Source organism: Gallintestinimicrobium propionicum (assembly GCF_025567525.1).
Classification (GTDB): domain Bacteria; phylum Bacillota; class Clostridia; order Lachnospirales; family Lachnospiraceae; genus Gallintestinimicrobium; species Gallintestinimicrobium propionicum.
Window position 1 is genome coordinate 11,520 of record NZ_JAOQJY010000006.1, and the last position, 57,671, is coordinate 69,190.

51 protein-coding genes and 1 tRNA gene (1 of these 52 only partly in view) are annotated in these 57,671 nt (G+C 49.0%); 5 read left to right on the forward strand and 47 right to left on the reverse strand.

What is annotated here, in order from left to right; genetic code table 11:
- Window positions 1–117: 117 nt before the first annotated feature.
- From rnhA to OCV62_RS05990, 5 genes are all read right to left on the reverse strand, one after another.
- On the reverse strand, window positions 118–597 hold the full coding sequence (rnhA, locus tag OCV62_RS05970) for a ribonuclease HI (RefSeq protein ID WP_262585592.1): 480 nt from the start codon (window positions 595–597) through the stop codon (window positions 118–120).
- A gap of 69 nt (window positions 598–666) precedes the next feature.
- Complete coding sequence (locus tag OCV62_RS05975; RefSeq protein ID WP_262585593.1) at window positions 667–2,349, reverse strand: MutS-related protein; 1,683 nt, start codon at window positions 2,347–2,349, stop codon at window positions 667–669.
- Window positions 2,350–2,471: 122 nt separating this feature from the next.
- Window positions 2,472–2,999 carry a cytidine deaminase gene (gene cdd, locus OCV62_RS05980; RefSeq protein ID WP_262585594.1) on the reverse strand — a complete coding sequence of 176 codons (528 nt, stop codon included), beginning with the start codon at window positions 2,997–2,999 and terminating at the stop codon, window positions 2,472–2,474.
- Window positions 3,000–3,053: 54 nt separating this feature from the next.
- Window positions 3,054–3,884: a purine-nucleoside phosphorylase gene (locus OCV62_RS05985; RefSeq protein ID WP_262585703.1), complete on the reverse strand. Its 831-nt coding sequence runs from the start codon at window positions 3,882–3,884 to the stop codon at window positions 3,054–3,056.
- 98 nt (window positions 3,885–3,982) lie between these two features.
- A complete protein-coding gene (locus tag OCV62_RS05990) occupies window positions 3,983–6,325 on the reverse strand; it encodes a type I phosphomannose isomerase catalytic subunit (protein ID WP_262585595.1) in 2,343 nt (780 codons plus the stop codon).
- 97 nt (window positions 6,326–6,422) lie between these two features.
- On the opposite strand from OCV62_RS05990, the gene OCV62_RS05995 reads away from it, so the two are divergent.
- Window positions 6,423–7,952 (forward strand): helix-turn-helix transcriptional regulator, encoded by a 1,530-nt coding sequence (locus OCV62_RS05995; RefSeq protein WP_262585596.1) that lies wholly within the window; start codon window positions 6,423–6,425, stop codon window positions 7,950–7,952.
- Window positions 7,953–8,021: 69 nt separating this feature from the next.
- Here the strand turns inward: OCV62_RS05995 and bglX are convergent, their stop codons facing one another.
- From bglX to OCV62_RS06075, 16 genes are all read right to left on the reverse strand, one after another.
- On the reverse strand, window positions 8,022–10,259 hold the full coding sequence (gene bglX / locus OCV62_RS06000; RefSeq protein ID WP_262585704.1) for a beta-glucosidase BglX: 2,238 nt from the start codon (window positions 10,257–10,259) through the stop codon (window positions 8,022–8,024).
- 331 nt (window positions 10,260–10,590) lie between these two features.
- Window positions 10,591–12,186 carry a response regulator transcription factor gene (locus tag OCV62_RS06005; protein WP_262585597.1) on the reverse strand — a complete coding sequence of 532 codons (1,596 nt, stop codon included), beginning with the start codon at window positions 12,184–12,186 and terminating at the stop codon, window positions 10,591–10,593.
- Window positions 12,164–13,906, reverse strand: a complete 1,743-nt coding sequence (locus tag OCV62_RS06010) for a cache domain-containing sensor histidine kinase (RefSeq protein ID WP_262585598.1) — start codon at window positions 13,904–13,906, stop codon at window positions 12,164–12,166. The genes OCV62_RS06005 and OCV62_RS06010 overlap by 23 nt, the downstream gene beginning before the upstream one ends.
- Window positions 13,907–14,100: 194 nt before the next feature.
- Window positions 14,101–15,003 (reverse strand): carbohydrate ABC transporter permease, encoded by a 903-nt coding sequence (locus tag OCV62_RS06015; protein ID WP_021915752.1) that lies wholly within the window; start codon window positions 15,001–15,003, stop codon window positions 14,101–14,103.
- Window positions 15,004–15,015: 12 nt separating this feature from the next.
- A complete protein-coding gene (locus OCV62_RS06020) occupies window positions 15,016–15,954 on the reverse strand; it encodes an ABC transporter permease (protein ID WP_021915753.1) in 939 nt (312 codons plus the stop codon).
- A 150-nt stretch (window positions 15,955–16,104) separates the two neighbouring features.
- Entirely contained in the window at window positions 16,105–17,628 is a 1,524-nt protein-coding gene (locus tag OCV62_RS06025; protein ID WP_021915754.1) for an ABC transporter substrate-binding protein, read from the reverse strand.
- A 206-nt stretch (window positions 17,629–17,834) separates the two neighbouring features.
- Complete coding sequence (locus OCV62_RS06030) at window positions 17,835–19,046, reverse strand: ABC transporter permease subunit (protein ID WP_262585599.1); 1,212 nt, start codon at window positions 19,044–19,046, stop codon at window positions 17,835–17,837.
- Between the two features lies 1 nt (window position 19,047).
- On the reverse strand, window positions 19,048–19,923 hold the full coding sequence (locus OCV62_RS06035; protein ID WP_262585600.1) for an ABC transporter ATP-binding protein: 876 nt from the start codon (window positions 19,921–19,923) through the stop codon (window positions 19,048–19,050).
- Window positions 19,907–20,668, reverse strand: coding sequence for a hypothetical protein (locus OCV62_RS06040; protein ID WP_262585601.1), 762 nt, complete (start codon window positions 20,666–20,668; stop codon window positions 19,907–19,909). Before OCV62_RS06040 ends, OCV62_RS06035 begins: the two co-directional genes overlap by 17 nt.
- Complete coding sequence (locus OCV62_RS06045) at window positions 20,658–21,176, reverse strand: RNA polymerase sigma factor (RefSeq protein ID WP_117959570.1); 519 nt, start codon at window positions 21,174–21,176, stop codon at window positions 20,658–20,660. Before OCV62_RS06045 ends, OCV62_RS06040 begins: the two co-directional genes overlap by 11 nt.
- A 271-nt stretch (window positions 21,177–21,447) precedes the next feature.
- Window positions 21,448–22,176 carry a transposase gene (locus OCV62_RS06050; RefSeq protein WP_262585602.1) on the reverse strand — a complete coding sequence of 243 codons (729 nt, stop codon included), beginning with the start codon at window positions 22,174–22,176 and terminating at the stop codon, window positions 21,448–21,450.
- Window positions 22,177–22,283: 107 nt separating this feature from the next.
- Entirely contained in the window at window positions 22,284–23,618 is a 1,335-nt protein-coding gene (gdhA, locus tag OCV62_RS06055; RefSeq protein WP_262585603.1) for an NADP-specific glutamate dehydrogenase, read from the reverse strand.
- A gap of 123 nt (window positions 23,619–23,741) precedes the next feature.
- A complete protein-coding gene (locus tag OCV62_RS06060; protein ID WP_021915727.1) occupies window positions 23,742–24,173 on the reverse strand; it encodes a hypothetical protein in 432 nt (143 codons plus the stop codon).
- A 139-nt stretch (window positions 24,174–24,312) separates the two neighbouring features.
- Window positions 24,313–25,581 carry an SH3 domain-containing protein gene (locus OCV62_RS06065; RefSeq protein WP_262585604.1) on the reverse strand — a complete coding sequence of 423 codons (1,269 nt, stop codon included), beginning with the start codon at window positions 25,579–25,581 and terminating at the stop codon, window positions 24,313–24,315.
- A gap of 184 nt (window positions 25,582–25,765) precedes the next feature.
- Window positions 25,766–25,837 (reverse strand) — tRNA-Arg (locus tag OCV62_RS06070).
- A 289-nt stretch (window positions 25,838–26,126) separates the two neighbouring features.
- Window positions 26,127–27,044: a sensor domain-containing diguanylate cyclase gene (locus OCV62_RS06075; RefSeq protein WP_262585605.1), complete on the reverse strand. Its 918-nt coding sequence runs from the start codon at window positions 27,042–27,044 to the stop codon at window positions 26,127–26,129.
- Between the two features lie 235 nt (window positions 27,045–27,279).
- Here OCV62_RS06075 and OCV62_RS06080 point away from each other — a divergent pair, with 235 nt between their 5' ends.
- The 3 genes from OCV62_RS06080 to OCV62_RS06090 are packed head-to-tail and all read left to right on the forward strand — an operon-like array spanning window position 27,280 to window position 30,579.
- The gene (locus tag OCV62_RS06080) at window positions 27,280–28,917 is read left to right on the forward strand and encodes an ABC-F family ATP-binding cassette domain-containing protein (RefSeq protein WP_262585606.1); all 1,638 of its coding nucleotides are present in this window, start codon (window positions 27,280–27,282) and stop codon (window positions 28,915–28,917) included.
- Entirely contained in the window at window positions 28,914–29,771 is an 858-nt protein-coding gene (locus OCV62_RS06085; RefSeq protein ID WP_262585607.1) for a PHP domain-containing protein, read from the forward strand. The genes OCV62_RS06080 and OCV62_RS06085 overlap by 4 nt, the downstream gene beginning before the upstream one ends.
- Window positions 29,764–30,579 carry a Cof-type HAD-IIB family hydrolase gene (locus OCV62_RS06090; protein ID WP_021915722.1) on the forward strand — a complete coding sequence of 272 codons (816 nt, stop codon included), beginning with the start codon at window positions 29,764–29,766 and terminating at the stop codon, window positions 30,577–30,579. Before OCV62_RS06085 ends, OCV62_RS06090 begins: the two co-directional genes overlap by 8 nt.
- 71 nt (window positions 30,580–30,650) lie before the next feature.
- Here OCV62_RS06090 and OCV62_RS06095 read toward each other — a convergent pair whose 3' ends face one another.
- The 8 genes from OCV62_RS06095 to pheA all read right to left on the reverse strand — a co-directional run bounded on the left by OCV62_RS06095 (window position 30,651) and on the right by pheA (window position 39,128).
- Window positions 30,651–30,944, reverse strand: a complete 294-nt coding sequence (locus tag OCV62_RS06095) for a glyoxalase (protein WP_330667273.1) — start codon at window positions 30,942–30,944, stop codon at window positions 30,651–30,653.
- The gene (locus OCV62_RS06100) at window positions 30,941–31,222 is read right to left on the reverse strand and encodes a helix-turn-helix domain-containing protein (protein ID WP_262585608.1); all 282 of its coding nucleotides are present in this window, start codon (window positions 31,220–31,222) and stop codon (window positions 30,941–30,943) included. Before OCV62_RS06100 ends, OCV62_RS06095 begins: the two co-directional genes overlap by 4 nt.
- Before the next feature lie 209 nt (window positions 31,223–31,431).
- Window positions 31,432–32,124 carry an HAD family hydrolase gene (locus OCV62_RS06105; protein WP_262585609.1) on the reverse strand — a complete coding sequence of 231 codons (693 nt, stop codon included), beginning with the start codon at window positions 32,122–32,124 and terminating at the stop codon, window positions 31,432–31,434.
- 46 nt (window positions 32,125–32,170) lie between these two features.
- The gene (locus OCV62_RS06110; RefSeq protein ID WP_262585610.1) at window positions 32,171–32,833 is read right to left on the reverse strand and encodes a Maf family protein; all 663 of its coding nucleotides are present in this window, start codon (window positions 32,831–32,833) and stop codon (window positions 32,171–32,173) included.
- A 4-nt stretch (window positions 32,834–32,837) separates the two neighbouring features.
- Complete coding sequence (locus OCV62_RS06115; protein ID WP_262585611.1) at window positions 32,838–35,003, reverse strand: RNA degradosome polyphosphate kinase; 2,166 nt, start codon at window positions 35,001–35,003, stop codon at window positions 32,838–32,840.
- A gap of 86 nt (window positions 35,004–35,089) precedes the next feature.
- Window positions 35,090–36,616, reverse strand: coding sequence for a Ppx/GppA phosphatase family protein (locus tag OCV62_RS06120; RefSeq protein ID WP_262585612.1), 1,527 nt, complete (start codon window positions 36,614–36,616; stop codon window positions 35,090–35,092).
- Window positions 36,617–36,671: 55 nt separating this feature from the next.
- Entirely contained in the window at window positions 36,672–37,958 is a 1,287-nt protein-coding gene (locus OCV62_RS06125) for an ATP-binding protein (protein WP_117959555.1), read from the reverse strand.
- A gap of 45 nt (window positions 37,959–38,003) precedes the next feature.
- Entirely contained in the window at window positions 38,004–39,128 is a 1,125-nt protein-coding gene (pheA, locus tag OCV62_RS06130; RefSeq protein ID WP_118496218.1) for a prephenate dehydratase, read from the reverse strand.
- 82 nt (window positions 39,129–39,210) lie between these two features.
- Here pheA and OCV62_RS06135 point away from each other — a divergent pair, with 82 nt between their 5' ends.
- Window positions 39,211–39,615 carry a putative ABC transporter permease gene (locus tag OCV62_RS06135; protein ID WP_262585613.1) on the forward strand — a complete coding sequence of 135 codons (405 nt, stop codon included), beginning with the start codon at window positions 39,211–39,213 and terminating at the stop codon, window positions 39,613–39,615.
- A 266-nt stretch (window positions 39,616–39,881) separates the two neighbouring features.
- On the opposite strand, the gene OCV62_RS06140 is transcribed toward OCV62_RS06135, so the two are convergent.
- From OCV62_RS06140 to OCV62_RS06230, 18 genes are all read right to left on the reverse strand, one after another.
- Entirely contained in the window at window positions 39,882–40,376 is a 495-nt protein-coding gene (locus OCV62_RS06140; protein ID WP_021916044.1) for a dihydrofolate reductase, read from the reverse strand.
- 19 nt (window positions 40,377–40,395) lie between these two features.
- Window positions 40,396–41,244 (reverse strand): thymidylate synthase, encoded by an 849-nt coding sequence (gene thyA, locus OCV62_RS06145; RefSeq protein WP_021916045.1) that lies wholly within the window; start codon window positions 41,242–41,244, stop codon window positions 40,396–40,398.
- 26 nt (window positions 41,245–41,270) lie between these two features.
- Window positions 41,271–42,878 (reverse strand): MBL fold metallo-hydrolase RNA specificity domain-containing protein, encoded by a 1,608-nt coding sequence (locus OCV62_RS06150; RefSeq protein WP_262585614.1) that lies wholly within the window; start codon window positions 42,876–42,878, stop codon window positions 41,271–41,273.
- Between the two features lie 21 nt (window positions 42,879–42,899).
- Window positions 42,900–44,660: an ABC transporter ATP-binding protein gene (locus tag OCV62_RS06155; RefSeq protein ID WP_021916047.1), complete on the reverse strand. Its 1,761-nt coding sequence runs from the start codon at window positions 44,658–44,660 to the stop codon at window positions 42,900–42,902.
- 58 nt (window positions 44,661–44,718) lie between these two features.
- Window positions 44,719–45,021 (reverse strand): hypothetical protein, encoded by a 303-nt coding sequence (locus OCV62_RS06160; RefSeq protein WP_262585615.1) that lies wholly within the window; start codon window positions 45,019–45,021, stop codon window positions 44,719–44,721.
- A 165-nt stretch (window positions 45,022–45,186) separates the two neighbouring features.
- Complete coding sequence (locus OCV62_RS06165; protein ID WP_021916049.1) at window positions 45,187–45,822, reverse strand: precorrin-8X methylmutase; 636 nt, start codon at window positions 45,820–45,822, stop codon at window positions 45,187–45,189.
- On the reverse strand, window positions 45,819–47,360 hold the full coding sequence (locus tag OCV62_RS06170; RefSeq protein WP_262585616.1) for a cobyric acid synthase: 1,542 nt from the start codon (window positions 47,358–47,360) through the stop codon (window positions 45,819–45,821). The genes OCV62_RS06165 and OCV62_RS06170 overlap by 4 nt, the downstream gene beginning before the upstream one ends.
- Before the next feature lie 57 nt (window positions 47,361–47,417).
- On the reverse strand, window positions 47,418–48,488 hold the full coding sequence (locus OCV62_RS06175; protein WP_262585617.1) for a pyridoxal phosphate-dependent aminotransferase: 1,071 nt from the start codon (window positions 48,486–48,488) through the stop codon (window positions 47,418–47,420).
- 85 nt (window positions 48,489–48,573) lie between these two features.
- Entirely contained in the window at window positions 48,574–49,539 is a 966-nt protein-coding gene (gene cbiB / locus OCV62_RS06180; protein ID WP_262585618.1) for an adenosylcobinamide-phosphate synthase CbiB, read from the reverse strand.
- A complete protein-coding gene (locus tag OCV62_RS06185; RefSeq protein ID WP_262585619.1) occupies window positions 49,536–50,150 on the reverse strand; it encodes a histidine phosphatase family protein in 615 nt (204 codons plus the stop codon). Before OCV62_RS06185 ends, cbiB begins: the two co-directional genes overlap by 4 nt.
- A 55-nt stretch (window positions 50,151–50,205) precedes the next feature.
- Window positions 50,206–50,559, reverse strand: coding sequence for a bifunctional adenosylcobinamide kinase/adenosylcobinamide-phosphate guanylyltransferase (locus OCV62_RS06190; protein ID WP_262585620.1), 354 nt, complete (start codon window positions 50,557–50,559; stop codon window positions 50,206–50,208).
- Between the two features lie 83 nt (window positions 50,560–50,642).
- On the reverse strand, window positions 50,643–51,401 hold the full coding sequence (locus OCV62_RS06195) for an adenosylcobinamide-GDP ribazoletransferase (protein WP_262585621.1): 759 nt from the start codon (window positions 51,399–51,401) through the stop codon (window positions 50,643–50,645).
- Window positions 51,398–51,928 (reverse strand): bifunctional adenosylcobinamide kinase/adenosylcobinamide-phosphate guanylyltransferase, encoded by a 531-nt coding sequence (locus OCV62_RS06200; protein ID WP_262585622.1) that lies wholly within the window; start codon window positions 51,926–51,928, stop codon window positions 51,398–51,400. Before OCV62_RS06200 ends, OCV62_RS06195 begins: the two co-directional genes overlap by 4 nt.
- Window positions 51,929–51,957: 29 nt before the next feature.
- Window positions 51,958–53,061, reverse strand: coding sequence for a nicotinate-nucleotide--dimethylbenzimidazole phosphoribosyltransferase (gene cobT / locus OCV62_RS06205; protein WP_262585623.1), 1,104 nt, complete (start codon window positions 53,059–53,061; stop codon window positions 51,958–51,960).
- The gene (locus OCV62_RS06210) at window positions 53,028–54,527 is read right to left on the reverse strand and encodes a cobyrinate a,c-diamide synthase (RefSeq protein ID WP_262585624.1); all 1,500 of its coding nucleotides are present in this window, start codon (window positions 54,525–54,527) and stop codon (window positions 53,028–53,030) included. Before OCV62_RS06210 ends, cobT begins: the two co-directional genes overlap by 34 nt.
- Entirely contained in the window at window positions 54,520–55,806 is a 1,287-nt protein-coding gene (gene cbiE / locus OCV62_RS06215; RefSeq protein WP_262585625.1) for a precorrin-6y C5,15-methyltransferase (decarboxylating) subunit CbiE, read from the reverse strand. The genes OCV62_RS06210 and cbiE overlap by 8 nt, the downstream gene beginning before the upstream one ends.
- Window positions 55,803–57,431 (reverse strand): precorrin-3B C(17)-methyltransferase, encoded by a 1,629-nt coding sequence (gene cobJ / locus OCV62_RS18155; protein ID WP_317258840.1) that lies wholly within the window; start codon window positions 57,429–57,431, stop codon window positions 55,803–55,805. Before cobJ ends, cbiE begins: the two co-directional genes overlap by 4 nt.
- 90 nt (window positions 57,432–57,521) lie before the next feature.
- Window positions 57,522–57,671: the 3' end of a cobalt-precorrin 5A hydrolase gene (locus OCV62_RS06230; protein ID WP_262585626.1), read on the reverse strand. 864 nt of this gene lie beyond the right edge of the window; only the last 150 of its 1,014 coding nucleotides appear in the window; the start codon falls outside the window, past its right edge — the gene reads right to left on this strand; it ends in the stop codon at window positions 57,522–57,524.

Below are 57,671 nucleotides of genomic sequence, written 5' to 3' on the forward strand. Positions count from 1 at the left end.
ACACAAGCAGATACGATATAAATGAATTGATAAATGCAACCAGATTTCCCATAGATCCGTCTCCATTCGCTAAATTTTTCTGTTATGCCCTATTGTAGCATTGAAAAGCTGTCTGCGTCAACCATGTACCCCGGGATCTGTCAGAACCGCTTTCGTGTCCGCAGCCGTCGTCGCCAAATGATCGCACCGCTCGTTTTCCGGGTGCCCGGCATGTCCTTTTACCCAGGTAAAATGCAGCTCATGGGGCTGTGCCGCCGCCAGAAGCCGCTTCCAGAGATCGACGTTTTTAACCGGGCCGGAAGCGCCCTTCCAGTTCTTTTTCAGCCAGCCGTCAATCCATTTTTTGTTAAACGCATCCGTCACATATTTCGAATCGGAAACAATTTCCACCCGGCACGGCTTTGTCAGCGCTTCCAGACCGGCGATCACCGCCATCAGCTCCATCCGGTTGTTGGTCGTGCGGATATAACCCGCAGAAAATTCCCGTTCATGCAGATTGCCTTGGCTGTCCACAAACTGCAAAACTGCGCCATAGCCCCCCGGTCCGTCCGGGTTTCCTCTTGCCGCGCCATCTGTATATAGTGTTACATTCTGCATTGTTTTTCATTCCTTTTTGTTTTTTTGCATAGCATGAGCAGCACGAACATGCGTTTTTGCGCTGCACGTTCACGCTTTCCAGACACCGGTTTTTAAAAATTCCGCCGCCTGATCATCCGCTTTTTTAATAATTTCTTCGCTGTAACCCATCATTTCCAACAATCGGATCGCATTTCTCGAAGTCGCACGCCCGGGCATCAGCAGATACGGGAAAGAAATATCCCCGTCTGCAATCTGCTCTTCAAAATGATAATTGTCATATTCTGCCTCCAGAAGTCCTGTCAGCTCCACATCGTGCGTTGCCGCAAAGCAGCACACGCCGGGCTTATGCAGGCTCTTTAAAATCTGTGTGGAGGCCGCAATCCGTTCCACTGTGTTCGTACCACGAAGCACCTCGTCCACAAAGCACAGCACCGGTGCACCCGGACTTTGCGCCGCATCTAAAATTCGTTTCAAGGAACGGATTTCTACAATATAATAGCTTTCTCCACTGCCAAGGTCGTCGCGCAGTGCCATCGAGGTCATCACGCGCCAGTAGCTGCTCTGACAATGATCCGCACAGCAGGTGTGAATCGTCTGCGCCAGAATCATGTTCAGGGCGACTGCCTTTAAAAAAGTGGATTTCCCTGATGCGTTGGAGCCGGTCAGGAGAACGCCGTTTGTCGTTTTGATATCGTTTTTGACCGGGTCGGCGAGCAGCGGGTGGTACAACTGCTCCAGCTGCAGGGACACAGCTTCAAAATGCTGCCCGGAGGATTCCGCAGCGCCATGTGCTGCACCGTCCGCCACCGTTTCTGCTGCCGTCAGCTTTGGCACGCACCAGGCGGGCAGAGAATGCCGAAATCCCGCCGCTGCAATCAACGCATCCAGCTCCCCCACAATCGTCACAAGTCGGTCAATATTTTCCGTCTGCTTCCGCACCGCATGCAGCATGATGTTGAATCCGATGATGTCCAGATGCAGCATCATATTGATATAATCCGCCACAATACCCATCGGATCGCCGCTCGACGTACGCATCCCAAGTGACGCACTTCTGTTCAGCTTTCCAAACTGTGGCAACAGCTTTCGAACCTTGCTGAGTCTTCCCTCCAGCTGCTGTGCATGAATTTCGGAAAGCTCCTCCGCCCCGCGGATCAGCCGGAAAATATAGTGAAAGCTGGTCAGATACGGCTCGATCTGCTTCTTTTCTTTCAGATAGGTTGTGATATTAAAACACATCACCGCACTCACACCACACAATCCAAGCGGCGGACTGACAAAAGCTGCTGCGATCGCAAGAAAAAACAGCAGATCAACCAACAAATGCTTGCCGTTTTTACGCTCTCCCAGCACATCCAGAAAGTCCATATAGTCATACAGGGAATATTTCCCGGTTCTTCCGATTTTGAAAAAAATCTCCTGCATCCGGACTCTCATTTCCTCGTCCTGTTCCAGAAATTCCAACAGTTTCTCCCGCTCCTGCAGCTCTTTTCCCTCAAATGACGGACTGCGCAGCATCGCATAGAGATATTCCTGTCCCGCCGAACTGCAGGTGCTGTTCATCCGCAGGAAAATTTCATCCAGGTTCAGGTCGTTCCAGGTGATATCATCGATCTGGAAATCCTTTGGATGCTTTTCAAAATATCGGACAATTCCATTTAACTCTCCGTCTGCATATTCTGTCCTGCCGGCTTTTCCAAAGGATTTTCGCAGCTGTTCCCGGTTCCATTTCTGCGCTCTGTGCTGATCCCAGAGTCCTTTTAAAAACATAACAGCAGCTCCCGCCAAGAGCGCCGCGAATAAAATTGCATATTCCAATGAAGTCTGTTCCTCTTTTCTCCTGTCGTTGAGATTCTATTCCGGTTCGGAGATTAAAATGCTCAGCGCACAATCTATTGTATACAATCCGCCAGATTTCCCGAACCAAAGCCCTCCGGCAGCAGTTTTCGAAGCGTGCGGATTTCGTAATCACTCTCGCTTTCTGCAACAACGATAAAAAACGAATCCGGATCACAAAACTCTGCCATCACCTGTCTGCATACGCCGCAGGGCCAGGCTGCCTGTGTGAGCTTTCCGATCTTTCTTCCGCCGTTTTCATCTATTTCCGCCGGACTTCCTGCGATTGCAATCGCCAAAAACTGTCGTTCTCCCGCCGCGACTGCTGTAAAAAACGCAGTGCGCTCCGCGCAGTTGGTCGGCGTATAGGCTGCATTTTCAATATTGCAGCCGGTGTAGAGCTTTCCCGATTGTGTCCAAAGCGCCGCCCCGACATGATAATGGGAGTACGGCGCATAGGAACGCTTTCTGGCTTCCAGCGCAGCTGCGATCAGACGCCTGCAGAGTACGTCGTCAATCTGTGTTTGTTCCATACTTCCCCTCATTTCTGCGCACGCTTTTTGCGCATGCCGAGTTTGTGTCAAGTGCGCGCAGACACAAATCTCGTGATTGAAAAATGATATTTTTCAATCTTTCCCTCACTCCCGGTAAAAAGCCTGAATGCTCTCCGTCACCAGCTTTTGAAACTTCGGTGCAGCGCTGTCTGCTGCTGCCTGCACTTCTTCATGGCTGAGCGGCTGTTTTGTCATGCCCGCTGCCAGGTTGCTGATACACGAAATTCCGCAGATACGCATTCCCATATGGTTTGCTGCGACCGCTTCCACCGCAGTCGACATACCGACTGCATCTGCGCCGAGCCTGCGCAGCAGTTCCACCTCTGCAGGTGTTTCATAGGAAGGTCCCGTTAACTGCGCATACACGCCCTCCTGCAAAGCGATCTTCTGCTCTGCCGCTGTTTTTTTCAGAATTTCCTGCAACTTCCGGTCGTATACCTGCGTCATGTCCGGAAACCGTACTCCCAATTCGTCAAAATTCTGCCCGATCAGCGGATTGGGTGCAAACAGAGAAATGTGATCCGTCAGCAGCATCAGATCCCCTGCAGAAAACGACGGATTGATCCCGCCAGAGGCATTTGTCAGAAACAAAAGCTCCGCTCCCATCCGCTTCATCAGCCGGATCGGCAGCACCACATCCGAGATCGGATAGCCCTCATAAAAATGAACTCTTCCCTTCATGCACACCACCGGAACTGATCCGATCCATCCAAAAATAAATTTTCCTGCATGTCCGGGCACAGTTGAGACCGGAAAACCGTCGATTTCATGGTAATCCAGCTCTGCCTCCACCCGGATTTTCTCCGCGTAATCGCCAAGCCCCGAACCGAGCACCAGCGCAACCCTCGGTGTAAACGGAATCTTTTCTTGAATGCTTTCGTAACAGCTGATAAGCTTTTCATATACGTTCTGCATGATGTCCTCTTTTCCGGCATTTTTTGCTGCGATCGTAAAACTGCCTGATACCGCTTCCTCGCTATGGACAGCGAAAGCGTCCTGATTTTCTATTGCCATCAGATATGCGTCAGAATCAGCTCGCAGTCTCCCTCCGCCCGGATTTTTTCTCCGGAACAGGGAACAAAGAAGCTGTCGCCCACAGAAAACTGCATTTTTTCATCCTGCTTGTACAGGGTTCCGCTTCCTTTGACACATACAAGACTGCTGAAGGAGTCTGAATAGGCAGGCAGCTCTGCCGTACCGTGAATCTGATAGCTTGCGCATTCAAAATATTTGCATCTGCTCAGGATCCGGCAGGTATAAGTATCCTTCACAACCGTCTCATCCTGGAACTGCGGCAGCTCGTATCGATGATAATCCATGACTTCCAGCGCCTTTTCCACATGCAGCTGGCGGCGGTTACCGTAACGGTCGGTACGGTTATAGTCGTACAGACGATAGGTACAGTTGGAACTTTGCTGAATTTCACAGACGACAACGCCCTTGCCGATGGCATGCACCGTACCTGCCGGAATATAGTAGGCTTTCCCGTTCTCGACCGGAATCCAGTTTAGCAGCGACAAAATCGAGCCGTCCGTAAGCGCCTCCTGCACCTGTTCCCGTGTCATATCCTGCTTGAAGCCGCAGTAAATCCCGGCGCCTTCTTCGTGCTCTAAGACATACCACATTTCGTTTTTACCGTACTCATTTTCACGGGAAAGGGCATAATCATCGTCAGGGTGCACTTGGATAGAAAGGTTTTCTTTCGCGTCAATCAGCTTGACCAGAATCGGAAAATGCTCAATCGACTGGCATTTCCAGCCACAGTTTTCCCGCCCGATTTTCGACAGATAATCTGCAAACAGACGGCCTTTGTACCGTCCGGACGCTACAATGCTCTGTCCTGCTTCATGTGCCGACAGCTCCCAGCTTTCTGCAATACTGTCATAGTCACAATGCTTGCCATAGTGTTCCTTCAGCTTGGTACCGCCCCACAGATAGTCTTTAAATGCAGGCTGCAATTTTACAAACGGTTCTGTCCTGTAACCCAGCTCCGCTTCATTCAGATCCCGGCTCTCCACGGAGATCAGGTCACGTTCCATAACCTCTTCACCGGTAGAAATTTCCATAAAGACAAGGGGTACGTCACCGATATTAGAAATCTGATGGACGGTATTTTCCGGAATTTCCATGCTGTCGTTGCTGCCGTATTCTTTTTCCACTCCAGCCAGCATGATTCGTGCACGCCCGCTGACGATGATCCAGTGCTCCGTCCGTCTCGCATGCTTGTGAGCATAAATCGTACGCCCCTGTGTCAGCACAACCTTCCGCACAACGTACTGACGCGCCGCCGACAGAATCTCATAAGTGCCCCAAGGCTTATAGATCACCTGTCCCATGTCAAAGTAGCTTTGCAGTGCGGGATTTTCCCGCCGCAGATCCTTTAACGATTCGGACGCACCTTTTTTGCCGACATAAACCGCATCATCTGTATTGACGATCGTGATATCTTCCAACTGATTCGCCACAACAATGCTGCGGCTGCCACGGTTGATGATCAGCGTATTGTCGCAGTTATACTGCGCCTGCCTGGAATCCTTTTCAGAAATCAGTCCTTCTTCTCCGAGATCCTCCAGACTTCCAATATCCTGCCAGACAAATCCGGCCTTTACAACCATGCAGCGTGTCGTCTCTTCAAATACTGTTTCTTCAATCGCCTGCGCCGGAATCTGCTCCAGGACCTCTCTTCGGTAAAAGATATGTTTGCCTTTTTCGATCAGCTTATCCTCAAACGCACGCTCACACGCTCCAAGGATCTCCGGGGAATGCAGCCTGACTTCCTGCAAGAAGTCCCCATTTCTAAATAAAAACAGACCGCTGTTAATCAGATATCTGGAATCCTGCAGGTATTTCTGCGCCTGCGCTCCATCCGGCTTCTCCACGAATTTCTCCACATGGTTTCCATTGCAGCAGATATAACCATACCGGGTATCCGCCGTCCGGACCGGCATTCCGAAGGTAACAAGACTGCCTTCTCTCGCCAGCACACCCGCTTCGTTGATCGCATCCTTGTAAGCTTCCCCCTGGATCAGATGATCGGAGGGTACAATAAAAATAAGCTCTGAAAGTGGAAATTCCAGACATGCCAGCAAAATTGCTGCTGTCGTCTTACGCGCTTCTTCCTCCAGAACCAATCTCCAGGTCAGTCCCTGAAATACTTTGAGCTGATTTTCTACAATAAACTGGTACTCCCGGTTTGTCACCACTACAAACTCATCACAGTATGCCATATTTCTGGCAATCGTATCCTGAAAAATCGAATGACTGCCATCCAACGAGATAAACTGCTTCGGATAATTTTTCCGGGAAAGCGGCCAGAGTCTGTCACCTCTTCCGCCTGCCAGTACAATACATTTCATAATTGTCCACCTTTCGTGCTTTCTTCCTTATACTATAATCGAAATAGTGGTTAAAAACAAGGGTATCAAAACGTAGGTTTTTTATACTGCCGCTTTTATGTCCCTATCGGGGCAGGGCAAAAAACAGAGGAAGTACCAGTATGAGGCCCAATCTGCATCGTTTCATATTCTCACCCCCAGGGAGCACCAGAGCAACAATCAGGCCGCCTACACATTTGCTTTTTCCAAGCAGTTGTCTGCAGCTGTCCGAAATGACCTTACAGATGCCCAAATCACCTTCGACCAGCTCCGCAATACTCCCGATGCACTGGAATCCCTGCAGAGCAGGCTTTTTGAGGTTGTCCACACCAATATGCTGCTTGCTCCCTGCAGCGGTGCATTTTACTTTTTAAACACCACCGTCAACGATAGCCTGCCGGATAAAAGCTATAGCGGACTGTATCTGAAGTATGCAAATATTTATGCGGAAAACACGATCCATAATGAAGTTTGCCTTTTTCGCGGTTTTTCCACGATCGCCCGGGAAAAGGACATTAACCTCCATAGTACATGGCAGCTGGAGACACTAGCGGGCTCTTTTCCGGAAATTGACAAATTAATGTCTGACAAAAAGGAAGCTTCATCCGACTCCTACTTTCTTACCCCTGTTTATAAGCTGCCCGACACCTGGGAAAGCGTCCGTTTTTTCTGCGTACCTATCCTGGATGCTTATGGGACCACGATTGGTGTATGCGGCTATGAGATCAGCAGTTTATATTTCTCCCTTTCCCTCAAAACACTGGGCAGCGGACAGGCGCATATTTTTGGTGCTCTGCTGACAGAAGAAGGCGATCATTATACCGGTCAGATTGCCGGAAATCAATCCGGTTATTTTCCTCCCGCTGATCCTACTTTTTTCCTTGAAAACGAGGCAGATCTGACCACCTTCCGTAGCAAAGATACGGAATTTATCGGCAAAATTCAGGAGATAACCATCGGAGCCACGGACCATATGGTTGCCGTCATGCTTCCCGCCGCAGAATATCATGCGCTTGTGCAGACAGTACGGCTCAAAATTGCCGCATTCCTGTTTATCGCTTCTTTTTTCATTTTGATCTCCGTTCTTTGGACCAGCAAAAAATATGTCGCACCCATATTAAAAGGCTTAGAGCAGATTAAAGCAAACACCGATCTGGCACAGGAAGAGTCTCCTGTTCTGGAAATCGAGGATCTCTTTGCCTTCCTCGCAAAACAGGATCAGGACCACGCGGCAGCTTTATCCGCTTTAAATCAGGAGCGGCTGGAGGCTCAAAGCAAACAGCAACAGCTGCAAGGCAAGCTGGAACAGGTCAGCAACGATCTGGGATCCGCACAGAAGGGAATTGCCCGACTTGCTTATTCCAGACAGCAAGAGATCGATCCCGATGATTTTCAATATTTTTTGAAGGGAATTCATCAGCTCACCCCAACAGAGCGAAAGGTCTTTGATCTGTATCTGGATGGTAAAAATGCAAAGGAAATTCTCACGATCCTAAGCATTACAGAAAACACATTGAAATTTCACAATAAGAATATTTACAACAAGCTGGGGGTTTCCTCCCGAAAACAGCTCCTTCGATATGCCACCCTGATGAAACATCAGAAATGAAAAAGCCAGCCCGAAAGGCGAATCCTTCTCGCTCTTTTGGGCTGGCTTTTCACATTTTCCTATATATTCCTATTTTTTCAGTACAAACTCTGCTTTGTTCTCTGTCGTGCTATCGCTTCCGATGAAGACTTCGAAGACGCCATTCTCACTTTCTACACGCTCGTTCTCAGTCAGGAAACGGAGTTCTTTTTCATTGATCGTAAATTCGACTTTCTGCTCTTCTCCGGGCTGGAGGGTTACTTTGCGGAAATCTTTCAGCTCTTTGACCGGTCGTACCACGGATGCAGCCACGTCGTGGATGTAAAGCTGTACGGTTTCAGTTCCTGCCGTATCACCAGTATTTTTCACGGTCACAGAGGCTTTGATTTCATTCTCCATTCCAAGTTCCGTCTTGTCCAGCGTTACGTCCGAAATTTCAAAGCTCGTATAGCCAAGACCATATCCAAACGGGAACAGCGGTGCATTCGGGATATCGAGGTATTTGGAGCGGAAGCGGTCTTTATCCTTGCCCGGTACATGCGGTCTTCCGGTAGAATACTCGTTGTAGTGAACCGGCACCTGGCCTACGGAATACGGGAAGCTCATGGTCAGCTTACCGCTTGGAGCGTATGCACCGAAAACGACGTCTGCGATTGCATTGGCACCTTCGGTACCCGGCATCCATACTTCAAGAACGGCTTTTGCTTTCGATACGACATCGCGCAGGTCGAGCGGACGGCCGTTGAAGAGAACAACGACAACGTTTTCATTGACTTTAGAAACCCGCTCAAGCAGTCTCTGCTGGATTTCCTGGATACGGATATTCGCGTTGCTGGTTGCCTCGCCGGACTGCAGACGGTCCTCACCGATCGCAAGAACGACAACGTCGGCCTCCTTTGCTGCGTTTACAGCCTCAAGAAGCATTGTCTCCTCTTCCTCCGGTGTATGGAACTGCTCCATCGCTTCACCAAAGCCCTCCAGACGGATGTCAGAACCAAGCATCGGGGAACCTGCATGGAAGCTCATGTTTGTCGTATCTGCCTGCGCTTTTACGGCCTCTTCCAGATTTGTCACATCCTTTGCATCTCCGATAAAGGACCAGGAGCCCATCAGGTTTCTGCTGTGGACATACGGTCCGACCCAGGCAATTTTTTTCTCCTTGCAAAGCGGCAGAATTTTTTCTTCGTTTTTCAGCAGTACAAAGGATTTTCTTGCGGCTTCTCTTGCCAGATCGCGGTGCTCTTTGCAGAGAATTACCTCTTTTTCTTTCGTCTCGTCTGCGTCTTTATACGCATTTTCAAACAGTCCCAGTTTGTTTTTCAGTTCCAGAATACGCATGCAGGACTCATCGATCAGATCCTCGGAAATCTTACCCTCTCTTACAAGACGGCACAGGTTTTCGCAGTAAATGCCGGTCATCATATCAATGTCAACGCCTGCCTCGGCTGAGCGGACAGCTGCCTCCTCGCGGTCTGCGCAGTAGCCGTGGTAAATAATCTCCTCGATCGCTGCCCAGTCGGAAATCAGAACGCCGTCAAATCCCATCTCGTCACGCAGGATGCCGCGCATCAATTTCTTGTTTCCGGTTGCCGGAACACCGTTTACCGTGTTGAAGGACGTCATTACCATCGCTGCGCCTGCATCGATGCCGGCTTTATAGGACGGCAGATAAAAGTCACGGAAGGTATGCTCGGAAAGCTCTACAGTATTGTAGTCTCTTCCTGCTGTCGGTGCGCCATAGCCTGCGAAATGCTTCACACAGGAAGCAATTTTGTACGGCTCCTTCAGATCGTCTCCCTGGAATCCGCGCACCATTCCGGCACAGAACAAGCCGTTCAGATACGGATCCTCACCGGTAGACTCCATGACACGTCCCCATCTTGCATCGCGGACCAGGTCGGTCATCGGTGCGAAGGTTACGTGAAGGCCGGAAACAGCTGCCTCTTTTGCAGCAACTGCCGCACACTTTTCGGACAGCTCCGGTTCAAACGTTGCGCCCTGTCCCAGCGGAATCGGGAAAATGGTCTTGAAGCCGTTGATGACATCCAGCATGAACAGCATCGGGATATGATGCGGGTGCTGCTCCACGAAATCCTTCTGGATTTTCTTTAAGGTTTCTGCGCCCATGGTACCCAGAACAGAACCGGAAAGCGCTACATTTTCCGGTGTAAAGCCTTTATCTGCCATCGGTCCCATCGCCGTGATGTCCATATCTTTATTGAAAAAGGCACCCACCACCTGGCTCATCTGGTTTACTTTTTCTTCCAGCGTCATGTCGGCTAGAAGCTCTTTTAATTTCTGCTCAGTCATTTTTTCCTCCTCTGATATATTGCTGCATTTGTGTGGAGTGCTCTCTGGGTTTTCTCAGAGAGTCTATGGAGTGGGAGATGCTGCCAGGGGACACGTTCCATTTCCCGCTTAATTATTTGTATATCCATAGTCATGGCTCCTATTATTGATAGATTCTTTAATATGCCAACCTGAGAATCGTATTTAATACGCTCTTTGCAGTCACCTGAAGTTCCGCTCTCGTAATCGGATATCCAGCTTCCTTATAAAGCTACTTTTCCAACTGAAATTTTACCACATCTGATCCGAAAAAATATCCCCTAGTCTGACCTTTTTCTTTCACTATTCTGACCTGTTTACTGCTGTTTTGTTATCGTTCTCCAAAGCTTCTTCTGTATTCCAGCGGTGCGTATCCCGTATTATCCTTAAACATCTTCGTAAAGTACGAGAAATTACTGTACCCCACATACAACGACACCGTATTAATCGGCAGTGAACTCTGTGTCAAAAGCTTTTTCGCCTCCTCCACCCGCTTTTGAATAATATAATTGCTGATCGAAATACCCTTTTCTTTTTTAAAAATCCGGGACAGATAATCGGTATTCAAAAAGACAAGCTCCCCAAGCTTCTCCCGGTGAATTTCCTCCCGGTAATGTGCATCAATATAGGCGCATACCTGGCTCGTAACTGAATCTGATTTGTTGATGTACTGTCTGTACTGCACTGCTTTCCGAACCAGTACCCCGGTATATTCCATCATCTCTTCTCTTCCGTAAAGAGAATTCCGATGCAGATTTTCCATATCCGCATCGGCAAACAGCGCGTACGCCTTGATCTCCCGTTCCAAAAGCCATGCATACACCACCTGGGTCAGATCGGTACGAAGCGCTACCAGAAATTCTCTGGTAATCATTCCTTCTCGTTCCGTCCGGTCAAGGTATTTCTGCAGCCGATCCAGCAGCTCCTCCGGTTTTTCCTCCGAAAGCAGAGCTTTCCACAAATCCAGCTCCTTATTTTCGTAGCTGGTCTGCGGAGCCCGAAATTCGTTCAGAAACAGCACCTCGTTCCGCACGGAAAGGCTTCCCTCCCACATTTTTTGAAGATTCCGGCTCTGCTTTTGCATCCCCAGTACAGATTCCCACTGTCCGACACCGCACCACAGCTCCGGATAGATTTTTTCATTCATCCACGCAACAAATTGCCGCAGAATTTCACAGTCCCGCCCGCCGTCCTGCGGAAATGCTTTTTCCCTTGACTGTGTAACAATCCAGTAGATGCCCAGTTCCTGGTAAAAAACAGTATCTACCGCAATATCCGTTTCCTCATACAGTTCCGACAGCACATTTTCGATCACAAATTCCATGGTCGCCGTATCCCAAATTTCCCGCTTATTGCTCTTTATTTCCGGCATCAGACAAATCGGCCGGAAATAGTGTCCCGGTCCGTATGGAAGCTGGCGCTGTGCTGCCGTTTCGCAGAATTTTTCCTCGGAGAAACCGTTTTTCAACACATTTTTCCAGATATCCTGCTGCAGAATTTTTCTGTTCTGATTCCACTTGATGCTTTCCTGCCTGAGATCCTGTATTTTCTTTTCTTTCGCAACAGATTCCGCCGCACGCTGTACGGCCTCCTTCAGCTTTTCAAAATCAATGGGCTTTAGCAGATAATCGACACTGTTCAGCTGTATCGCTCTTCTGGCATAGTCAAACTCCGCATAGCTTGTCAGGAATATGACCTGGACCTTCAGCTCCTCTTTCCTGACCCACTCCACAAAGTCGAATCCCGTTCCGCCCGGCATCACGATATCACTGATTACAATATCAATATCCACCATTTCCATGATGTTCTTCGCCTGCTGTACGGAAAACGCAGTGCACACCTCGCTCACCCCGGTCTCTGTAAGATCAAGATTTCTTTTTATACTTTCAATCACGTACTCTTCATCATCCACGAGCAATAGTTTCATGTTCATCTCCCCCTGTCTTGTATGGAATATGGATATCTACAATCGCTCCGCCGAGCGGGCTATTATCGAAATGAATCTCTCCCGTATCACCATAATAATAACGGAATCGTTTCAGACAGTTTTCAATCCCGATATGCTTTCCATGCTCGGAAATATCTTCCCCTGCTTTCAGCCTTTGCAACGTCTCCTCAGGGAAGCCATTTCCGGTGTCCGAAATATAAATGTTGACATACTTTTCTTCGCTGCGGTCCTCCGGGTAAACCGTTACGGAAATCAGCGGAACCGTCTCCAGCGTCAGGGCATGTTTTGCCGCATTCTCTACAAACACCTGAATCAGAAACGGGAAGATTACCGCGTCTTTCACTTCTTCATGGATTTCAAAATAATAGGTGAATTTTTCTGAATAGCGCAGCAGCAGAATTTTGAGGTAATTTTCGCAGTGGTTCATCTCCGCCGTCACCGGCACCATCTCGCATGTATTGCGGAAAATATAGGCGAGATAATCGGACGTAATACGGCTCATCGATTTTGCATGGTCGTACTGACCGAAGTCAATCATGCTGTAAATAAAGTTCAGACAGTTCATGTAAAAATGCGGACGGATCTGGATTTTCAGGTAATCCATCTCGATTTTCTGTTTTTCCAGCTCCTGCTCATACAGCGTGATCTTCAGACGTCGGATCTGGTGAATCATGTTTCGGAATTTATCGTCAATCTGCTCCAGCTCTACCAGATTTCCTTCCGACATCTGATAGAGGAAATCCCCATTGTCATATTTTTGAAGATTTTCCGTAAACATAGCGACCGGCTTCAGGATTCTTGTTTTCAGATGGAACAGCAACACGAAACCGGCAATCACCATCAGAAATGCAACGCCTAAAAGGGCAAACACACTTCCCGTCATCAGATTTAGGACTCCCGTCCAGGAGATTTTAATCCGGATTTCAAACGGTGACTGTGAAAGCTCCTGCCGGAAGGTATAATTGCCGGTATCAAGCTTCGAACTGTCCCTTACAATTCCTTTTTCCGTCACTGTTACGATATTTTTTCCGTTCTGGTCAACGAGACTGACATAGCCGCTCTTCCCAAGAGACAGCTTAGAGAACGGTTCCAAAATCGTCTTCAAATTGACGTAGCAGCCGAGTCCGACCCCCTGACTCTGTGCTACCTTGAGCATATAAACCTCATCGCCCTGTTGCATCACGGCCCATTTTTTCTTGACTGCATATGTCTGCTGGGACAGACTATTGATCCGGCACTTCAGCGCTTCCTGCAGATACGGATCAATGGCATAAAAACCGTCGGAGGAAATGCTTAGCTGGTATAAGCTCTTATCCTTCTTCGTATAGAGAAAAACATTGTAATCCGTTCCAAAATCCCACGCTGCAGATACATATTTCTTTCGCAGCTGTGTGATGACATATTCCTCATACTGATCCTTCTCCATCAGATCCATATATTTCCAGAAATCAGAATCCGGGTTGGAGCTGTCCATTACGGTCGAAAACAGATTTCGGCTGATTCGAAGAAAACGGTTATCCAGCTCATCCGTATACAGCTTTGAAATCTCTTCCAACTGCTCATATACCTGCCGCTGCGTCCGGTTCAAAATAATCATGCTCCCAGCCAGAAAAAACAGCATCATACTCAGCATGCAGATCAAAAGATAACGCCCCTGCTGCGCCAGTGTTGTTTTTTTCCTCTGTTTTGAAATACGCATGAAGTTTCCTCCTTTTTTCTGTTTCGGTACGCTCGGAATCCTTCCATGTTTGATTTTACGAACTGATCTTTTTTACTGACTATTATAATACAGCAGAAAAACAGTACACCTCATGTTTTCATGAGTCTGTACCGTTTTTCTGCTGTATGTCGAAAACACGAACGTGTTTCTCTTTTTTCATTTCCGCATGTGAATCATCCTTTTACCGCACCAAGTGTGATACCTTCTGCGAAGTATTTCTGAAGGAATGGATATATGATAAACAGCGGCAGCATGGCGATAAATGCGATTGCCATACGGATGGAGGTTGTCGGCAGCTTTGCCACCTCCGCGCCGATATTTCCGGTTACTTTTCCGCTTGACAGATACTGAATATTGGTGATCATCTGGTTCAGCAGGTTCTGGATACTGTAAAGCTTCTGACCGTCATTTCCTGATAAATAATATAAACCATTTGTCCAGTCATTCCAATAGCCAAGTGCGGAAAACAGTCCCATTGTTACCAGAATCGGTTTTCCAAGCGGAAGGGTAATGCTGGTAAAAATTTTCATGTGTCCGGCACCATCGATCTTGGCTGCCTCGAACAGCGCGTCTGGGATACTGGTGTTAAAGTAGCTTCGGATCATCAGCACGTTGTTTGCGCTTAACAGGAGACCCGGAATAATCAATGCCCCGAGCGTATTTTTGATATGGAAATAATTTACATACATCAAATAGGTCGGCACCAGTCCGCCGTTGAACAGCATCGTGAAGAATACGAAAAAGGTAATTGCTCTGCGGTATGGCAGTCCTTTAACCGAGAGCGGATACGCCAAAAGAGAAGACATGGCAAGGTTTGCAGCGGTACCGACGATGGTTACAAAAATGGTGATTCCGTATGCTCTCAGGATTTTCTCGCCCTGACGAATGATATAGGAGTACGCATAGAAGCTGAATTTCTCCGGGAAGAACGAATATCCGTTGCGGATCAGTGTGTTTTCATCGGTCAGTGAGGAAATAAATACGAGTACAAACGGCAGTACAATGGATAAGGTAATCAGAATGAGTACTACATTAATCCAGAACTGGAAACGTTTTGCTTTTTTTGAATTTATCATACTTCCATCCTCCTAGAATAATGCCTGGTCTTTGTCTACTTTGCGGACAATCCAGTTGCTCAACATCACGACACAGAAGCCTACCAGAGACTGGTATACACCGGCTGCTGATGACATACTGATATTTCCCTGTTCAATCAGGGCACGGTATACGTAGGTATCGATAACATTTGTGGTCGGGACCAGAACACCGGAATTCATCGGTACCTGATAGAACAGACCGAAATCGGAATAGAAAATTCTTCCGATGCTGAGGAGCAGCAGCGTAATGATAGTCGGAACCAGGCTCGGCAGTGTGATTTTTGTGATCTCCTGCCATTTGCTTGCGCCGTCCAGCCTTGCAGCCTCATAGAAGGAAGGATCAATACCGATCAGGGATGCGATATATATCAGGCATCCGTATCCTACGCCCTTCCAGCAGTTCGCGATAATCAGGATCGCCGGCCAGTATTTCGGTTTCTGGTACCACTGAATCGGATCCATGTGGAACAACGGAAGGATGGAGTTGTTGACAAGACCATTTTCCGCACTCAGAAGCGCATATACGATGTAGCTTAAGATAACCATGGACATCAGAAACGGAAGAAGAATCGCGCTCTGATATAGCTTTTTGAGCTTTGTGTTTTTTACCTCCGTAATCAGAATCGCAATAGCAATTCCGATTACCATGTTTACAAGAATAAATGCAACGTTATACAACAGCGTATTTCTTGTAATAACCCATGCATCCCTGGAAGCAAACAGGAACTTGAAGTTTTTAAGTCCTGCCCACGGGCTTGCCCAGATACCTTTTGCAAAGTTCAGCTTTTTAAACGCAATCACCATACCGGCCATTGGAATATAGTTGTTAATCAGCAGATACAGAAGTGCCGGAAACATCATCAGATAAAGCGGCCAGTATTCCTTCAGCGCGTTTTTCTTTTTTTCTTTTTTAACCTCTGCTTTTTTCATAAAGCGTGTCTCCTTTTATGAGGGCTGTTTTTTCAGGTTCTTTCACAGAGAAAGCTCCACATCTTTTGGGGTAAGAGTGGAGCCTTCGGTTACTGTATCACACCGGATTTTCTTCCGCTCCGGTCGTGTTCTTTTTACAAATTATGGTGCCTATTTCTCTGCAAGAAATGCATCCAGCTGCTCCTGCTTTGCAGCAATGACATCATCGATTCCCGCATCATCCAGCGCCTCAAGGAACTGCGGAAGCAGTTCGTCCGGATCTCCGGAGCCGCTGTAAAGTGCGCCGCTGTACTGGCTGATTACGTTGTTCAGAGCTGCTACCTGATCCACATATTCACTGTTGTCAAAGACAAATCCCAGTGCTTTCGACTTAATACCGGAAGCGTTGAATTCTTCCATTTTTTCCCAGAGCTGCGGGTCAGATCCATCCCATTTGTATGCGATAAACTGGTTCGGAAGCTCCCATCCGCAGTTGTAGCTGTAGCCTACGTTGTCTGCTGTTACGCCGTCCGGGTAGTTGATGATTCCGTTTTCTTCATCTTCTACTACGTAGTCGATTCCCTCTTCGCCCCAGTTCAGAAGGTTCATGACTTCCGGGCTGCCATAGATGTAATCGAGAACCTGAATTGCTTTTTCCGGATTCTCGGAGTTCTGTGCTATAGAATAAATAACTGAGCCGTAAGCGGATGAGTTGATGATCTGCTCATCATAGAACGGTACAATTTCAAACTCATATCCTGTAGAGCTCTGGAACTCAACCGGGGTACCCGGATGATAAGCGTAGAACAGGGAGAACACGTTTCCTGCTTTGAATACGGTTCTCCAGCTTTCTGTGTTTGTTCCGGCATCCTTGCTGATATAGCCTTTCTGATACCAGTCATACAGCATGCTTGCGGTATCTTTGAACCAGTCTGTTGCAAAGTAGTTTTCTACGGTTGTGCTGTTGGTCTGATCCATCAGAACGCCAGTGTTGGTATCGCCGAGTCCATCACCGCGGAACAGACGTCCCAGAGGCGTATCACCGCCGTTGCAGGAGAACAGCATAGTCATATCAGGCTCGCCTGCTTGTACGATCTCAAATACTTTCTCCATATCCTTCGGCTCTTTGATTTCATCGGTATTGATGTTATATTTCTCTACCAGGTCTTTTCTCATGAAAATAGCCGGAATGCTGCCTCGCTCGATCTGACCTGGAACGCCATAGACAAATCCGCCAACCTGATTGGTTTTTGCAATATCCTCGCCATAGATATCTTTCAGGTTTGTGCCGTATTTGTCAATCAGTTCAGACATATCCATGATCTGTCCGGAGTGCATGTACTGTACAGCTGTTGTTGCACTTGTGTACAGAAGATCAATTTTCTCATCGCCGGAAAGCATCAGCTGTAACTGCTGAGATGCGCTTGCCCACGGAAGAACAACGATATCGAGCTTTGCGTTCAGCTCCGGCTCCAGAATCTCGTTGATTTTTTCTTCGATTCTCTCTTCATCCGGCTGTGTAGTTCCCTGCAGTACCATAGTTACGGTGTACGGCTCGCCTTCTTCCTCTGTCTTTGCTGTACTTCCGGAAGCTGCGGAGGAACCGGAATCAGAATCGGATCCTGTGCTTCCGCATGCTGCCATGGAAAATACCATAGTTGCTGCAAGAATGCCTGCTAACACTTTTTTCTTCATACTTTTTCTCCTTTTCACGTATCGTGTTGCGTGACCTTTGATGGTTGAATTATAGCAGGATTTTGACTTGCAACTCTATAACTGATTTGACATCGGAATATCACTCTTCTGACCTTTGTGTCCCATAAAACGAAAAAATGGCCTCTCCTCCACCTGTTTTGTGAAGGAAAAGCCATATTCTGTCGGCATTCACTGTTGGACGATTCTTATGCCTTCATCCTTCTTGACCAGCTCTTTATAGCGAATGGCATACATAGAATACCAATCAAGACAGGAATTGTAATAAGTAGATATGGTGACCAGATAAGCTTCCCAAAAATACGAAAAGTATTCGTTCTGAAAATATCTGTTGAACTTCCTACCAATGGTATTAAATCCAATGCTTTTTGCATTTCATAAGGAAGATATTCTGCAATCATCATTGGTCCATATACAACAGCCAGACTAAGCAGTAAGGTAAGTACATTATTTTTTACAGCCGCTGATATAAACATAACAATTCCGGCAAAACCTATTGCTCCAAGCAGTACAAAAGCATATTCATAAATTTCTGCCTGCAGCATATTCATAGGTGCAACAGCAATCAGCTTGATATTCTGAATCGGCATATCCCATCCGGCAGTTCCCATAAAAAACAACTGCGATATAATACTTGAAACAGCAAGTAATGCAAATAACTCCACTGTAAACGCGAAACCAGTAAGAATTTTGGCAAGAGCGATTTTCCCCCAACCATTTCGAGTCGTCAATACTAGTGTGCTTGTATTATCATGCCATTCGCCCGCAAATAAAGAGGATAAAACAATTCCGAGAAACAAAGCCATCACAACTCCCAGATCCGCAACCATACTACCAAGAAGCGTTGACCATCCTTCTACCCATTCATAATGAAATGGTTTTTCTACCTTTCGCTCCATCTGATGCAAAAACTCTTTTTCAGCTCCTACCTGACCACTGATCTCCAAAAACTCATCAAGCACCTGCTGTCTTCTTTCATAGAAGCCTGTTAACTTATCCGGATCAACATAGCTTATCATCGTTTTATAATTACTGGTATCTCGAAGCTCCGGATACAATGTTCCGAGCCAACTATTCACTATCTGCCAGTCTGTCTTTTCCAGTTCTTCCTCCATACCGTCAGCTTCCATTTGCTGATAATCACTTACTATTTGCTGCAAGGTTTCATCCGTCAATTCTCCACCAAATGAAAGTGCATATTCCTGACTATCCTTTATTACTGTATATCCATCAAAATTATTGCCAAAAGCACTTGTATAGTCATCTGAACTGCCAAAACCAAACCATTGAAACGAAAGTATGCTTCCAAAAATTACACAATAAACAAAACACAACAACACACATATTTTAACAATTTTCTTTCGCCATAACTTTTTATGCTCTAACCAAAATAGTTCCATTCTATTTTCCTCCTTCCTCTGTGGGAAAATAAAATAAATAAAGATCTTCCAATGTAGCTTCACAAGGCACCGCTCGCTCACTAGGCATATTGTCTGAAATAATACGCAATATAATTTCTTTTCCTTCGTGCCGTAAATTAGCAACCGTTGTTTTTGTCTGCCATTGTCTAGCTTCTTGTGGAGAAACAGAAAGCTCCCAAACCTTACCATTTGCCTTGTGAATCAACTCAGGAACCGTACCCTGCAATACAAGTTTTCCCTTTTTCATCAATAGCACTTCATCTGCTATTGCTTCTATATCCGATACAATATGTGTGGAAAGAATTACAATTTTATCGCCTGCATACTCTGAGAGCAGATTACGAAAACGGACACGCTCTTTCGGATCAAGTCCTGCAGTCGGCTCATCCAAAATCAAAATTTTCGGATTATTAAGTAACGCCTGTGCAATTCCTACTCTTTGTTTCATACCACCGGAAAAAGTTTTTACTTTTTTGTTTGCCACATGGCTTAAATCAACTACTTCCAACAATTCAGTCACACGTTTTTTTGCAACATTCTTCGGTATTCCTTTCAGTGCTGCAATGTACATTAAGAACTCCACCGCAGTATAATTTGGATAATATCCAAAATCCTGTGGTAAATAACCCAACACATTCCGGTAATCTGCCCCCATCGAAGTTACTTCTTTTCCATCCAGCAGTACCTCCCCTGAGGTTGACTCCAAAACAGCACATAGCATACGCATCAATGTTGTTTTACCAGCACCGTTAGCCCCCAAAAGACCATATACTCCCGGCTTTAAGGTTGCACTAACACAATCTACCGCTATTTTCCTGCCATACTGTTTTGTTAAACGATCAAGCGACAATTCCATACATTTTTCCTTCCTTTCTCATCTTTGCAATATAATGAATTTCATTTATAAAGAACATAGCAAAAATCAAAAATGTAACAATCCACACCCCCACTGCTGATGTTTCATATAACCATGGCAATATTCTTGCTGACATCCCCCAACAAATGCAGGAACCCAGCATTACAATCGCACATATCTGTAAACTCTGTTTCTTTTGCAAACGGATCAAACGCAGCAACGCAACCATACACACTAAGTATGGAACCAGGCAGTATAGGACCATCTGTCCAATCTCTTTATAGGAATTTTGCAAATAAACTTCCATACACAAAAGAATTGTTATACACACCAAATTAGCTGCCCCAGCCAAAACCAGCTTTGCTAACGTGATTTGGGCACCAGAAGCTCTTGTTACCGCTTCCATCTCGCTCATTCCATAATACTGGCTTTTAAAAATTGCTGGCATGATAGCTAATACAAACAGCGGCATAAAAATTGGTATATTCTTTGGCACGTCTGCTATGCTGGCAATTGTTAAACAAACTATAAATAACGTTACTGCCTGCAAACCAAATATTGGAATACCTTCAAAGCGAAATACGTCTGAAAGATAGGGAAAGAAACCTGTCCTCGGTTCTGCCCTAGTCACTTCCTGTTCTCGTACAATTTTAGTGCAAAGCTTAATCGTTTCCTCTAATCTTTTAGGCTGTACTTCCTCTCCTAAAGATTGCTGTAAATAGCCCTTCAAATTTTTATCTTTCATTTTCCTGCTCCTTTCTCATAATTTTTAAAGCATTACGAACCCTGCTTTGTGCTGTTCGCATATTGCATCCCATCACTTTTGCAATCTCTCCAAAACTAAGTTGTTCTCCAAAGCGTAGAATGACTGCTTCCCTTTGTTCTGATGATAAAAATTTCAAAAAATAGCTTATCTCTGCCCTATCCTCTAGCCGAACTATGTCGTTATACTCATGCACTGTATTTTCTTCATCTTCTAATGGAGAAAACTCAACCTTCCTACTTTCATCAATACATAAATGATTTGCAATTGTGTATAGATAAGCCTTAAATTTCTTTTTCCCTTTATATCCGGATAAATTCTTAAACAACTTCAAAAATGTTTCCTGAGTCAGGTCTTCTGCTTTTTCCAGATTAGAGCAATGCCACCTACAGTAACGTAAAATAGATGTATAATAGCGTTTTATCAATTCTTCTGCTGCATTTTCATTTCCAAGTAAAATCTGTTCCACTAATTTGTCATCACTCAACACGCATCCGACTCCTTTCCATTGAATATCTGTATATATATAATAACGGGTTATGCACTTAAAACGATTAAAAGATTCCTCATTTTTTCTTAAAACGAATTAAGGGGCTGTCGCACTAGCAAATATTTTTTGCTGGGCGGCAGCCCTGCTTTATGCCCAAATGGGGGCGAAATCGGTCGTGATTTCGCCCCCATCCCTTATAAACACAGTTCATTCCCAGACATCCCTTTCGGCATGCCTGATTTCAAACTGTTTTGTTTTCAACCATTAAAATCTATGCTGTCTTTAATGAAAAAAGATGACTCCCCGTTCTTCCGGTCTGAATCTTGCAATGAAGCTTATTGATATTTCGTCCCATCGCCAAAAGGATGCTCTCTACCAGTGCATTTGCTTTTCCTCGGTACAGATATCTTCGAAAATTCATGTCTTCCTTTACATCAGCAAATGAACCTTCGGCCTGAATACTGCGATTCATACGGAGCATCGTTCCATACTCACTTGTGATCCGTTCCAGGGATTTCTGCAACTGTGTTTTTCTACGTCCAATTCCATGCACGAACACAATTCCCTCCTGTACTTTGGCGCGGCACAACTGCTTTTTTAACCGTTTTAATGTGTGGATGGATATCTGGTCATGGTATACGGTCCTGATTCCATAGAGTTCTTCGCATTCAGCCACAAAAGAAGTTAGTTTTGTGTATAACCGGGCCTGATTTTTCGTAATATCCCGTTTACATGCTTTTCGGATATCTCGACTTGAGTAGATTCGATTCATTGCTGCATAGATAACGAGTTTCAGCATCTGACGCGGCGTTGCCTGATTTTTTCTGATCCTGCCATAAGTTTTATATAGTTCAGAAAGGTCCATTTCCTCCACAAAGGTACTTACCAGACGAACTGGATCATCAGATGGAATAGAAATTTCTAAATCCAGCGGAAGTTTGATTTGATAATCCAGCGAAAATGAGGTATAATTTCTCTGTATTATTTTGTTTAGTCGCATAAACTGATTATACCACGAACGCCGGGCTTTTCGAAGCTCGGCGTTTTGTGTTGGATATATAAAATGAGCTGCCGCACGTTAGTGCGACAGCCCCTTTTTCGTACTTATTAAACAATACCCTGGGCGTTCATAGCATCTACGACTTTCTCGAAGCCTGCAATGTTTGCGCCTGCAACATAATTTCCTGCTTTGCCATATTTCTTGGCTGCATCATCCATGTTGTGGAAGATGTTGATCATGATCTGCTGCAGCTTTGCATCTACTTCCTCGAATGTCCAGCTCAAACGTTCGCTGTTCTGGCTCATCTCCAGTGCACTGGTAGCTACGCCGCCTGCGTTTGCTGCCTTGCCGGGAACGAATAAAACGCCATTTTCCTGCAGATACTGGGTAGCTTCCAGAGTGGTAGGCATGTTAGCACCCTCGCAGACAGCGATCACACCATTTGCAACCAGTGCCTTCGCATCCTCTAACTGCAGCTCATTCTGAGTCGCACAGGGAAGTGCGATATCAGCTTTCACACTCCATACGCCCTTGCCCTCATGATATTCCGCGTTCGGACGATACTTGGTGTACTCAGAAAGTCTTGCACGTTTCACTTCCTTGATCTCTTTTAATGCTTCCAGATCAACACCTTCCGGATCATAGATCCAGCCGGTGGAATCTGTGGCAGTAACAGGCTTTGCACCCAGCTGATATGCTTTTTCAATTGCATAGATCGCAACGTTTCCGGCACCGGAAACAATTGCAGTCTTTCCTGCGAGTTCAATGCCATTTTCCTTCAGCATTTCACGGGTCATGTACAGCAGACCATAGCCGGTTGCTTCTTTTCTAGCAAGAGAGCCGCCGTAGGTAAGGCCTTTTCCGGTCAGCACACCTTCATACAGACCGCGGATTCTCTTGTACTGTCCATATAAATATCCGATCTCACGACCGCCTACACCGATATCACCGGCAGGAACGTCTGTGTCTGCACCGATATGACGATACAGCTCTGTCATAAAGCTCTGGCAAAATGCCATGATCTCACGATCAGATTTGCCCTTCGGATCAAAATCGCTGCCGCCCTTACCGCCGCCGATCGGAAGACCTGTCAGCGAATTTTTAAATACCTGTTCAAAGCCCAGGAATTTGATAATACCAAGATTTACGGAAGGATGGAAACGCAGTCCGCCCTTGTAGGGTCCGATTGCACTGTTAAACTGTACGCGGAAACCAGTGTTTACCTGAACCTGTCCCTTATCGTCTACCCAGGGAACGCGGAACATAATCTGTCTTTCCGGATTCGTCAGTCTCTCCAGGAGCGCGTTTTTACGAAATTCTTCTTCGTTTGCCTCTACAACGACGCGCAGAGACTCCAGTACTTCTTTTACTGCCTGATGGAATTCGGGCTGAACAGGGTTTTTCTCAACAACCTGCGCAATCACCTCATCAACATATGACATAAATCTTTCCTCCTTGTCCAGTTGTTCAGTTTCGAAGCTATTATATACTTATTGTTTTTTCAATGCAAGCACTTTATCACATTAAACTAAAAAATTTCCGAATTTTTTTGAACTGCTTTTGCGTTAAAGATACTTTTTCAGCTCTCGGATATTGTTTTCCTCAAAATCCAGCAGCTCCCCGGCAAGCTCCAGCGCTTGTCCATCCGCTTTTTCATTCCGGTTCATCGCTTTCCAGAGACTGGTCATCCCCATGCTGCTGCCGCGGATCAGCATTTCCGCCATATGGCTCGTAGTGGCATTAAACAGCGTGTTCCCCTGAATGGACGCAGTCAGCATCAGCTGCTTTACCTTGTTGACTGGGTCCGGCGTCTGGTTTTTCGAAAGCAGCACCGCCCTCGCGCGGTCGTGAAGTTCCCCATATTTAAAGGATTCCCGCGCCAGCATCAGCGCCATCGAATCGTCGTACACCTTCGGGTTAATGACCTCCAGAGCATGCATCCCCATTTCCGCATTCTTCTGAACCTCCCGAAGCAGTTCAATATCGTCATTTTTCATATCCGGCATTCCTCCCTTTTTCTGTCCCGAAAACAGGATAGCATCATTTCCTGTAACGTAAAAACCGGAAGTGTATCTCACTGTCAGAAACACTTCCGGTCTTAGCGTTCCCAAAAATCGGGAAAGAATACCGTTTTTCTTATTTTAAAACTTTTAAAACTTCAGTCTTTACATAGCCGGTTTCGCCGTTATATTTGACTCTAGTCCAGCCGTCCGCCTGCTGCATCACAATTTCCAACGTTTCGCCTGGAAATGCGGTTCCAATCTTGTCCGCAGTTTCGCTGCAGGCCTTCCGGATGTTGATTGTCTGTGCGATCTTGATCTTGCCGGATGCAGGCAAATCCGAGGACGTCGATGTTGTAGCTGCAGAAGACTCTGCCGTCTGTGCAGCTTCGGAAGCGGAAGACTCTGCCTGAGCCTCCTGTGTTTCTTCCACGTCCTTTAAATACTCCGATTTGATATAGCCTTCTTTGCCGTTATATTCGATCTTAGACCAGCCATTTTCCTTCTTCTCCAGCAGTTTCAGCACTTCGCCGACCGCCACCTTGCCGAGACGCTCTGCCTGCTCACTGTCGGAGGAACGCACATTGACAACGTCTGTCGCTTCTACCTTTGTTACAGTAGTCTGAGCTTCTGCTGCCGTCTCTGCAGGTTGCGTCTCCTCTTCAGAAGCCGTCTCAGCCTCTGCCAAAGCTTCACCGACCTCTACCTGCAGATCTTCTTTTAGCTGCGCCAGATAATTGTTGAGTGTATCATCCTGCATAACCGCTTCATTAAAGACAACCTGTACCCGATTCATCAGGTCAATGACGTCGTCCTGCGCGGAAATATCTTCCAGATACTGATTGACCGAATCCTCCACATCGCCTTCATAAATATACAGGCTTCCGTCCTCTCTGGGATAAACTAAATACGGGCTGATGCCGGGCACTGCAGTTTCCAAGTCGTTAAACTTGATTTCATAATAAGCATAGACCAAATAAGAACCGTCTACCGGGCCTGTCTTTGTATAGCAGACCACGTTCTGGTACGCTTCAATATGCTCGCTCATCTTCTGCAGATAGATCTGCGTCTCCTGATCGTAGGTATTGACGATGGAATTGATCGTATCCATGTCGCCGGCAGCAGCCGCATTATAATATTCGGTAATCAGCTGCGTTACTTCCGGCACGGTATTTTCTTCCAGCGGCATCTGCAGCGTTGTCTCCGTTTCCGCTGTCTCTGTCATCGTTTCCGTCTGCGTCTGTGTTCCGGTGTTCGAAGCTGTCATCTTTGCACCGTTTCCGAGCGTGATACCGACCGCAACACATACCGCAATTACTGCAACACCTGCGCCTGCACCAATACAGGTCTTTTTCTTGTTATTCCGAAAAAAATCCAGAATTTCTTTCATCTTTTCGTTCTTCATACTTTCCGCTCATTTCTGCGCACGCTTTTTGCGCATATCGAGTTTGTGTCAAGTGCGCGCAGACACAAATCTCGCGATTGAAAAATGTTATTTTTCAATCTTCTATCACAACCTTTTTGTCTGTTCTGTTTGATTTACGGGTTTCTGTTCTATTGTCAAAATAAAAAAAGTGATGCGAATAAAATGCAACCGACAGGAATCGAACCTGCATTAAAGGCGTCGGAGGCCTCCGTTCTATCCGTTAGACTACGGTTGCAAGACTGCAATATACGAATATATTACAAATGTATTACGCATCACTATTTTGTATCTTATCACAGGCATGCCGGATTGTCCAGCACTTTTTTGAATTTCACAGGGTTTTCACGAATGGCTTGTGGGAACTGTAACAATTCCGACTATACAGGTTTCGCATGAGGCATCCGTTTCCCATGCGGTAAAAACGCCAGGCGCACAGTCACAGCTGCACCCCCGGCGATTCTTTCGTTCCCGATAACAAAATGTCCGCAGAATGCGCTTTTGCGAATGGTGCGAGTGAACTGTAACTATTTCAGTCCATGCTCCAGGCGCTCCTTATAGCCATCTGCATGCTTGACATCCAGCTTGTTGTAACACATCTCATATTCTGCGTCGGAATAACATTTGTCGAACGACTCTTCCACATTCGTACGGTAAACCAGACCAATCGCAAGGGAAGGTGCGAGATACGGATCTTCATAGTTCGTACACGTCTGCTGGATTCTGTCACAGAACGCTTCCGCTTCTCCGTCCTCCGGCGTCGGAATTACGATTTCGAATACATCTCCGTCCACACGGCCGATCAGGTACTCTTCCTTCGCTTCCTTGCGGATCAGACCTGCAACGGTCTTGATCAGGCGGTCACTCTCCTCGTTGCCGAAATGGTCATAGACAAATTTCCAGTCATTAATATTGGCGCAGATCACTGCAGCCGGAGCGGTCTCCTGCATTTCCAGAAGGCGTCCTTTCATATAGGTCTTATTCAGCAAACCAGTCAGGGCGTCTTCGTGTTCGCCGCGCTTGATGCGGTAAGCCTCCTGCTCCATCGCCTCTTCCAGCTCGTCTGCATAGATCGCTGTCTCACGGTAACGATAATGGTCACACGCCAGTGCTTCATACTGCAGCATCATATGTTCAACAATGCGCTCTGCAAGCTCCTGATCGGAAGCCTGATCCATTTTTACATAGAGATGACCAATCGTCCGATTGAATACGCGAAGCTTTCTGCCCGGATCGTTTACAACATCCGGCTCAAAGCCTGCAAAATTGCCGACCTCCACTGCGGTTTCCCCGTGGCGCTGCGTCAGCAAAAGCTCGATCCCGAGCACTTTGGAAATATCCTCAAAACATGCCTTTACCAAAGAAAGATCCAGCAGATTCTCCAGGCTGTATTCTTTGATGTGTTCTTTTAACCGTTCCTCCATTGTCATTGAACCGTATGCCATAAATGCTCTCCTTCCTGAATCTGATCCATCCTGTTCTTTCCTTTTTGACCGGTTGTTCTTTCTGATCATGATACGCTCTTTAAATTATAGTATCCAGAAAACCTTTTGTCCAGTAAAAAGCTTGCCCGGCGGTCATTTTTCACTTGAAATATTCATGATTTTCTGTAAAATAGGAAAGGATTGATATCATATTGTAGTTTTTTATGTGTTTTCAGGAAAAGAAAGGTAATTCAACATGATCAGTGCAAACAACGTGACGCTGCGCCTCGGCAAAAAGGCGCTGTTTGAAGACGTAAACATCAAATTTACAGAGGGCAACTGCTACGGCCTCATCGGTGCCAACGGCGCCGGCAAATCCACCTTTTTAAAGATTCTTTCCGGACAGCTTGAGACCACCAATGGCGATATTGTCATCACTCCCGGACAGCGTCTTTCCGTGCTGGAGCAGGATCATTTTAAATATGACGAATACACCGTTATGGACACCGTCATCATGGGTAACTCACGCCTGTATGAAATTATGAAGGAAAAGGACGCCATCTACGCAAAGGAAGATTTTACCGATGAAGATGGCATCCGCGCTTCCGAGCTGGAAGCAGAATTTGCAGAAATGGACGGCTGGAACGCAGAATCTGACGCCGCTACTTTATTAAACGGTCTTGGCATCGACACTGACCTCCACTACAACATGATGCGCGACTTAAACGGCAGCGAAAAGGTCAAAGTCCTGCTGGCGCGCGCACTGTTCGGCAACCCGGACATCCTGCTGCTCGACGAGCCTACCAACCATCTGGATCTGGATGCAATCGCATGGCTGGAAGAATTTTTGATCAATTTCGAAAATACCGTCATCGTCGTATCCCATGACCGTTATTTCTTAAATAAAGTCTGCACCCATATCGCAGACATCGACTACGGCAAGATCACCCTCTATGCCGGCAACTACGATTTCTGGTATGAATCCAGCCAGCTGCTCATCAAGCAAATGAAGGAAGCAAACCGTAAGAAAGAAGAAAAGATCAAGGAGCTGCAGGAATTTATCTCCCGTTTCTCCGCAAATGCTTCCAAATCCAAGCAGGCGACTTCCAGAAAGCGCGCCCTCGAAAAGATTCAGCTGGACGACATCAAGCCCTCCAGCCGGAAATACCCTTATATTGACTTCCGCCCCGACCGCGAGATCGGCAATGAAGTCCTCACCGTAGACGGCATCTCCAAGACCATAAATGGCGTAAAAGTATTAAACAATATCTCCTTTATCGTTGGTCACAACGACAAGATCGCATTTGTCGGCAGTAACGAGCTGGCAAAGACCACGCTGTTCCAAATCCTTGCAGGCGAGCTTGAACCCGACGAAGGAACCTACAAATGGGGCATTACAACCTCCCAGGCGTACTTCCCGAAGGATCCTGCCGCAGAATTCGACAACGACGATACGATCGCAGACTGGCTCACCGGATACTCTCCTGTCAAGGACGCAACCTATGTCCGCGGCTTCCTCGGACGTATGCTGTTTGCAGGAGAAGATGGCGTGAAAAAGGTAAAAGTCCTTTCCGGTGGTGAAAAGGTGCGCTGCCTGCTTTCCAAAATGATGATTTCCGGTGCAAACTGCCTGATTTTAGACGAGCCGACCAACCATCTGGACATGGAATCCATCACCGCACTGAACAACGGTCTGATCAAGTTCCCGGGCGTTGCGCTGTTTGCCTGCCACGACCATCAGTTCGTACAGACGACCGCAAACCGCATTATGGAAATCCTGCCCGACGGCTCCTTAATCGACAAGATCACCACTTATGACGAATACCTGGAAAGCGATGAAATGGCGAGAAAACGTACCGTTTACACCGCTGACAGAGAGGGTGACGAAGATTGAACGCCGTAGACCTTCATGTGCATTCCAACAAATCCGATGGAAGCTTTACGCCCTCCGAGCTTGTCGATATGGCGATTGCAAAGGGGCTGACCGCTTTTGCCCTGACCGACCACGATACGACTGCCGGTGTTAAGGAGGCCGTTGCATACGGACAGGAAAAAGGCATCGAAGTCATCCCCGGAATCGAATTTTCCACAGAATACTATGGAAAGGACATCCACATCGTCGGTCTTTTTATCGATGAGGATGCTCCCGCTTTTCAGGAGCAGATCGGAAGCTTTGTTCGTGCGCGCGAAGAGCGAAATGAAAAAATGTGCGCCCGCCTCGCTACAGACGGCATCGATATCAGCTATGAAAAGCTGCTGGAAGCCTTTCCGGACTGCGTCATCACAAGAGGTCATTACTCCAGATATCTGCTCGACCACGGCTATGTCAAAAACCTGCCGGAAGCGTTCGACCGCTATCTCGGGGACAATACCAAATATTTTGTTCCCCGGGAAAAAATCACGCCCGCCCAGGCGGTTTCCCTAATTCTCGCCGTCAAGGGCATCCCGGTTCTCGCCCATCCGCCGCTCTACCATATGGGAAAAGATAACCTTTCCTCCCTCGTCCGCCACTTAAAAGAAGCCGGACTGATCGCGCTGGAAGCGGTTTATTCGACCTATTCCGCCGGGGAGGAGCGTCAGATGCGCCAGCTGGCTGCCCGCTATGGGCTGTTGATTTCCGGCGGCTCCGATTTTCACGGAAAAAGCAAACCCGGACTGGAGCTTGGAACCGGCTATGGCAAGCTTTTTATCCCGGAAGATATTCTGATTGCCCTCAAGAAAAAAAGGAAGGAACTGTTCGATGTCTGAAAAAATACTGTTTACCGACTTAGACGGCACGCTGCTCAATTCCGCGAAAAAAGTTTCGCCCGGTATGCAGCTGCTGCTTTCCAAAATGGTGCTCGCAGGCAACCGTCTGGTACTCACCTCCGGCCGTGCCCTGCCAAGTGTTTTAAAGGTTGCGAAAAATGCCGGTCTGCTCTTTCCCGATACGGTTATCATCGCTGCGAACGGAAACGAGGTCTATGACTGCGACACCAAAACCTTTCTGATGCGTAAAAGTGTCCCAATCGAAATCGCCGAGGATATCATTTCGATGGCGCAGGAAGAAAGCCTGTACCTACATTCCTACAGCGATACCTGCGTTGTTGCCCCAAAAGACGGCGTCGAAGTAAAACACTACTGCTCCCGCACCGGAATGGAATATCAGGTCAGCGACGATCTTTTAAAGACGATCGGACACGCACCCTGCAAGCTTCTGGCAATCGATATGGAAAACCACGGACGTCTGGAAGCGTTTCGCAGCAGAATTCAGGAAAAATACGGCGACAAGATCTCCGCAATTTTTTCCAATCCGATTTATCTTGAAATTTTCGATAAGACCGCCGGGAAGGGAAACGCTGTCCGTTTCGTCTGCGAGCATTTTCAGATTCCGCTTTCCAACAGTGTCGCTGCCGGAGACGCCGAAAACGATATTTCCATGCTGCAGGCTGCCGGAACTGCCGTTGCGATGGCAAACGCTACGCCCGAGGTCAAAGCCTGCGCCGATTTTATCACGCAGCAGGATAACGACCACGATGGACTCTCGGAAGCGATTTTACAGCTGTTTGAGATGTAAAAAGTATCATGAATAAAAAGCTCAGGGAACGCCACCTTTGTGACAAATTCCCTGAGCTTTTTAATTCGCTTTTATCCTTCTACGATCAGGTAGCGCCCATCTCCGACGTCGAAAACCTCTGCTTCGTCCAACACCTGATCCGGGTTCTCCACGTCGATTCCCGCTTCTTCAAAATACTCCATCACCGCAGCTTTGGAATCCACAACAACCGCCATGCAGTCCTCCAGGAAGGCTTCCGCTTCTTCCATTCCCTCTGCTACCGGCTCCGGAAACAGCCTGTCCTGCTGCTTCAAAAAACACTTCAGTACCGCCTCATCATACTCGTAACCCATAGAATCCTCCTCATTTTTCTTTTTTGTTTTCATTCATTTCCACACTCATCTTCCAGTCCGTCCAGGAACACGGCAAGCGGGACGTCCAGCGCCCTGCAGATCCGCATGATCGTATAAATTCCCGGATTTTTTGTCGACCCGTCCGCGATGTGCGCGATCGTTGTCAGCGGCACACCGGATGCGGCTGAAAGCACATACAGCGACCAGCCTTTTCTCAGACAATACTCTGTCATCCGCCTGCCGAGCCGATTGGGCAGCTGCGCACACCACGATGGCGTGCGCCGTTTTTGTTTTGAGTTGTTTTCCGCCATGAAGCTCTCCTTTTCCAGCTGCCGTTTTATTTGTTCAGACAATAGCATGTTCGCAGAGCGTGCATTCTATTGCTTCAACGTCCCAGAATCGGAGTTTGCACCGGCAGCCTATACTTCTATATCCTGCCAAAGCGGTAAAACGTTACAGAAAAAATAAAATTTTTAAATTCCGAATGTTAGCGGATTGCAGAGTAATCCGCTGATATCTTTCACAGCAATTCCAGCAGCTCGTCCGGGGCTGTAATCACCGCGTCCGCATGATGTTCCCGCAGCTCTTCCTCATCCCGAAATCCCCACAGCACGCCAACGGCGAAGTTGCCTGCGGCTCTGCCTGTTTCGATATCCACCCAGCTGTCGCCGACGTAAATCGTTTCCTCCGACGAAACGTCGAGCCGTTCCATAATCGCGTATACGCCGTCCGGCGCGGGCTTTTTGGGGACATTCATTTTCTGTCCCTGCACAGCATCAAAAAAGCCTTTGCCGAACAGTGTTTCTACCACATCAACCGTGTTGGCATGCGGCTTATTGCTGAACACGGCGATCTTAATCTTCTTCTCCTTCAATGTATCTAAAAGCTCTGGAATGCCGGGATAGGGCTTGACCTCATACAGGCAGTCCTTTGCGAAATATTCCATGTATCGGTCATAAACCTCGTCCAAAAGGCACGGAACCGCCGCAAAGCCATCATCGTCCCGGACGGGGGAGGGCTGCTCTTTTGCCCCCACATAACGCAACGCCCGCGTAATCTGCATACGCGCGCCGTTTCCTACGAATTTTTTATAACATTCCTGTGGGATCGCCTGTAGACCAAAATCCTCCAGCGCCCGGTTCGTGCAATAGGCGAGGGAAGTCAGCGTATTCGCAAGCGTCCCGTCCAGATCAAAAATCACTGCTTTTTTCATATGCATTTTCTCGGGTAACCTCTACTTCTTTGTTTCAAACTTGCTTCTACATCCATCCGTGGCTTTTCAACTCCTGGTACAGACGCCCAACCGGCAGTCCTACCACATTGTTATAGTCACCACGAATGCCTTTGACAAACCGCGCGCCCAGTCCCTGAATGCCATAAGCGCCCGCCTTGTCCATCGGCTCTTTACTGTCAATGTATTCGGAAATTTCCACTTCCGTCATCGGATAAAATTCCACCTGCGTGCACTCGAAAAATGTGACCGTCTCGCTTTGACTGTAAAGCGTTACGCCGGTATAGACTTCATGGCTGCGCCCCTGCAGAGCTGTCAGCATTTCTGCTGCCGCTTCCCTGCTATGCGGCTTTCCGAGGATCTTTCCCTCACAGCATACCACCGTGTCCGCGCCGATCACCAGCAGCTCTGGCTGCCGTTTTCCGTTAAGATTCGGCTCCTGTGTTTCCTCAGAGATTTGCTCCTGATCTGCGTCAGGATTCTGCCCCTGCCCGCCAGAAAGCTGCTCCCAGATATCCACCGCTTTCTGACGGGACAGCTCCTGCACCAGCGCACCTGCCTCCGTCGTTTTTGCATTTTCTTCTTTTGTGCTCGGCATAACGGTAAATTCCAGTCCGATCTGCGAAAGCAGCTCCCGGCGCCGCGGGGATGCGGATGCCAGTACCAGCCGAACGTTTTGCTCTTTTTGCATGTCCTTACTCCATTTCCACATGGGTTTCCGGAATGAATACCCGTGTGTCCCGATATTCTTTTTTGACGCTCATCTCCTGTGCCTCTTTGCAGAACACCTCCTGTGCGCAGTAGGGTTCCTTGCCGCGGCCGTCTACCTTTTCATAGCTGCCGTCCGGCTTTAAGATATGTGCTTTCTTGTTGTCGCGCAGCTGTCCCTCCAGAATGTGCCAGAGCTTTTCTTTCAAAGCAGGTGCTTCGACCGGGAACAAAATCTCCACTCGGCGCTCCAGATTTCTCGGCATCCAGTCTGCGCTGCTACAGTAAAATTCCGGATTGCCATTATTTTCAAAGTAAAATACGCGCGCATGCTCCAGGAAGTTTCCGACGATCGAACGCACGGAAATATTTTCGCTCACTCCCGGAATTCCGACTTTTAAGCAGCAGATACCGCGCACGATCAGCTCAATCCTTACACCCGCGCGGCTCGCCTCATACAGCGCCACGATAATATCCCGATCGCACAGGGAGTTCATCTTTGCAATGATATGTCCCTCACGCCCAGCTTCCGCGTTTTTCTTTTCCCGCTCGATCAGATACAGGAAACGATCTTTTAACCACAACGGTGCAAGGCTCAAACGGTTCCAGGAACGCGGCTCTGAATAACCGGACAACATATTGAATACCGCCGTCGCATCCTCACCGATCGCTTCGCTTGCCGTCATCATGCCGATATCGGTGTAGAGCTTTGCAGTCGCATCGTTATAGTTTCCGGTTCCCAGATGTACATAACGGCGGATGCCATCCTCCTCTTTTCTGACAACCAGTGTAATCTTGCTGTGGGTCTTCAAGCCGACCAAACCATAGATAACATGACAGCCCGCTTTTTCCAGCTTTCTCGCCCAGACGATGTTGTTTTCCTCATCGAAACGCGCCTTTAATTCTACCAGAACGGAAACCTGCTTACCGTTCTCCGCAGCCTGCGCGAGCGCCGCGATGATCGGCGAATTTCCGCTGACACGATACAGTGTCTGTTTGATCGCAAGCACATCCGGGTCTTTGCTCGCCTGCCGGATAAAGTCCACGACCGGCACGAAGCTCTGGTACGGATGGTGCATCAGCACGTCGCCTTTTTTGATTACATCGAAAATATTGTCGGTACCGTCGAACTCCGGCACGGGCGCAGGCGTATATTTCGGCGCACGCAGCTCGTCAAAGCCCTCCAATCCGTATACCTTCATCAAAAAAGTCAGGTCAAGAGGTCCGTCGATTTCAAAAACGTCCTCCTTACGCACGGAAAGCTCACGGCACAGAATCTTTAACAGCCGTCTGTCCGCAGCCGCCTCGATTTCCAGGCGGATTGCCTGTCCCCAGGTTCTCTTTTTGATCTGTTTTTCAATTTCCAGAAGCAGGTCTTCCGCCTCATCCTCATCAATTGCAAGATCGGCATTTCGTGTAATTCGAAACGGATGTGCACACAGAACGTTATAATTTAAAAACAGCTTGCTGATGTTGCGCTCAATGATCTCTTCCAGAAGCAGCACCGCAACCTCTGTGTCCCCCTCCTTCGCCGCCGGAATTCGCACAACTCTCGGCAAAACAGACGGAACCTGTACGGTTGCGAACTCGATTTCCGTATCCTTTTCTCCCTTTTTGGCAACCAGCGCGCCGATATTCAGCGTCTTGTTACGGATCAGCGGAAACGGTCTGGAAGAATCCACCGCCATCGGTGTCAGAACCGGATACACATTTTCTTCGAAATATTCATCCACATACTGTGCCTGGCGCTCTGTCAGCTGCTCGTGATGCTCCACAAAATTTAACCCATTTGCCCGAAGCTGCGGCAGAAGCATCCGGTTGTAGGTGGAATACTGCAGCGCCGCAAACTTATGGGTTTCCTCCATCAGCGCGTCCAGCTGCTCTTTTGCAGACATTCCGGCGATGTCCTTTTTGGTATATTCGGCATGGATCATATCCACAAGGGAGCCGATCCGCACCATGAAAAATTCATCCAGATTGGAAGCGGTAATGCTCAAAAATTTCAGTCGTTCAAATAACAGAAGCTGTTTGTCGCGCGCTTCCGATAGCACTCTTTTATTAAATAAAAGCCAGCTCAGCTCCCGGTTTGTATACAACGCGGGATTCTGAAGTTCTTTCTTATCCATATTTTCTGACCCTTTCTTTTTATTCATGACAATAGAATGCTCGCAGAGCGTGCATTCTATTGTTCTTTACTGCGATATTTCCCACTGCGGTCAAAGCATGTGCAGGCACAGTTTTACAAAATCCGTTTCTGCCGGATCACCGGCTCGATGCTGTAAACCTCCCGGAAAAACTCTGCCCGAGAACCAAACAGACCTCTTTCCAATGTAATATCCTCGTTGGTAGTGATTGTCAAGATCAGCTTGTCGTCCTTGCGCACCGCCTTGATATCCCTGCATTTCTGCTTGTGGCTGCGGTCAAGCGCGTTCGCGATCTGCAAAATCGCAGTCAGCTTGACGATCGTTAAGTATTCCTCCCGGTCGATCCCCTCGCTGTTTTCCATGCTGTAGTCGAATTCCAGGTGATTATAGCGCACGATATTGGCGACGATTTCCCGCTCCCGGTGCGACAGCCCGATAATCTCCGTTGCCATGATGATCGCATAGGAGCACTCTCCGAGATTGACCATGCTGATATATTTGCCGCAGTCGTGCAGAAGCGTTGCGATCCGAAGCAACAGCCGTTCCCGTCTGCCCATGCCATGCACGCGCTTCATGCTGTCAAAAATCGTCAGTGCGATCTGCTCCAGCGTCTCCGCACGGCGCTTGCTGCCCATATAACGCTTGCTGATGCCGCGCGCACATGTCACGATATCCTGTTCGAAATCATGCACCTGTGCCAGAAGTTTATATTCTTCCGCATATTCGTATACCATGCCGTCGCATAGCGACACGCCCGGTGCCCAAATCATCTTTGCATCCGTCATCAGCGCGACCTGACGGACAATTGCGGATGAAATTCGAAGCAAAGGCACATTTTCTTCCGGTGTATCAAAATAGCGCACGATTTCCATATCCGTATGATCCTGCAGATAATTCATATAAGATGCCATCGAATCCCGGTCCAGATATCCGCTTCCGGCTACTTTGCCGAGCTTTCCCAAAATCAGCGCGGAAATATAGTCATCCACTACGATGATATTTTCGATCACGCGATCCTTTAAATACATCTTGCGGAAGACAGAAAGCTGTGCTTCCAGAAGTTCCTCCAGAAGCGGACCGTTCTCAGAGGGGCGCACATTTAAGCGGCTCATTTTTTCCTGCAGCCGCAAAACGCCAAGGCGCATGTTCTGCGTCGCGGAAAGCTTATCCTTATCAAACAGTGACATCTGAATGCTGCCGCCGCCGATATCCAGAACAAGTGTTCCTTTTTCGATGATTTTTTCGAAGCCGCCGCGGCTGGCGATCGATTTATAATCGAGGAAACGCTGTTCCGAGTTGCTCAGCACATCCAGCTTGACTCCGGTACGCTGCATGATCTGATCCAGAACGATCGCCGTATTTTTTGTTTCCCGGATGGCGCTCGTCGCACAGGCGCGGTAGTCATCCACCCGATAACCTTCCATAATCGAAACAAAATTGCGCAGTACCGCGCACAGTTCGTCCATCACCTCATGGCTCAGCTTTCCGGTCGCAAAAGTACCGCCAAGATCCAGACGATTCCGAATCCAGTCCACCTCCCGGATGCCGTTGTTTTTGGTGATCGTATAAATTTTCAGGGTCTGCTCATAGGAGCCCACGTTAATTGCCGCAAACGTTTTCATATGCCAGAATGATCCTTTCTGCCTCTTTTCCTGCCGCATACAATAGAATGCACGCTTACTGTCCTAACAGATAATCGATAAACTGCTGCGCCGTCCGCCCGGAAAGTCCGCCGTGGGACAGCTCCCATTGGTTCGCCTTTAACAAAAGCTCGTCTTCGCTCATCCTTACGCCATAACGGTCTGCCAGCGTCGAAACGATCTTCTGAAACTGCTTTTTGTCCGGAGAGCCGAAATAAATGCTGACGCCGAAGCGCGACACGAGAGAAAGCTTTTCCTGCACGGTATCGTTGACATGCAGCTCTTCATCCCTGTCCTGTTTGTCCTTAAAGGTCTCCCGGATCAGATGCCGTCTGTTGGAGGTTGCATAGATCAGGACGTTTTCCGGCTTCTTTTCCAGACCGCCCTCGATGACCGCCTTCAGATATTTATATTCGATCTCAAATTCTTCAAAGCTTAAATCATCCATGTAAATAATGAACTTGTAGTTCCGGTTTTTGATCTGCGCGATTACATCGTTTAAATCCTGGAACTGATGTTTGTACACCTCGATGATGCGCAGCCCGCTGCCGTAATATTCGTTGGCAATCGCCTTGATACAGGAGGACTTTCCGGTTCCCGCGTCGCCATAGAGCAGGCAGTTATTCGCCTTTTTGCCGTTGACAAACGCTTCTGTATTGTCCGTCAGCTTCTTTTTCTGGATCTCATAGCCAACCAGGTCGGACAGCTTCACATGCGCGATATTGGTGATCGGCACGATTTCAGCGCGCCCGTCTCTCTTTTCAATCCGGAATGCCTTATGCAGCCCGAACCGTCCTACGCCGTATTCCTGATAAAATTCTGTAAGAGTCTGCTTCATTTCTTCCGGCGTATGGTCCAGACAGAACCGCTGCGCAAGATCGCAGATCCGGTCACGGATACGGGTATTGTATACTTTGCTCTCCTGCGGATTGCCCTCGTAGAAAAGTACGATAGAAAACTCCTCTGCTCCGAGCGCTTTTGCTACCGTTTGCAGATCATAATCATAAAATTCCTTGAAAATCCGGATATCGTGAAGCGCCGCCAGATTCACGCTGCCTTCCACGCTGCCACGGATTTCCGCGCTGCAGCTATAGCTGTTTTCCTTATTTACCAGAAGATTTGCAAGATAGCAGTGCCAGAGATTTCCATAAAAGCCGTATCTGCCCGCCATGTCTAACAGCCGATGCATGCAGTCGTATAAGAGCCCCGCCTTATCCGACAGATTGTAAAAATCATCCGCATAGTTTTCTGCCAGCCAGACCATGTCTGTCAGCAAATCCCCTTCTTCAAAATCCCGGTAAAGGATCAGCTGTTCTGTTTTCATCTTGTTGTATTCTCCCTTTCCGCTTATCCGGCTGTTTTCAACCGTTTAGTAATTTCCCAGAATCTTCATGTTCGAGGCCTCTTCCCGAAGTCCCCGCAGCGCGTTCTTCACGGCGCTGTCTTCCAGATTTCCCTCAAAATCCAGGAAGAACCGGTATTCCCACGTCCGTCCCTCGATCGGACGGCTCTCGATCTTTGTCAGATTTAAATGATTGTAAATAAAATGCGACAGCATATGGTACAGCGAGCCGCTCTCGTGCGGTACTTCAAAGCAGATGCTGATTTTCTTTGCATTCTTCTTAAAAATCTTCTGGTTCGTCACGATGATAAACCGGGTTGAATTGTTGGAAACGTTGTTGACCGGCTTCTGTAATACCTCCAGCCCGTAAACCTTCCCGGCATACTCACTGGCGATTGCTGCCTGGGTTTTTAAACGATCTTCTGCAACCTTCCGCGCTGCAAACGCATTATTCGGCATGGAAATCTGCTGCCAGGAATGCCCGCCTAAAAAGCGCGAGCTCTGCATCAGCGACTGCGGATGGGAATATACGGTCTGAATGTCGGAAATCTTCGTCCCCGGAACACCCAGCAGGCAATGCTCGATTTTTAAAATCTGCTCACCGACGATATAGTTTTCAAATTCTACCAGAAGATCGTAAATCTCGCTGACGATCCCTGCCGTCGAATTTTCAATTGGAAGCACCGCAAACTCCGCGCTTCCCTCTTCGATCGCGCTCATTGCGTCCCGGAAGCTGTCCACATGGATGCTGTCGATGCGTTCCCCGAAAAAGCGCATCATCGCAGCCTGGGAATATGCGCCCTCTGCGCCCTGAAATACAACTCTCGCCTTTTTGGTATCCAGATTTTCGACCGGGATAAAGGGCAGCCTGCCGGTGCGTCCATGGCTTTCCAGCATCTGGTACTGGAGCTTTCGGCTCATCGCCATGATCTGTTCAAACAGCTCCGTCACACCCTGACTGTTAAAATCATTATGGGTCAGGGAGCGTACCCGCGCCAGCTTTTCTTCCTCTCTGGTTTTGTCAAATACTTTTTTTCCATTTTCGATCTTATATTCTGCCACCTGACTGCAGATTTCCATGCGCTGCTCATACAGCTGCACCAGCTGGCTGTCAATCCGGTCTATTTCATTCCTGAGCGTAGACAAATCCATGAACGCTTCCTCCATCTGTATTTTTCACTCTTAATCTTAGCACAGTTTGCATGGAATTTGAAGTTTTGCACATACTATTTCCATGAAAAAATTGTGTAAAGATTTTTTAAAATGCGGCACCCTCGGCTGGTGCCTCGAAATCCTTGTATCTGGCGCAGAAGCGCTGCGCCGTCAGGACAAAACGCTGACCTGCCATACTTCTTTATGGATGTTTCCGATCTACGGCTGCGCCTGTCTGATCGGCCCCGTCTACCGGATTTTAAAGCATTTGCCAAAAACCGTGCGCGGGCTGATCTATATGACCGGCATCTTTTCCGTCGAGTACGCCACCGGGCGTTTTCTGGATAAAAAAGGCCAATGCCCCTGGAGCTACCAGAAAAGCCCCTGGAACATCAGCCATGTGATTCGCCTCGACTTCGCGCCGGCGTGGTTTTTAATCGGACTACTGTTTGAAAAAGCGGTCGCTGCGGACGATTCGCGGACGTGACAGTGCAGGGCGGTTTCATACCTCTGCGGACACCGGCAGCTGTCGCAGTAAAAAAGAATCCTGCGAAGCAGGATTCTCCGCCTGCGGCGGGTCGCGTAAGCGACATTCTACCATTCCGCCGCAGTGCGATCCGCGCGGAGCGTTTTTGTGTCATAGGACGAAGTTTCCTATGACACAAAAAAACTGCACCGAAGGCCGGATCGTTTGCATCCACAGCAGCCGCGGCTGCCAAAGCTGTCGTGGCTGCCATAGCTTTCCGTCTGTGCTCAGCCCTTTTTGCGCTCATACTTAAGGAAATGATAGGTCAGGTCGAAGTAATACTGCTCGTCACTGTCGGCTGTGATTTCCCAGTCCGGATCCTCGTCCAGATTCGGGAACCACGCATCCGCTTCATAGGCATGGTCAATTTTAGTCACATGCGCGGTATCACAGTATGGCAGCAGCTGCTCGTATACGCTGCTTCCGCCGATGACATAAACCTCCTTCGTGTCATATCCCTTGACCGCCTCCAGAAGCTCTTCGACGGAATGCACAACCTGCGCATCCTTCTGCTGATATGCCTCGTTGCGGGACAGGATAATATTATCCCGGTTTTTGAGCGGCTGTCCGCCCGGAAATGTATCCATCGTCTTTCTTCCGAGCACGACAACCTTTCCGGTCGTCTCCTGTCGGAACATCTTATGATCTGCCGGAATCCGCACCAGCAGCTCCCCTTTATTGCCAATCGCCCAATTTTTATCCACTGCTACAATCAGATTCATGCGTATTCTCCTTTTATCGTCAAATTGCGATCGGGATGTCCTTGATCTGCTCCCCGGTCACATAATCGTCTGCGCGCACGTCGTTTCTTGTGAACTGATAAAAATCCTTGATCTCCGGATTTAACCAGAATTTCGGTGCCGGATAGGGCGTCCGCGAAATCAGTTCTTTGATAATCGGCACATGGCGGTCATAGATATGCGCATCCGCAATGACATGCACCAGCTCGCCGACCTCCATATCGCACACCTGTGCCAGCATATGCAAAAGCACAGAATACTGCACCACATTCCAGTTATTTGCCGCCAGAACGTCCTGGGAACGCTGGTTTAAAACTGCATTTAAAGTCAGTTTATCGTGTCCTATCTTCTGCGTCACATTAAAGGTCATGCTGTAGGCACAGGGATACAGGTTCATTTCATGCAAATCCTGATGCACATAAATATTCGTCAGGATTCTTCTCGAAAACGGATTGTTTTTCAGATCGTAAATCACGCGGTCCACCTGATCAAACAAGCCCTCTTTATACAGATGCTTTACACCAAGCTGATAGCCGTAAGCCTTGCCGATACTGCCGTCTTCATCCGCCCATTCGTCCCAGATATGACTGTGTAAGTCATGGATATTATTGGATTTCTGCTGCCAGATCCACAAAATCTCGTCCGTCGCACTCTTTAAAGCGGTGCGGCGAAGCGTCAGGAGCGGAAATTCCTTCGATAAGTCGTAGCGGTTTACTACGCCGAACTTTTTGATCGTATAGGCGCTGGTTCCGTCCGGCCAGTGCGGGCGTACCTTTTCTCCCTCCGTACTCGTTCCATTTTCCAGAATATCCCGGCACATATTGATAAAGATTTCATCTGCCATGCTCATATGCTTATCCTTGATTCCTCCTGATTTTAATTCCATTTATCGCAAAGCGAATTGATCTGGTCTGCAAATTTCGCCAGATCCTTATTTGCCATTCCTTTGCAGTGCCCAATCAACGCCATCAGGCGCTGTCCTGCAGCCACAAGACGGTTGTATGCGCTGCTCTGCCCGCCGGATGCTGCAGCGGTCTTCTTTTTCACAGCGACAGGCTCTGTAATCTCTTCAAACGTCTCCGTCGTCAGATTAAAGACCGTTCCGCTGTAGGGTGCAAACGCATCGATCCCGTGTTCATCCTTTAAGCAGTCCGCAAACGACATCGTAACGAGATCCTCACCGTGCACAATAAACACTTTTTTCGGCTTTGTTTCAAAGCCCTCGATCCAGTCGATTAAACCGTTTTTGTCCGCATGTCCGGATATTCCGGTTAACACCCTGATCTGTGCGTTTACATCCACCGTCTCTCCGAACAGCCTCATTTCTTTCACTCCGTCTACCAGTGCCCGTCCCGGCGTGCCAATCGACTGATAGCCAACAAACAGAATCGTACATTCCGGTCTCCAGAGGTTGTGCTTTAAATGATGGCGCACGCGCCCGGCATCGCACATGCCGGAAGCGGAAATGATGACCTTCGGCGTTTCATCGAAATTGATCGCCTTGGATTCGTCGCTCGTGATCGCAAGGCGCAGCCCCGGAAACGTGATGGGATTGATGCCCTGTCTGACAAGCTCCATCGCCTCTTCGTCAAAGCAGGTCCTCTCGTTTTGTTTGAAAATACCGGTTGCCTCCACCGCAAGCGGACTGTCCACATAGACCGGAAAATCCGCATGATTGGAAACCAGTCCATCCGCCTTGATTTTGCGGATAAAATACAGCATTTCCTGTGTGCGCCCAACCGCAAACGACGGAATGACCACATTTCCACCCTTATCCAGCGTCTCCTGGATGATCTGAGTCAGCTCTCTGACATAATCCGGGCGCGTACTGCCGTGCAGGCGGTCGCCATAGGTCGACTCCATCACGACATAATCTGCCGTTTTTGTATATTCCGGATCTTTTATCAGCGGCTGGTTTTTGTTGCCGATATCCCCTGAAAAAACAAGTTTTCTGCTGCAGCCCTCTTCTTTGAGCCATACCTCGATGCTGGCGGATCCAAGCAGATGCCCGACGTCTGTAAACCGGATCGTCACGTTATCGTTTATTTCCAATTCTTTCCCATACGGGCATGGTACGATACAGTTGATGGTGCCGATCGCATCCTCCATCGTATACAACGGCTCCTCCACTTCGATTCCGGCATGGCGTTTTGCCTTCCTGCTTTTCCACTCCGCCTCCTGCTGCTGAATATGGGCGCAGTCCCGGAGCATAATGCTGCATAAGTCCGCGGTCGCTTCCGTTGTATAAATCTTGCCGCGGAAGCCGTGTGCGTACAAAAGCGGCAGCATGCCGGAATGATCGATATGGGCATGCGTTAAAAACACAAAATTGATCTGAGATTCCGGAACCGGCAGCGGGCAGTTTTCAAACCGGTTGACGCCCTGTTCCATTCCGTAATCGACCAGCATATAACTGTCTCCTGCCTGCAGGTAATGACAGCTTCCTGTCACTTCATGATTCGCACCGATAAACTGCAGCTTCATACACCATTGCCCCCTTTTTTTTTATTTCAATTCGTTCGCCATCCGGTAGAATTGGTCATATATGCCATGCTTTTCCAGAAGCTCTTCATGATTGCCTTCTTCCACGATGCCGTCATGGGTCAGCACCAAAATACGATCGGAATTTCGGATAGAAGAAAGCCTGTGTGCGATGGTCAGCGTCGTGCGCCCTTCAGACAGCCTGCCAAGGGATTTTGCTACCTCGTATTCGCTCTCGTTATCCAGCGCACTGGTCGCCTCATCCAAAATAATAATCGGCGGGTTCTTTAAAAAGACACGGGCGATACTGATTCTCTGCTTCTGTCCGCCGGATAGCTTTACGCCCCGCTCGCCCACGTAGGTGTCGTAGCCATCCTTCAACTCTGTGATAAACTCATGCGCGCCCGCACGTTTTGCAGCTTCCATCACTTCTTCACGTGTCGCATCCGGTCTTCCGTAAACGATATTGTCATAGATCGTGCCCGAGAACAGATAAACATCCTGCTGCACGATGCCGATATTATGGCGCAGGCTCTTTAACGTGAAATGTTTGATCGATTTTCCGTCAATTGTGATCTCGCCACCCGTCACATCATAAAAACGCGGGATCAGGTTGCACAGCGTTGTTTTTCCGCCGCCGGAAGGTCCTACCAGTGCTACCTTTTCTCCCGGATGAATTGTCAGGTTTAAGTTTTTGAACACCTGATTGTGATCATCCGGATATTCAAAGCTCACATTGTGGAATGCGATTTCGCCCTTCGGCTCTCCCATTTCCACAGCGTCTGCCTCATCGAAAATTTCGATGTCCGCATCCATGATCTGCAAAAACCGTTCAATTCCTGTCATGCCGCGCTGGAACTGTTCCGCAAACTCGATAATCCTGCGGATCGTCGCAATCAGCGTCGTCACATACAAAAGAAACGCCACCAGGTCGCCTGCCGCGACCCATCCCTTTATCATAAATATGCTGCCGAAAAGCAAAACAGACACATACATTGCGCCATCAAAAGCGTGGGTTGTCGCATTAAAGACCGCCATCAGATGATAGGAATCTCGTTTGATGTCAAAGAACTGTCTGTTGTCTGTCTCAAACTTGTTCGTCTCCATCTGTTCATTTGTAAATGCCTTTACAACCTTCTGCCCCAGCAGGCTGTCCTCAATGCGGGCGTTTAATTCGCCAATCTGGTTTCTCTGTCTGCGGAATACATCGCGCATTTTAAAATTCAGATGCATGCACACTGCAACCATGATCGGAACAATCAGGAAAATAATCAGCGTCAGAAGCACATTGATCCGCATCAGGATGATAAATGCGATCACGAGCTTAACCCCGGCAATAAAAAATTCTTCCGGGCAGTGATGCGCAAATTCGGTCACATCAAACAGGTCGTTCGTAATCCGTCCCATGATCTGTCCGACCTTGGTATTATTATAATAGGTATTCGACAGCTGATGCAGATGCTGATACGCGTCCCGGCGCATGTCTGTTTCGATTTTCGCGCCCATGATATGTCCGACGCCCGCCATATAATAAGTGGCAACGCAGTCCACTATGCGCAGCGCCAGATAAATCGCAACCACGCCCAGAATTGTCTGAACCGAAAGCTCTGCCAGATGATACAATCCCTGATTGGTAATGTAACGCATAATCATCGGCAGCACCAGCTCGCACAGTGTCGTCAGCCCGGCGCAGAATAAATCCAGCACCAGTGTTTTCCAGTATGGTTTAAAATATGGCTGAAAGCGCCGGAATAGTTCTTTTGTTGTATATTGCCTGTCTTTCATGGCAATTTTCTCCCCTCATCACTCGTATTTTACAGACGGACTATACCATCCGTTTTTTTTAGTATAACACAAAAACAGCTCTCATGTAAACGGCAGGTGAAACTGCTTCCCGCTTTGTCACCCCCTGTTTTTCCTCTTCATAAGATAAGAAAAAAGGCAGTGTCTTCCCCGTCTTTTGTAAGGAGACTTCCATGATGGCTTTCTGTTCTTCCTGCTGCCGTGCAGACAACGTTTCCAGCCGCTGCAGCGGTGATTCTCCGGACTGTTGTACGCAAACCGCCTGCCCTGCTTCCGGCCGTCCGGCCTGCACGCTGCCAACCGCCTGCCGTCCCGGCGCTTCCTGCATATCCAGACAGGACATCGAACGCCTGCTTCTATGGAAGCTCGGGCTTATGAAATGCCAAAGCAACCGGTTTTGCTCCGGTTGGCAAAAGCGCCCAGGCGTGTGCCGTTCCGATTCCTTTTTTCACTGACGCAGCTTTGGCTGCCGGGATGCCTACAGCCGCCAAATACAGTCCGTATCTGCCTATAGCGTCCTTCCGGCGGCGGTATATAACAGGGCATTACAGATTGCCGCCGCTACGTTCGAACCACCCTTTCGTCCACGCGCCACAATATACGGCACCGGATCCTTCAGAATTTCTTCCTTGCTTTCCACTACATTGACAAAGCCCACCGGAACCCCGATGACCAGCACAGGATCCACTTTTTTCTCCAGGATCAGCTCATGCAGGCGAATCAGCGCAGTCGGCGCATTCCCGATCGCAAAAACCCATCTGCCCGGAAGCCTGGCCGCTTCCTCCATACTCACCCACGCGCGGGTCGTCTGTCTTTCTTTCGCAAGCCTTGCCACTTCCGGATCGCTCATAAAACAACGTGCGGTCCCGCCAAAACTCTCCAGGGTGCTTTTATGGATGCCGGAAAGGGCCATCTGCGTATCTGTCACAATTCCAGCCCCGGCTTTGAATGCTTCCACAGCTTTTGTTACCGCGCCGTCCGAAAAAACAAGGTTGTCTACATAGTCAAAATCTGCCGTCGTATGAATCACCCGTTTGATAACCGGCTCGTTTTCCGGTAAAAGCTTCCGGTCACCCAGCTCCTTCGTAAGGATCTCAAAACTACGTTTTTCAATCTCACCCGGCAGTACGTATTGATAGCTCATCTGTCGCCCTCCTGCTTCTCCATCATCCGGTAAATCTGTTCCATATCCAGTGCTTTTCTGACTTCAGCTGCCAGAAGATCATACTGGCTTTCCTTAAATGCCGCATAATCCTGTGTCAGCGCCTCTGCACAGATTCCCTTTTTGGAAAGCAGCGCGCTACACAGATTTTTTGTCAGCGACCCGTCTTCAAAAAGTCCGTGCACATAAGTACCGGCAACATTGCCGCAGACTGCGCCGTCTGCCTGCCAGTCCTCCTCTGCTTCTGTGCTTCCGTTTGTCAGCGTCCGGATTCTGGAGAACGAGTTTTTTCCGTTTCCTGTTGTATGTCCCATATGAATTTCATAACCGGAAAATACACTGCCGCAAAGCGCAGCGAACAGTCCGTCTCCTGCGCCCGGGTTTTGAAGAATTTCTCCTGTCACCCGCGTCTGCACCTTTTCTTTTTCAAAAACGGTTCTAACCGGCAAAAGCCCCATTCCATGCAGGCTTCCGCCCTCTTCTTCCCCATCCGGGTCTTCGATGCTTTCGCCCAGCATCTGATAGCCCCCGCAGATTCCCAGCACCGGCACGTTTGCTGCCGCAAGCTTCAAAATGGCGGCTTCCATACCATTCTGGCGCATCCATTTCAAGTCGCTCATCGTATTTTTGCTTCCGGGTACAATCACCATATCCGGCTGCCCGAGCGTTTTTACATCCCCTGCATAACGCAGACTGATTCCGGGCTGCTGCTCCAACGGGTTAAAATCGGTAAAATTCGAAATATGCGGCAGGCGAACCACTGCGATATCCACGCCTGCCCCCGCCTGTACCCGGGACAGACGAGGCGCGAGACTGTCCTCATCATCCAGCTTTGCATAAATCCACGGAATGACACCTGCTACCGGAATTTTCGTCAGCTCCTCCAGCGTTGCAAGTCCGGGTTTTAAAATCTCAACGTCTCCCCGGAACTTGTTGATAATCAGTCCTTTCACCCGGTTTCTTTCTTCCTCTTCCAGCAGGGCAACTGTCCCGTAAAGCTGCGCAAAAACGCCGCCCCGGTCAATATCTCCGGCAAGCAGCACCGGCGCGTCCACCATCTTCGCCATGCCCATGTTGACGATATCGTTTTTCTTTAAATTGATCTCTGCCGGGCTGCCCGCGCCCTCAATCACAATAATGTCATATTCCTCTTCCAGGGATCGGTAAGCTTTCATGATTTCCGGCACAAGCTGCTTTTTATATTTAAAATAAGACGCTGCAGGCATGTTTCCGAGCACATGCCCGTTGACAATAACCTGACTTCCCACATCACTGGTAGGTTTTAACAGAATCGGGTTCATCCTCGCATCCGGTCTGATTTTCGCAGCTTCCGCCTGCATGACCTGCGCGCGCCCCATCTCTGCCCCGTCTTCCGTGATAAAACTGTTGAGCGCCATATTCTGGCTTTTAAACGGTGCAGTCTTAAAACCATCCTGCGTAAAAATACGGCACAGCGCCGCGCAGATCAGGCTCTTTCCGGCACTCGACATCGTGCCCTGAATCATAATATTTTGCTTCATTGTTTTTCCTCATTCCATTTCCGCAAACGCCTTCCGACGGTCCCGACGCAATCGGGTTCAAAGCTGCTTTTTTCCCTGACACAAAAAAAGTGCCTCCAGAAACCCACGGTTTTCTTCCTCTGTGCGCACTGCAATCCGGTAGTCCCCGGGCTGCAGGTTATGATAATTGGAGCAGTCCCGCATCGGGAATCCTGCTTCTTCCATTCTTTTTCCAAGCGTCGCATCGTGACTGCGAAACAACAGATAATTGGCTTTTCCCTCCCAGACTGTAAATCCTGCCTGCCGCAAACCCTTTACCAGGATCGGTCGCTGTTGTTCCACCAGTTTCCTCACCCGGTCTGCATATGCCTGCTCCGAAAGTGCGGCGGCTCCGGCTTCCTGTGCCAGAAGCGACACTCCCCACGGCTGTCCGCTTTCCATCAGCTGTTCTTTTCGCTTTGCATCACTGCACACGCAATATCCAAGCCGGACCCCCGCCATCGCATAGAGCTTCGTAAACGCCCTCAGAATCACCAGATTCGGATACTGTCCAAGATACGGCAAAAGCGTCCGCTCCTTCCGATCCGGTAAAAATTCCAGAAAACACTCATCCAGCACAAGAAGTGCACTGCATTCCCGACAGCGCTCCAGAATTGCTGTCAGCAGGCTGTGTTTTGTGCACTGCCCGGTCGGATTATTCGGTTCACACAGAAAAACAAGATCTGTATCCGGCGTAATCTGTCCCAGAATATCCTCCTGAATCTGAAACTGATCTTCTTCTTTTAGTTCATAAAAATAAATCCTGCTCCCGACAAGTGCTGCCGCCTGCTCATACTCCGCAAATGCCGGAGCTGTCAGCAGCACTTTTTTCGGTTTTTCCGCCTGAAACAGCCGATAGATCAGATCCGCTGCCCCGTTGCCACAGACAATCCATTCTTCCGGACAGGAAAGCTCCTCCGAGAGTTTTTGAATCAGTTTTCTGCATAACGGATCCGGATAACGGTCTATTTTCCCTGCCGCCCGGCAGATCGCCTCCCGGACGCCATCCGGCACGCCCAGCGGACTTACATTTGCAGAAAAATCCCGGATGCTGCGGTTTCCCAGACGCTCCTTTTGTCCTGCCCAGTCTCCGCCATGAATCAGTTCCATTCCTTTCTCCCTCTGCCTGCGTACAGGCTACACAGCTTTCTTTTGTGCATTCTTCTGCACCTTCCCCGCAAGCCATCTATATATTCTATAACAATATACACAGTACACATCTGACCGCAAGAAACAGCACGAGCGCGATCAGGCTCGCTGTGATCATCATCCGGTTAATCCGCATAATATCTGCTGCTTCCACCGGCCGCAGATTTTCTCCAATCGTCGGCTTTTTTACCAGCTTTCCAAAATACCATGCATCCCCTGCAAGCAGGATGTCCAGTGCTCCTGCCGCCACACTTTCTGTCTGGGCGGAATTCGGGCTTGCGTGATTGTAACGGTCGCGCTTCCAGATTTGAAACGCATGCTTTGCGTTCTGCCCGCTCAGACATGCTGCAAACATCATCAAAAAAGCAGAAATCCGCGCCGGAATATAGTTTGCAATGTCGTCCAGCTTTGCTGCCGCGCGTCCAAAGTACAGATACCGGTCATTTTTATAGCCGACCATGCTGTCCATCGTATTGATCGCTTTATAGCAAAGTCCCAACGGCGCACCTCCGATCACCAGATAAAAAAGCGGTGCTGCCACACCGTCCGAAAAATTTTCCGCCACCGTCTCAATCGCAGCCTTTGCAACTCCCGCTGCGTCCAGATTCTGCGTATCCCTTCCGACAATTCTTGCCACCGCGCTCCTGGCGCCGGGCAGATCCTGCTCTTCCAGCTTTTTTTTCACCCGCATGCTCTCTGTATACAGTCCCTTCACCGCAAGCGCCTGCCAACACCACAGCGTTTCCAGCAAAAATGCCAGCACGGGATGCACCAGACCTGCCAGATAAATTGCGGCTGCCGCCATCAGAAAGCTTCCAAGCGGCAGAATCGCTGCCAGGGCTGCTCCCGCCATCAGAAGTCCCTTTTGAGTATCCGGAAACCTCCTGCGCAGAAATTTTTCCAGCGCGCTGATTGCTTTTCCCATATAAATAACCGGGTGCGGCATCCAGTCCGGATCCCCCAGGCATAAATCCATGAAAAAGCCGCATAAAACGGCTGCTGCTATTCTCATCTTTTTCCTCTCTTTTCCTGCTGCCTGCGAAACGAAAGCTGCCCCTTTATCCAGAGCCTTTCGTTTTCCCAGACAAGCTTCCAGCCGTCCCCGGCCTGCGTCTGTCCTTCATAATAACTTCTTTTCGGTTCTCCGAATTGTTCTAACAGAGCCATCTGCGTGCCGCCGTGGGCCACAACCGGATAAACTGCCTGCGGTTCTTTCTGCTGCCATCCCTGGGTCAGCTCCAAAAAAGCGCTGCAGACGCGGCTGCAAAAAACTGCTTTGCTCTCCCCGCCCGGACAGACATCCAGGCAGCCGCTCTCCACCCAGCTCCGATAGGCGCTGTCATTTTGCATCTCTTCAAAATTTTTTCCTTCAAAACTGCCGAAATTCATTTCTTCCAGCCCCGGTACAAGGATCTGCTCTGCTCCTGGAAACAGAATCTGCGCCGTTTCCTGTGTCCTGCGTCTGTTCGTCACCCATACTTTGGAAACGGTTTCCGAAGCGCGGATAAGCTCCGCTTTTCCAGCACTTCCGAGGGAGGAATCCAGCCACCCGATATAACGGTGCTGCTCATTTTCTGGCGTTTTTCCATGGCGGATCAGCCAGATTTCTATCTTCTGCTCCATATTTTCCTCTCATTTCTGCCACACCTCCCCTGTTGACGGTCGGTCCAGACAGCTGTTATCGAAGGCTCTCCGGCAGGCCGCACCAGACACGAATGACTTTCTGCGCCCGTTTTGCAAGCAGAATCGACAGCCGTCCGGCTGCTTCTCTTGCCTCCCGCTCTGCAGCATCTATCGGCACGACACCGCACCCGGTTTCCGTTGCGATGACGACTTCTTTTCTGCAAAGCTGCTCCGCCAGCTTTTCCAGCTCTTCCGGCCGATTTCCGACTTTGGAAGCCAGCTGCTGTGCATCGTAAAGCACCCTGCAGCTATCCTCTGCTTTTGTCGAAAAATCTGCTTCCGTATAGCCGAAAGTTTCCCGGACATACTCCCGTTTTCCGGCTGCATATGGTCCAAAAATATAAATCATGCCTGTTTTTTTCCCTTCTCCTGCAAAAACTACCCTTCGCCAGCGCCATTTACAAGATCGCATCTGCGATGTTTTTTGCCGCACTACAGATACTCTGTCAGTACCACTGCTGCCAGCATGAAAAGTTCGCACATCTGGACAAACCATCCTGCCAGGTCCCCCGACAGGCCGCCGAATTTTCCAATCAGCCGGAACCGATAATACAAAAAAGTCCCGATTGCGGCAATGCTTACGCCAATTCCTTTTTTCCTACAGCAAATACAGCAAAGGACACAAAGGACTGCTGCCAGGACAGCAAGAAACGTTCGCACCTTCTTTTTATCCGCGTACTCTGCAAAAGTATATGCCAGACCACTGTTTTTCGCAAGAGGAAAGCTCGCAACTGCAAGCCCGGAAAGGCTTCTGCTGATACAATAGCCAAACGCCAGCGCCATCAGATCTGCCTGCATTTGTGCTGCCGTCACTGCAAGAGCAAGCTGGGCGATAAAATAACAGCCCAGCCAGATCGCCGCGAACGCGCCCATATGAGGGTCCTTTAAAATCTGTAGCTTTTTTTCTGTATCCTGATGACTTGCCAGCGCATCTGCCGTATCGCAGAAGCCGTCCAGATGAATGCCTCCGGTCACAAGCACCGGAAGTACACAGATTCCCGCCGCCAGTATCCATTCCGAAAACTCCATCCGCAGGCACACAAAACGCCACAGGCACACCAGCGCGCCGATCACTGCGCCGATCAGCGGGAACGCGCACAACGCATAGCGCATACTTTTATTTGTCCATTCTGTCTGCGGCATCGGAATTGCCGAAAACATCGAAAATGCCACGATCACTGTCGAAATCATTGGATTTTTCCTCCCTGCTTATGCCAGATCCAACACCCTGCTGTAATTTCCGCTGCCGCATCCGCCATTTTTGCAATTTCCCGGTTGATTTTTCCGAGGATATCCAGATACCGCACCGTAGACGGATCATAATTTGTCCCGCCCTCGAACACTTCGTTGCTGACAATGATCAGATGCCTGCACTGGTTTTCCAGAGCTTTTACGCCTACCAGAATTTCTTCGCTGCACCGATCCTCTCCGACGCCCTCCGGCGCGTAGATTTCATTCGCAGTCAGGTTGCTCATACATTCCAGCAAAACGACGCTGTCTTTCGGAACGCGCACCTGTTTTAAACCGGTATAACATTCCACTGTCTGAAAATTTTTCTGTGCGCGCATCCCACGATGTTTTTCAATCCGTGCCAGACATTCGTTGTCCATCGGCTGCATCGTTGCGATGTAAATACGGTTTTCCCCGGCTTCCATCGCGTAATTTTCCGCAAAAGCGCTCTTTCCACTCGCGCTTCCGCCCACAATCAATGTCAGCATATCCTTCCTCTTTTCCGTTTTCTGCTTCCTTACAGCTGGCTGCCCTGCTCTTCATACGCCTCGATCGAAAGCTCTCCGAATGTAGAACCCTGATAGACGCTGCACGCCATATCCAGCATCGGAATCGCGCACAGCGCACCGGTTCCTTCTCCGAGACGCATGCCCGCCGTGATCATCGGTTCCAGACCGATTGCATCCAGAATCATGCATCCGGCCGGTTCCGCAGATACATGCGTTGCCAGCATTGCCTTTTTGGAAGCCGGGCAGATTTTTACCGCCAAAAGTGCCGCCACTGCAGAGATCACACCATCAATCAGCACCGGAACCTGATATAGCGCGCCGCCAAGGTAGAGACCGACCATTCCTGCAATATCGAACCCGCCAAGCATAGAGAGCACACTGAGCGGATCTTCCGGATCCGGGTGGTGAAGCTTTATCGCTTTTTTTATTGCCTCCAGTTTACGGGAAAGCCCGCTGTCAGACAAGCCTGCACCGCGTCCCGTCACAAGCAGCGGATCACAGCCAAGCAGAACCGAAGCAACCGCGCTGGACGTCGTCGTATTGCCAATTCCCATTTCTCCGGTCACCAAAAGCTTTACCCTATCCTCTTTTGCGCACTTTGCAAGCCCGATTCCCGTTTCGATACAGCGGTACAGCTCTGCCTTTGTCATCGCCGGCTTTTGCGTAATATCCGCCGTCCCGTTGGCGATCCGACAGTTTCGGACTCCAGGATTTCCCGGATAATTTAAAATTCCGAGATCGACCGCCTCTACCTGACAGTTCGCCACCTTTGCCATCCTGCAGGCGCTGCTTTTTCCGGCGGCAAAGCTGTCTGCCATCCGCGCGGTCACTTCGCTTCCGGTCTGTGTGACGTTCTGTGCCACTACGCCGTTATCCGCACACATCAGATACAATCTGCGCACCGACAGATCAATGTCCGCGCTCCCAGTCAGCGCTGCAATCCGAATCAGCGCATCCTCCAAAAGCCCGAGGCTTCCCAGGGGCTTCGCCACACTGTCCCATCGTTGCTTCGCTTCCGACGCTGCCTTTTTGTCCGGCTCCGATATCTGATTCAGCTGATTTGATAACCTTTCCAAATTCACAATGCCTTCTCCCTTTGCTTTTCCTGCCATTTTGCCGCTGCCCTGGCAAACCGTTCTGCCAGCCTTGGCTCTGCCAGAAAATATAAATGCGGAAAGCCTGCATACAGACTGCTTCCTGCTACGCTTCCCTCCCAGGTTTTGTTTCCGACCGGCTTTTTCATTTCAAACGCTGTCCCGTTCTGGGTACAGTCCCAGTAATGAAATTCATGCACCGGAATGCTTTCCCCTTTTTCAAACAGCATGGAATTTTCTTTTGCTGTCATGACCGCGTATCCAAAGCGCTGCAGGCGATTCGTCCGAAATCCGCTTCCATCCAAAACGCCTGTCATCTCCCAGACCTGTCCTTCAGCGTCTTCCAGTTCCTTTTGCAGATACAGGAAGCCGCCGCATTCCGCAATCGTCGGCATTCCATGACGGACCGCCTCAAAAATTGCATGACGCATCCCACTGTTTTCAGAAAGCTTCCCGGCGTGCAGCTCCGGGTATCCGCCGCCCAGATACAATCCGCAGATGCCTTCCGGCAGCTTTTTATCTTCCATCGGCGAAAATTCCACAAGCTCCAATCCCTGTTGCCGCAGCGCTCTTTTGTTTTCTTCATAATAAAAACAAAACGCTGTGTCCTGTGCAATGCCGATTCGAAGCCGCCGGGCGGCGGGAATGGAAAATTGCACTGCAGTGCTGCGATTCTGGCGCGCCGGCTCTGCAACGTCCGCCGCCCAGCTCGCTGCAGCGCGGTCTGTCGGTGCACCAGCTTTTTCTGCGCCCTTTGCCGTCACTGTATTGTCCTTTTGCTCTGTGTTTTCGCCCACGCTGTCCGCTGTCGCTGCGATCCGCAGCACTTGCTCCAGATCAACATGTTGTAAAAAAGCATCTGCCAGCCTGTCCACCTTTTCCGACAGCGCTCCGACCTCCTGCGCTGTCACAAGCCCTAGATGTCTGCTTTCAAAAGAAGCATCTTCCACATAGGGCAAAAAACCAACAACCGGCAGCCCGGTCTGTTCCTCCAGCATCGGTGCAAGCAGCCGCGCCATCCTTTCCGAACAGCCATTGAGCAAAATGCCTGCAAGCTGGTTTCTTTTCCGGAAAGAAAGCATTCCCTGAACTTGTGCGGCAATCGTCAGGCTCGCACCTTTCGGACGCACAACAAGAATTACCGGAGTATTTGTTGCACACGCAACATCCCATGTAGAGTCCCGGTCCGACACGCCGCCAAGACCGTCATAATATCCCATCACGCCCTCCAGCACTGCAATTTTACACCGCTGTTCATAGCAGGCAATCTGGCGCTGCAGTGTTTTTGCATCTGCAAAAAACAGATCCAGATTTTCTCCCGGAATGCCGAGCACGCGCTGATGGAACATCGGATCGATATAGTCCGGTCCGCACTTAAACGAAGCCGCAGAGATTCCTTTTTTCTGCAGCGCCCGTAGGCACGCACAGGTAACAGCCGTCTTCCCGCTTCCGCTGGACAGACCTGCAAATAAAATCCTATTCATCTGCACATCCTCCGGCACTGATTAAAAAGATCGGATTATTGGCGCAAAGCATATGACCTTTTCCTGCCTTTTTCGACCGCGAAACCTGAAGCTGCATGATTTCTGCCGGCTTTAAGGTAAACGCTTCCAGACTTTCACATGCCTGCAGTGCTGTTTCCAGCAAAATCGCGGTCACAACGATCCGGACGGACGGATTTTTTTCAAAAAGGATGGATAAAATTTCCGGCAGATTTCCCTTCGTCCCGCCAATAAACACAGCGTCCGGCGCAGGAAGGGAGTCTAATGCCTGCGGCGCTTTTCCAAAAACCACATGCAAATTCCCGCAGCCAAACCGCTCCCGGTTCTTCCCAATCAATTCTACTGCTTTTTCCTCACACTCAATCGCATACACGTCTGCCTGTCCTGCCATCAGCGAAAGTTCGACAGAAACAGAACCGGTTCCTGCACCGACATCATAAAGGACTTTCGCGCCTGCCGCCCCGAGCTTTGCAAGCACAGCTGCACGCACCTCCTGTTTTGTCATTGGAACCTCTCCCCGGACAAACCAGTCATCCAAAAGTCCGGGACCATGTGCCTTTGCACGCTCCCGCCAGTAAGATTCCGTAACAGAATTCTCAGAATCCTTTTTCACAGATACCGTATCGTTTCCGATATCGTCTGCCGTTTTCTCCCGCTTCACCACCAGCACCGCCAGTGGCGCAAATATCTTTTCTGCTATTTCCCGAACTGTTCCGGACACAATCCGTTCTTCCGGATAGGAAAGCTTTTCTCCGACATACGCCCGGCATCCGCCAAATCCCGCCTGCATCAGCTGTCTGCAAAGTTCCTGCGCCGTATTGTCCGGTCCGGTCAAAAAAAATACTTCCGGATTTTCTGTAACTGCCGCAACAGGATCACAGGCTCTTCCGTGGGCACTCACCACTTTCCAGTCCTGCCACGGCAGCTGCAGTTTCGCAGCCAAATAGGACATACTTCCGATCCCGGGCAGAATGGAGAGCTCTCCGTCCCAGTATTTTCCAAGCCCGGTACAAAGGCTGTAACAGCCGGTGTCCCCGGTACAGACCACGCAGGGAAAGCTGCTGTCAGAACCATACACTGCATCACAGACCGCCTGGGCGGAAACCGCTATTTTCCGATTCTTCGAGCATCCCTCCGGAAGTGTTTCAAGCAGGCGCCCTGCCCCGACAATCAGGTCTGCTTTGCGTAACGCTTCCAACGCTTCCAGTGTCAGGCAGGACTGGCTGCCGGGTCCCATTCCAACGACTGTCAGTTTTCTCATTCCACAGCGCCTCCTTTCGTGTCGTAGACTTGCTGTTCCTGCTCTACAGCTGTGGACAGCTTCGCCCGCCCGGATGCTGCGTTGTCCTCGACCTGCGCGTATCCGCCAGCGCCTCCTTTTGCATACAGGCTCTCCAGTACAAGGTTCCAGGCTTCTTCTACAGAATACCCTTCTTCCTGCGTCGGTCTGCCAATCACGACAAGCGCAGCCTTCTGCAGACGCGCAGCCTCCTGTTTTTCCAGAAAGCCACCTTTTTTGCCGCCATCCTTCGTCACGAGGATGTCGATATGGTACTGCTCCATCAGCGCAATATTTAACGCAGTTGTGAAGGGTCCCTGCAGCGCAAGAATGTGGCTGTGCGGAATCTGAGCCTTTTCGCACAGATCAAGCGCTTCTTTGGAGGGAAGCACCCGCACATAGAGCCGCTCTTTTTCCACGCCTTCAAATGCCGCAAGCTCCTTGCTGCCCGTCGTCAGCAGGACATTTCCAGAAAGCGTCTGCAACAGTCCTGCCGCTTCCTTTGCATCCTGCACCCAGTAACAGTCACTGCCGACCTTTGAAGCTCTCCGGCAAACCCGAAGCAGACGGATTTGCTCCTGCTGCGCTGCCTGACGGATATTTTCGCTCACCTCTGCCGCATAGGGATGGGTCGCATCAATCACAAGATCATAGCCCTTTTCCATCTCCTGCTCCATCTGTGTCCGATTCATCCGCCCTGCCAGAATCGTTGCCTGCGGCAGATCCTGCAGCAGTTCCTCTCCATATGGAGTTGCTACACTGACTTTGAAAATGACTGGAAGAGTCAACAGACGTTGTGCCAGCTCTCTGCCCTCCGTTGTTCCGCCAAACAGCAGGATTCTGAGCTTTTCCTTTCCGCCTGCCCGATTGACCGCCACCCGCTTTTCATAGCCGCGCTTTGTTACCAACAGACCGTTTTGGAAGCTTGTCCTGCTGCTGCCGATAAAGACCGTCGTAAACATATCCACCTGCTCTTTGGTAAGCTCCTGCAGCGTACAGGTTTTCTTCTCTTCATCCTGTCTTCCGATCATCCGCACCCAGCCACAGGGCGTATCCGGTGCATAATACTCGGATACAATCCGGCACGCCCAGCTTAAATAGTCCGCCCGCTTTTTGCTCGACGGATTGTACAGACAAATGGAAAAATCTCCCGCTGCCGCCGCACGGAGCCGCTTCTCGATCACGTCCTTTGGCGTCAGAAGGTCGGACAGGGAAATCACGGCAAAATCGTTCATCAGCGGTGCGCCCAGCCGAGCTGCCCCGGAAAGCGCCGCTGTCACGCCCGCAACGATCACAACCTCCGTCTCCGGATACTTTTCTGCCAACGACAGTACAAGCCCTGCCATTCCGTACACGCCTGCATCCCCGCTGCAGATCATTGCCGTCGTTTTTCCGTCCTGCGCTGCCAAAAGCGCCATATGACAGCGTTCGACTTCTTTTGTCATACCGCTGACCAGATATTCCTTCTCCGGATAATCTTCCCGGATTAAATCCGCATAGGCGGTATAGCCACAGATTACTTCTGACTGTTCCAGCGCTTTTTTTGCCTCCAGCGTCATACCATCCCTGCCGCCAGGCCCAAGCCCTACTACAAAAAGACGTTTCATCGTTTTTCTCTCCGTCAATCGATATTTCACTGCATACAACTATCCTGAAATTTCTTCCCACAAAATAGAATTTTCAGGATACCATTCGCTTTAGAAGGAAATTTTGACCTCGTCCAGTACAAAGGCTGCCGTCACACCGTTTTTCGCCATTTTGGAAATCAGAATTTTCCCATTTTGGCTGCCCGCCATGGCACTCCGTTCGCAGACATTGTCCACACCCGTCACCTGACTGACAAATGC

Bases quoted from the DNA above. Each gene is read 5' to 3' on its own strand.
- OCV62_RS06185 (WP_262585619.1), bottom strand. From the start codon at position 50,150: ATGGAGCAGAAGATAGAAATCTGGCTGATCCGCCATGGAAAAACGCCA.
- OCV62_RS06135 (WP_262585613.1), top strand. From the start codon at position 39,211: ATGAAAAAATTGTGTAAAGATTTTTTAAAATGCGGCACCCTCGGCTGG.
- OCV62_RS06140 (WP_021916044.1), bottom strand. From the start codon at position 40,376: ATGAATCTGATTGTAGCAGTGGATAAAAATTGGGCGATTGGCAATAAA.
- OCV62_RS06160 (WP_262585615.1), bottom strand. From the start codon at position 45,021: ATGTCCTGTCTGGATATGCAGGAAGCGCCGGGACGGCAGGCGGTTGGC.
- OCV62_RS06060 (WP_021915727.1), bottom strand. From the start codon at position 24,173: ATGAAAAATGACGATATTGAACTGCTTCGGGAGGTTCAGAAGAATGCG.
- OCV62_RS06190 (WP_262585620.1), bottom strand. From the start codon at position 50,559: ATGATTTATATTTTTGGACCATATGCAGCCGGAAAACGGGAGTATGTC.
- OCV62_RS06200 (WP_262585622.1), bottom strand. From the start codon at position 51,928: ATGCTGACATTGATTGTGGGCGGAAGCGCGAGTGGAAAGAGCGCTTTT.
- OCV62_RS05975 (WP_262585593.1), bottom strand. From the start codon at position 2,349: ATGTTTTTAAAAGGACTCTGGGATCAGCACAGAGCGCAGAAATGGAAC.
- OCV62_RS06170 (WP_262585616.1), bottom strand. From the start codon at position 47,360: ATGAAGCAAAATATTATGATTCAGGGCACGATGTCGAGTGCCGGAAAG.
- OCV62_RS06175 (WP_262585617.1), bottom strand. From the start codon at position 48,488: ATGGAACTGATTCATGGCGGAGACTGGGCAGGACAAAAGGAGCGTCTG.
- gdhA (WP_262585603.1), bottom strand. From the start codon at position 23,618: ATGTCATATGTTGATGAGGTGATTGCGCAGGTTGTTGAGAAAAACCCT.
- OCV62_RS06110 (WP_262585610.1), bottom strand. From the start codon at position 32,833: ATGCAAAAAGAGCAAAACGTTCGGCTGGTACTGGCATCCGCATCCCCG.
- OCV62_RS06010 (WP_262585598.1), bottom strand. From the start codon at position 13,906: ATGCGTATTTCAAAACAGAGGAAAAAAACAACACTGGCGCAGCAGGGG.
- OCV62_RS06165 (WP_021916049.1), bottom strand. From the start codon at position 45,822: ATGAGCTATCAATACGTACTGCCGGGTGAGATTGAAAAACGTAGTTTT.
- cbiB (WP_262585618.1), bottom strand. From the start codon at position 49,539: ATGAGAATAGCAGCAGCCGTTTTATGCGGCTTTTTCATGGATTTATGC.
- OCV62_RS06040 (WP_262585601.1), bottom strand. From the start codon at position 20,668: ATGAAAGATAAAAATTTGAAGGGCTATTTACAGCAATCTTTAGGAGAG.
- OCV62_RS05995 (WP_262585596.1), top strand. From the start codon at position 6,423: ATGTCCCTATCGGGGCAGGGCAAAAAACAGAGGAAGTACCAGTATGAG.
- OCV62_RS06155 (WP_021916047.1), bottom strand. From the start codon at position 44,660: ATGAAAGACAGGCAATATACAACAAAAGAACTATTCCGGCGCTTTCAG.
- OCV62_RS06005 (WP_262585597.1), bottom strand. From the start codon at position 12,186: ATGAAACTATTGCTCGTGGATGATGAAGAGTACGTGATTGAAAGTATA.
- cbiE (WP_262585625.1), bottom strand. From the start codon at position 55,806: ATGAGAAAACTGACAGTCGTTGGAATGGGACCCGGCAGCCAGTCCTGC.
- OCV62_RS05985 (WP_262585703.1), bottom strand. From the start codon at position 3,884: ATGCAGAACGTATATGAAAAGCTTATCAGCTGTTACGAAAGCATTCAA.
- OCV62_RS06105 (WP_262585609.1), bottom strand. From the start codon at position 32,124: ATGAAAAAAGCAGTGATTTTTGATCTGGACGGGACGCTTGCGAATACG.
- OCV62_RS06115 (WP_262585611.1), bottom strand. From the start codon at position 35,003: ATGAATAAAAAGAAAGGGTCAGAAAATATGGATAAGAAAGAACTTCAG.
- OCV62_RS06195 (WP_262585621.1), bottom strand. From the start codon at position 51,401: ATGATTTCGACAGTGATCGTGGCATTTTCGATGTTTTCGGCAATTCCG.
- OCV62_RS06030 (WP_262585599.1), bottom strand. From the start codon at position 19,046: ATGGAACTATTTTGGTTAGAGCATAAAAAGTTATGGCGAAAGAAAATT.
- OCV62_RS06075 (WP_262585605.1), bottom strand. From the start codon at position 27,044: ATGGCATACGGTTCAATGACAATGGAGGAACGGTTAAAAGAACACATC.
- cobT (WP_262585623.1), bottom strand. From the start codon at position 53,061: ATGGCAGGAAAAGCAAAGGGAGAAGGCATTGTGAATTTGGAAAGGTTA.
- OCV62_RS06050 (WP_262585602.1), bottom strand. From the start codon at position 22,176: ATGCGACTAAACAAAATAATACAGAGAAATTATACCTCATTTTCGCTG.
- OCV62_RS06090 (WP_021915722.1), top strand. From the start codon at position 29,764: ATGTCTGAAAAAATACTGTTTACCGACTTAGACGGCACGCTGCTCAAT.
- OCV62_RS06065 (WP_262585604.1), bottom strand. From the start codon at position 25,581: ATGAAGAACGAAAAGATGAAAGAAATTCTGGATTTTTTTCGGAATAAC.
- rnhA (WP_262585592.1), bottom strand. From the start codon at position 597: ATGCAGAATGTAACACTATATACAGATGGCGCGGCAAGAGGAAACCCG.
- pheA (WP_118496218.1), bottom strand. From the start codon at position 39,128: ATGGATTTGTCTACGCTCAGGAATGAAATAGACCGGATTGACAGCCAG.
- OCV62_RS06150 (WP_262585614.1), bottom strand. From the start codon at position 42,878: ATGAAGCTGCAGTTTATCGGTGCGAATCATGAAGTGACAGGAAGCTGT.
- OCV62_RS06015 (WP_021915752.1), bottom strand. From the start codon at position 15,003: ATGATAAATTCAAAAAAAGCAAAACGTTTCCAGTTCTGGATTAATGTA.
- OCV62_RS06035 (WP_262585600.1), bottom strand. From the start codon at position 19,923: ATGGAATTGTCGCTTGATCGTTTAACAAAACAGTATGGCAGGAAAATA.
- thyA (WP_021916045.1), bottom strand. From the start codon at position 41,244: ATGAGCATGGCAGATGAAATCTTTATCAATATGTGCCGGGATATTCTG.
- cobJ (WP_317258840.1), bottom strand. From the start codon at position 57,431: ATGAAACGTCTTTTTGTAGTAGGGCTTGGGCCTGGCGGCAGGGATGGT.
- OCV62_RS06020 (WP_021915753.1), bottom strand. From the start codon at position 15,954: ATGAAAAAAGCAGAGGTTAAAAAAGAAAAAAAGAAAAACGCGCTGAAG.
- OCV62_RS06025 (WP_021915754.1), bottom strand. From the start codon at position 17,628: ATGAAGAAAAAAGTGTTAGCAGGCATTCTTGCAGCAACTATGGTATTT.
- OCV62_RS06210 (WP_262585624.1), bottom strand. From the start codon at position 54,527: ATGAATAGGATTTTATTTGCAGGTCTGTCCAGCGGAAGCGGGAAGACG.
- OCV62_RS06100 (WP_262585608.1), bottom strand. From the start codon at position 31,222: ATGGCGGAAAACAACTCAAAACAAAAACGGCGCACGCCATCGTGGTGT.
- OCV62_RS06095 (WP_330667273.1), bottom strand. From the start codon at position 30,944: ATGAAAACAAAAAAGAAAAATGAGGAGGATTCTATGGGTTACGAGTAT.
- OCV62_RS06125 (WP_117959555.1), bottom strand. From the start codon at position 37,958: ATGAAAACAGAACAGCTGATCCTTTACCGGGATTTTGAAGAAGGGGAT.
- OCV62_RS05990 (WP_262585595.1), bottom strand. From the start codon at position 6,325: ATGAAATGTATTGTACTGGCAGGCGGAAGAGGTGACAGACTCTGGCCG.
- OCV62_RS06120 (WP_262585612.1), bottom strand. From the start codon at position 36,616: ATGAAAACGTTTGCGGCAATTAACGTGGGCTCCTATGAGCAGACCCTG.
- OCV62_RS06080 (WP_262585606.1), top strand. From the start codon at position 27,280: ATGATCAGTGCAAACAACGTGACGCTGCGCCTCGGCAAAAAGGCGCTG.